58 protein-coding genes and 1 tRNA gene (1 of these 59 running past the window's edge) are annotated in these 56,666 nt (G+C 68.2%); 32 read left to right on the top strand and 27 right to left on the bottom strand.

Annotation, left to right across the window (positions count from 1 at the left end):
• The 4 genes in view from A5680_RS22170 to A5680_RS22155 are tightly spaced (at most 5 nt apart) and all read right to left on the bottom strand, a layout consistent with a single transcriptional unit that may run on beyond the window.
• Positions 1-161 carry the start of a glycoside hydrolase family 15 protein gene (locus tag A5680_RS22170; protein ID WP_067823252.1) on the bottom strand. The gene continues 1,630 nt to the left of window position 1, outside the view, so the window shows 161 of its 1,791 coding nt (coding positions 1-161); its start codon is at positions 159-161; the stop codon falls past the left edge of the window.
• On the bottom strand, positions 154-1,857 hold the full coding sequence (locus A5680_RS22165) for a GMC family oxidoreductase (protein WP_067823249.1): 1,704 nt from the start codon (positions 1,855-1,857) through the stop codon (positions 154-156). Before A5680_RS22165 ends, A5680_RS22170 begins: the two co-directional genes overlap by 8 nt.
• Positions 1,857-2,603, bottom strand: a complete 747-nt coding sequence (locus tag A5680_RS22160; RefSeq protein WP_055405660.1) for a gluconate 2-dehydrogenase subunit 3 family protein — start codon at positions 2,601-2,603, stop codon at positions 1,857-1,859. Before A5680_RS22160 ends, A5680_RS22165 begins: the two co-directional genes overlap by 1 nt.
• 5 nt (positions 2,604-2,608) lie before the next feature.
• The gene (locus A5680_RS22155; RefSeq protein ID WP_055405661.1) at positions 2,609-3,088 is read right to left on the bottom strand and encodes a hypothetical protein; all 480 of its coding nucleotides are present in this window, start codon (positions 3,086-3,088) and stop codon (positions 2,609-2,611) included.
• Positions 3,089-3,433: 345 nt separating this feature from the next.
• Between A5680_RS22155 and A5680_RS22150 the strand changes: the two genes are divergently transcribed.
• Positions 3,434-4,876, top strand: coding sequence for an HNH endonuclease signature motif containing protein (locus tag A5680_RS22150; RefSeq protein WP_067823246.1), 1,443 nt, complete (start codon positions 3,434-3,436; stop codon positions 4,874-4,876).
• A 15-nt stretch (positions 4,877-4,891) separates the two neighbouring features.
• Here A5680_RS22150 and A5680_RS22145 read toward each other — a convergent pair whose 3' ends face one another.
• Positions 4,892-5,569, bottom strand: coding sequence for an MspA family porin (locus A5680_RS22145; protein WP_231977676.1), 678 nt, complete (start codon positions 5,567-5,569; stop codon positions 4,892-4,894).
• A 181-nt stretch (positions 5,570-5,750) separates the two neighbouring features.
• Between A5680_RS22145 and A5680_RS22140 the strand changes: the two genes are divergently transcribed.
• The 3 genes from A5680_RS22140 to A5680_RS22130 all read left to right on the top strand — a co-directional run bounded on the left by A5680_RS22140 (position 5,751) and on the right by A5680_RS22130 (position 9,283).
• Positions 5,751-5,999 carry a hypothetical protein gene (locus A5680_RS22140; protein ID WP_067823243.1) on the top strand — a complete coding sequence of 83 codons (249 nt, stop codon included), beginning with the start codon at positions 5,751-5,753 and terminating at the stop codon, positions 5,997-5,999.
• A gap of 91 nt (positions 6,000-6,090) precedes the next feature.
• The gene (locus A5680_RS22135; RefSeq protein ID WP_055405559.1) at positions 6,091-9,078 is read left to right on the top strand and encodes an acyl-CoA synthetase; all 2,988 of its coding nucleotides are present in this window, start codon (positions 6,091-6,093) and stop codon (positions 9,076-9,078) included.
• Entirely contained in the window at positions 9,071-9,283 is a 213-nt protein-coding gene (locus tag A5680_RS22130) for a Trm112 family protein (RefSeq protein WP_067823282.1), read from the top strand. Before A5680_RS22135 ends, A5680_RS22130 begins: the two co-directional genes overlap by 8 nt.
• Here A5680_RS22130 and A5680_RS22125 read toward each other — a convergent pair.
• Genes A5680_RS22125 through A5680_RS22110 form a run of 4 tightly spaced genes read right to left on the bottom strand, consistent with a single transcriptional unit; the run spans position 9,249 to position 12,691 of the window.
• The gene (locus A5680_RS22125) at positions 9,249-9,872 is read right to left on the bottom strand and encodes a TetR/AcrR family transcriptional regulator (protein WP_067823287.1); all 624 of its coding nucleotides are present in this window, start codon (positions 9,870-9,872) and stop codon (positions 9,249-9,251) included. The genes A5680_RS22130 and A5680_RS22125 overlap by 35 nt on opposite strands.
• Positions 9,872-10,690 carry an ABC transporter permease gene (locus tag A5680_RS22120; protein ID WP_082955912.1) on the bottom strand — a complete coding sequence of 273 codons (819 nt, stop codon included), beginning with the start codon at positions 10,688-10,690 and terminating at the stop codon, positions 9,872-9,874. Before A5680_RS22120 ends, A5680_RS22125 begins: the two co-directional genes overlap by 1 nt.
• A complete protein-coding gene (locus A5680_RS22115; RefSeq protein ID WP_067823236.1) occupies positions 10,624-11,379 on the bottom strand; it encodes an ABC transporter ATP-binding protein in 756 nt (251 codons plus the stop codon). Before A5680_RS22115 ends, A5680_RS22120 begins: the two co-directional genes overlap by 67 nt.
• 31 nt (positions 11,380-11,410) lie before the next feature.
• Positions 11,411-12,691, bottom strand: coding sequence for an ammonium transporter (locus A5680_RS22110; protein ID WP_067823233.1), 1,281 nt, complete (start codon positions 12,689-12,691; stop codon positions 11,411-11,413).
• Positions 12,692-12,772: 81 nt separating this feature from the next.
• Here A5680_RS22110 and A5680_RS22105 point away from each other — a divergent pair, with 81 nt between their 5' ends.
• Positions 12,773-13,384 carry a DNA-3-methyladenine glycosylase gene (locus tag A5680_RS22105; protein ID WP_067823231.1) on the top strand — a complete coding sequence of 204 codons (612 nt, stop codon included), beginning with the start codon at positions 12,773-12,775 and terminating at the stop codon, positions 13,382-13,384.
• 81 nt (positions 13,385-13,465) lie between these two features.
• On the opposite strand, the gene A5680_RS22100 is transcribed toward A5680_RS22105, so the two are convergent.
• A complete protein-coding gene (locus tag A5680_RS22100) occupies positions 13,466-14,344 on the bottom strand; it encodes a bile acid:sodium symporter family protein (protein ID WP_055404407.1) in 879 nt (292 codons plus the stop codon).
• Positions 14,345-14,456: 112 nt separating this feature from the next.
• On the opposite strand from A5680_RS22100, the gene tyrS reads away from it, so the two are divergent.
• From tyrS to xerD, 13 genes are all read left to right on the top strand, one after another.
• Positions 14,457-15,734, top strand: coding sequence for a tyrosine--tRNA ligase (gene tyrS / locus A5680_RS22095; RefSeq protein ID WP_055404409.1), 1,278 nt, complete (start codon positions 14,457-14,459; stop codon positions 15,732-15,734).
• Positions 15,735-15,809: 75 nt separating this feature from the next.
• Complete coding sequence (locus tag A5680_RS22090) at positions 15,810-16,184, top strand: DUF732 domain-containing protein (protein WP_055404410.1); 375 nt, start codon at positions 15,810-15,812, stop codon at positions 16,182-16,184.
• Positions 16,185-16,211: 27 nt separating this feature from the next.
• Complete coding sequence (locus A5680_RS22085) at positions 16,212-17,012, top strand: tetratricopeptide repeat protein (RefSeq protein ID WP_082459928.1); 801 nt, start codon at positions 16,212-16,214, stop codon at positions 17,010-17,012.
• 1 nt (position 17,013) lies between these two features.
• On the top strand, positions 17,014-18,024 hold the full coding sequence (locus A5680_RS22080; RefSeq protein ID WP_067823229.1) for an HAD-IIA family hydrolase: 1,011 nt from the start codon (positions 17,014-17,016) through the stop codon (positions 18,022-18,024).
• A 23-nt stretch (positions 18,025-18,047) separates the two neighbouring features.
• On the top strand, positions 18,048-18,233 hold the full coding sequence (locus A5680_RS22075) for a hypothetical protein (protein ID WP_067823226.1): 186 nt from the start codon (positions 18,048-18,050) through the stop codon (positions 18,231-18,233).
• An 8-nt stretch (positions 18,234-18,241) separates the two neighbouring features.
• Positions 18,242-19,045: a TlyA family RNA methyltransferase gene (locus tag A5680_RS22070; protein ID WP_067823223.1), complete on the top strand. Its 804-nt coding sequence runs from the start codon at positions 18,242-18,244 to the stop codon at positions 19,043-19,045.
• Entirely contained in the window at positions 19,042-19,965 is a 924-nt protein-coding gene (locus A5680_RS22065) for an NAD kinase (protein ID WP_067823219.1), read from the top strand. Before A5680_RS22070 ends, A5680_RS22065 begins: the two co-directional genes overlap by 4 nt.
• Before the next feature lie 6 nt (positions 19,966-19,971).
• Entirely contained in the window at positions 19,972-21,726 is a 1,755-nt protein-coding gene (gene recN, locus A5680_RS22060; RefSeq protein WP_067823216.1) for a DNA repair protein RecN, read from the top strand.
• Positions 21,727-21,876: 150 nt separating this feature from the next.
• The gene (steA, locus tag A5680_RS22055; protein WP_067823213.1) at positions 21,877-23,058 is read left to right on the top strand and encodes a putative cytokinetic ring protein SteA; all 1,182 of its coding nucleotides are present in this window, start codon (positions 21,877-21,879) and stop codon (positions 23,056-23,058) included.
• 7 nt (positions 23,059-23,065) lie between these two features.
• On the top strand, positions 23,066-24,019 hold the full coding sequence (locus A5680_RS22050) for a copper transporter (RefSeq protein WP_067823209.1): 954 nt from the start codon (positions 23,066-23,068) through the stop codon (positions 24,017-24,019).
• 123 nt (positions 24,020-24,142) lie between these two features.
• Positions 24,143-25,894 (top strand): CTP synthase, encoded by a 1,752-nt coding sequence (locus tag A5680_RS22045; RefSeq protein WP_067823207.1) that lies wholly within the window; start codon positions 24,143-24,145, stop codon positions 25,892-25,894.
• Positions 25,887-26,510, top strand: coding sequence for an NUDIX hydrolase (locus A5680_RS22040; RefSeq protein WP_067823202.1), 624 nt, complete (start codon positions 25,887-25,889; stop codon positions 26,508-26,510). The genes A5680_RS22045 and A5680_RS22040 overlap by 8 nt, the downstream gene beginning before the upstream one ends.
• A complete protein-coding gene (gene xerD, locus A5680_RS22035) occupies positions 26,507-27,448 on the top strand; it encodes a site-specific tyrosine recombinase XerD (RefSeq protein ID WP_067823199.1) in 942 nt (313 codons plus the stop codon). The genes A5680_RS22040 and xerD overlap by 4 nt, the downstream gene beginning before the upstream one ends.
• Positions 27,449-27,457: 9 nt before the next feature.
• On the opposite strand, the gene A5680_RS22030 is transcribed toward xerD, so the two are convergent.
• Positions 27,458-28,210, bottom strand: coding sequence for an O-methyltransferase (locus A5680_RS22030; protein WP_067823195.1), 753 nt, complete (start codon positions 28,208-28,210; stop codon positions 27,458-27,460).
• Positions 28,211-28,390: 180 nt separating this feature from the next.
• Between A5680_RS22030 and A5680_RS22025 the strand changes: the two genes are divergently transcribed.
• Genes A5680_RS22025 through der form a run of 6 tightly spaced genes read left to right on the top strand, consistent with a single transcriptional unit; the run spans position 28,391 to position 33,572 of the window.
• Positions 28,391-29,254, top strand: a complete 864-nt coding sequence (locus A5680_RS22025) for a ParA family protein (protein WP_055404433.1) — start codon at positions 28,391-28,393, stop codon at positions 29,252-29,254.
• Complete coding sequence (locus A5680_RS22020) at positions 29,251-30,066, top strand: segregation/condensation protein A (RefSeq protein ID WP_055404435.1); 816 nt, start codon at positions 29,251-29,253, stop codon at positions 30,064-30,066. Before A5680_RS22025 ends, A5680_RS22020 begins: the two co-directional genes overlap by 4 nt.
• The gene (gene scpB, locus A5680_RS22015; protein WP_055404437.1) at positions 30,066-30,761 is read left to right on the top strand and encodes an SMC-Scp complex subunit ScpB; all 696 of its coding nucleotides are present in this window, start codon (positions 30,066-30,068) and stop codon (positions 30,759-30,761) included. Before A5680_RS22020 ends, scpB begins: the two co-directional genes overlap by 1 nt.
• Positions 30,761-31,504, top strand: a complete 744-nt coding sequence (locus A5680_RS22010) for a pseudouridine synthase (RefSeq protein WP_067823192.1) — start codon at positions 30,761-30,763, stop codon at positions 31,502-31,504. Before scpB ends, A5680_RS22010 begins: the two co-directional genes overlap by 1 nt.
• Entirely contained in the window at positions 31,501-32,175 is a 675-nt protein-coding gene (gene cmk, locus A5680_RS22005) for a (d)CMP kinase (protein WP_067823189.1), read from the top strand. Before A5680_RS22010 ends, cmk begins: the two co-directional genes overlap by 4 nt.
• The gene (gene der / locus A5680_RS22000) at positions 32,172-33,572 is read left to right on the top strand and encodes a ribosome biogenesis GTPase Der (protein ID WP_055405773.1); all 1,401 of its coding nucleotides are present in this window, start codon (positions 32,172-32,174) and stop codon (positions 33,570-33,572) included. The genes cmk and der overlap by 4 nt, the downstream gene beginning before the upstream one ends.
• Before the next feature lie 144 nt (positions 33,573-33,716).
• Here der and A5680_RS21995 read toward each other — a convergent pair whose 3' ends face one another.
• Positions 33,717-34,547, bottom strand: coding sequence for a sensor domain-containing protein (locus A5680_RS21995; protein WP_082970457.1), 831 nt, complete (start codon positions 34,545-34,547; stop codon positions 33,717-33,719).
• Between the two features lie 19 nt (positions 34,548-34,566).
• The gene (locus A5680_RS21990) at positions 34,567-35,268 is read right to left on the bottom strand and encodes a sensor domain-containing protein (RefSeq protein ID WP_067823183.1); all 702 of its coding nucleotides are present in this window, start codon (positions 35,266-35,268) and stop codon (positions 34,567-34,569) included.
• Between the two features lie 408 nt (positions 35,269-35,676).
• On the opposite strand from A5680_RS21990, the gene A5680_RS21985 reads away from it, so the two are divergent.
• Positions 35,677-35,753, top strand: a tRNA-Pro gene (locus tag A5680_RS21985).
• Positions 35,754-36,293: 540 nt separating this feature from the next.
• Entirely contained in the window at positions 36,294-38,714 is a 2,421-nt protein-coding gene (locus tag A5680_RS21980) for an ATP-binding protein (RefSeq protein WP_156675201.1), read from the top strand.
• A gap of 51 nt (positions 38,715-38,765) precedes the next feature.
• On the opposite strand, the gene A5680_RS21975 is transcribed toward A5680_RS21980, so the two are convergent.
• Positions 38,766-39,404: a DUF4760 domain-containing protein gene (locus A5680_RS21975; RefSeq protein ID WP_067823177.1), complete on the bottom strand. Its 639-nt coding sequence runs from the start codon at positions 39,402-39,404 to the stop codon at positions 38,766-38,768.
• Positions 39,405-39,729: 325 nt separating this feature from the next.
• On the opposite strand from A5680_RS21975, the gene A5680_RS21970 reads away from it, so the two are divergent.
• Together A5680_RS21970 and A5680_RS21965 are read left to right on the top strand one after the other, a co-directional pair.
• Entirely contained in the window at positions 39,730-41,691 is a 1,962-nt protein-coding gene (locus tag A5680_RS21970; RefSeq protein ID WP_082970455.1) for a pentapeptide repeat-containing protein, read from the top strand.
• 190 nt (positions 41,692-41,881) lie between these two features.
• A complete protein-coding gene (locus A5680_RS21965; protein WP_231977674.1) occupies positions 41,882-42,112 on the top strand; it encodes a DUF6400 family protein in 231 nt (76 codons plus the stop codon).
• A 218-nt stretch (positions 42,113-42,330) separates the two neighbouring features.
• Here A5680_RS21965 and A5680_RS21960 read toward each other — a convergent pair whose 3' ends face one another.
• Positions 42,331-42,756: a DUF4189 domain-containing protein gene (locus tag A5680_RS21960; RefSeq protein ID WP_055404848.1), complete on the bottom strand. Its 426-nt coding sequence runs from the start codon at positions 42,754-42,756 to the stop codon at positions 42,331-42,333.
• 190 nt (positions 42,757-42,946) lie between these two features.
• On the opposite strand from A5680_RS21960, the gene A5680_RS21955 reads away from it, so the two are divergent.
• The gene (locus A5680_RS21955) at positions 42,947-43,846 is read left to right on the top strand and encodes an alpha/beta fold hydrolase (protein ID WP_067823167.1); all 900 of its coding nucleotides are present in this window, start codon (positions 42,947-42,949) and stop codon (positions 43,844-43,846) included.
• Here the strand turns inward: A5680_RS21955 and A5680_RS26105 are convergent.
• From A5680_RS26105 to A5680_RS21945, 4 genes are read right to left on the bottom strand one after another with little or no spacing between them, the layout of a single operon-like run.
• Positions 43,843-43,995 (bottom strand): hypothetical protein, encoded by a 153-nt coding sequence (locus tag A5680_RS26105; protein ID WP_197281307.1) that lies wholly within the window; start codon positions 43,993-43,995, stop codon positions 43,843-43,845. The two genes, A5680_RS21955 and A5680_RS26105, sit on opposite strands and share 4 nt — an antisense overlap.
• A 14-nt stretch (positions 43,996-44,009) precedes the next feature.
• Positions 44,010-44,687, bottom strand: coding sequence for a DUF2510 domain-containing protein (locus A5680_RS21950; RefSeq protein ID WP_067823164.1), 678 nt, complete (start codon positions 44,685-44,687; stop codon positions 44,010-44,012).
• 56 nt (positions 44,688-44,743) lie between these two features.
• Positions 44,744-44,878, bottom strand: coding sequence for a hypothetical protein (locus A5680_RS26470; protein ID WP_255380440.1), 135 nt, complete (start codon positions 44,876-44,878; stop codon positions 44,744-44,746).
• A 59-nt stretch (positions 44,879-44,937) separates the two neighbouring features.
• Positions 44,938-45,798, bottom strand: a complete 861-nt coding sequence (locus tag A5680_RS21945; protein WP_067823161.1) for a hypothetical protein — start codon at positions 45,796-45,798, stop codon at positions 44,938-44,940.
• Between the two features lie 122 nt (positions 45,799-45,920).
• Between A5680_RS21945 and A5680_RS21940 the strand changes: the two genes are divergently transcribed.
• Complete coding sequence (locus A5680_RS21940; protein ID WP_067823159.1) at positions 45,921-46,667, top strand: cutinase family protein; 747 nt, start codon at positions 45,921-45,923, stop codon at positions 46,665-46,667.
• 76 nt (positions 46,668-46,743) lie between these two features.
• Positions 46,744-47,574, top strand: a complete 831-nt coding sequence (locus A5680_RS21935) for an oxaloacetate decarboxylase (protein ID WP_197499829.1) — start codon at positions 46,744-46,746, stop codon at positions 47,572-47,574.
• Here the strand turns inward: A5680_RS21935 and A5680_RS21930 are convergent.
• From A5680_RS21930 to A5680_RS21895, 8 genes are all read right to left on the bottom strand, one after another.
• Positions 47,555-48,004, bottom strand: coding sequence for a DUF4383 domain-containing protein (locus tag A5680_RS21930; RefSeq protein WP_055404854.1), 450 nt, complete (start codon positions 48,002-48,004; stop codon positions 47,555-47,557). The two genes, A5680_RS21935 and A5680_RS21930, sit on opposite strands and share 20 nt — an antisense overlap.
• 71 nt (positions 48,005-48,075) lie before the next feature.
• Positions 48,076-48,654 carry a cyclic nucleotide-binding domain-containing protein gene (locus tag A5680_RS21925; RefSeq protein WP_055404855.1) on the bottom strand — a complete coding sequence of 193 codons (579 nt, stop codon included), beginning with the start codon at positions 48,652-48,654 and terminating at the stop codon, positions 48,076-48,078.
• A gap of 74 nt (positions 48,655-48,728) precedes the next feature.
• Positions 48,729-50,285, bottom strand: coding sequence for a succinic semialdehyde dehydrogenase (locus tag A5680_RS21920; RefSeq protein WP_067823155.1), 1,557 nt, complete (start codon positions 50,283-50,285; stop codon positions 48,729-48,731).
• Positions 50,286-50,480: 195 nt separating this feature from the next.
• Positions 50,481-50,948 (bottom strand): GreA/GreB family elongation factor, encoded by a 468-nt coding sequence (locus tag A5680_RS21915; RefSeq protein WP_067823152.1) that lies wholly within the window; start codon positions 50,946-50,948, stop codon positions 50,481-50,483.
• Between the two features lie 16 nt (positions 50,949-50,964).
• The gene (locus A5680_RS21910; protein WP_067823150.1) at positions 50,965-51,480 is read right to left on the bottom strand and encodes a GreA/GreB family elongation factor; all 516 of its coding nucleotides are present in this window, start codon (positions 51,478-51,480) and stop codon (positions 50,965-50,967) included.
• A gap of 263 nt (positions 51,481-51,743) precedes the next feature.
• Entirely contained in the window at positions 51,744-52,340 is a 597-nt protein-coding gene (locus A5680_RS21905; RefSeq protein ID WP_067823147.1) for a hypothetical protein, read from the bottom strand.
• 128 nt (positions 52,341-52,468) lie between these two features.
• Entirely contained in the window at positions 52,469-53,986 is a 1,518-nt protein-coding gene (locus A5680_RS21900; protein WP_067823279.1) for a CdaR family transcriptional regulator, read from the bottom strand.
• A gap of 81 nt (positions 53,987-54,067) precedes the next feature.
• Positions 54,068-54,838, bottom strand: coding sequence for a GAP family protein (locus A5680_RS21895; RefSeq protein ID WP_055404859.1), 771 nt, complete (start codon positions 54,836-54,838; stop codon positions 54,068-54,070).
• Positions 54,839-55,837: 999 nt separating this feature from the next.
• On the opposite strand from A5680_RS21895, the gene A5680_RS21890 reads away from it, so the two are divergent.
• Positions 55,838-56,666: condensation domain-containing protein (locus A5680_RS21890; protein ID WP_231977673.1), on the top strand; the 829-nt coding region annotated here is incomplete at its 3' end.

Here is a 56,666-nt window from a genome sequence, read left to right as displayed (position 1 = left end):
TTGGAGAAGACGGCGTCGGAATCCCAGCGCGGCGCGCACATCCATGCGACGTCGCCCTGGGGGCCGACCAGGGCGGCGCGCTCGCCGTCGGCGAGTAGCGCGTACTCGCGCAACACCCGGGGCGAGTAGGTCGCCTCGACGTCGATCGTGCGGTCAGCCACGGACCCCGGCCTCCGAGGGCCGCCTCGCCGGGGCGTCGCTGCGGATCTTACCGCTCGCCATCCGTTCGGCCAGCCGCGAGGCCAACGCCATGATGGTCAATGCGGGGTTCGCCGAGCCCTGCGTCGGGCACACCGAGCCGTCGGCGAGGAACACGTTGGGAACGCCCCACACCCGGTGATCGGCGTCGACCACCGAGTTGTCCGGGCGGGTGCCCATGCGGGCCCCGCCGATCAGGTGGGCGAACCGCTCGATGGTCAGCACGTCCTGGGCGCCGGCCGCGTGCAGGATGTCGCCGATCACCTTGGTGGAGTAGGCCATGTTGGCTTTGTCGTTGTCGCACAGCGTGTAGTCGAACCGGGCCACCGGCAGGCCGTAGTGGTCGGTCTCGTCGGCGAGCGTGACGCGGTTGTCCGGCTGCGGCAACAGCTCGTTCAGCACGCCGATGGTGGCCCAGTGGTTGTAGTCGCGCATGTACTCTCGCAACGCCCGGCCCCAATGCCCTTCGGCGAGAACGTGTTCGGCCCAGCCGATCGGCATCGGGGACACGGTCTGGATGGCGAAGCCGCGGGCGAACCCCCGCGACGCGTCGGTCTCGTAGAACTGCTCCGAGGACACCTCCGGCGGAGGGGCCTTGTACATCCGGACCTCTTCGGACCATCGGCCCGCGGACTGCGTGGCACCCTGCACCATGACGTAGCGGCCGACCTGATCGTCGTTGTTGCCCAGACCGTTCGGGAACCGCTCGCTGGCGGAGTTGAGCAGCAGGCGCGGGGTCTCGATGGAATACCCGGCGATCGCGACGACCTTGGCCCGTTGCAGCCGTTCGGTGCCGCCGGCCTCGTCGTAGTAGACCACCCCGCGCGCGGCGCCGGTCTCGTCGAGCTCGACCCGGGCGGCCATGCAGTTGGCGCGGATCTCCACGGAGTGCGCCAGCGCATCCGGCAGGTGCGTGACGTACGGGCTGGCCTTGGCGTTGACCTTGCAGCCCTGCAGGCAGTAGCCGCGGTAGATGCAGTGCGGGCGATTACCGAAGGTGCCGTTGACAATGCCGACGGGCCCGACCCGCATCTCGATGCCGAGCTGCATGGCGCCCCGCCAAAGCTTGGCCGTGGCGCCCGAAATCGGATGGGGGGAGAAGGAATACCGATGGGGATAGCCCCAGGGCCAGTTCTGCCCGGCCACCGGCAACTCCAGCTCGATGCGCTCGTAATGCGGGCGGATGTCCTCGTAGTCGATCGGCCAATCCGCCCCCACGCCGTCGAGCGTGTAGGTCTGCAGGTCGCTGGGATGGAAGCGCGGGGTGTAGCCCGCGTAATGGACCATCGAACCGCCCACGCCCCGCCCGGAGTTGTTCTTGCCCAGTTCGATTGGGTCGTCGCCGCCGATGATGCGCTTTTGCGTCCAATACAGGGCGTGGGAGCCCGCCTCGTCGGAGACCCAGTCCTCGTCCGGATGCCAGAACGGGCCCGCTTCGAGGATCACCACCCGCCAGCCCGCGCGCGCCAGCCGTTGGGCGAGCACCGATCCGCCGGCGCCCGCGCCGACGACCACCAGATCAACCTCGTCGTCGTCGGCGTAACGCCGCATGGTCTTTTCGCCGGGCAGGTCGCGCGAATGCACGTCGAGCAGGAAGCGCGAATCGTTGTCCTTCGGTCCGACCGCGCCCCTGAGCAGCCCGCGGAGTCGATCGCCCATCACAGCTCACCGCGCTGAACGACGCGAACCGGGTCTTCGTCCGTGGCACCCGGCCTCTCGAAAGGCTCGCGTGCGGCGGCGGGCCCGGTCGCGCCGCCGAGGCGCATGAAGCCGCGCGGGTAGGCGGGCCCGCCGAACCCGATCTCGTTCCAGGCCCATGGGTGGGAGTAGAAGCCGGACAACACCATTCGCATGCACACCGACCATGCGCGTTTGACGTTCAGGCGCGCCCAGGCACCGCCGTCCAGATCGGCCCGGGAGAACTTCTCGACGATCGCCTCGCGCGTCTCGGGGTCGGCGTCGGCGAACGATGCCTGGCCGTAGCGGCTGGAGGCGGTCTCGTCGAGGCCGCGCAGCACCAGCCGCCACGTGTCGCGGTCGTCGGGCATGTCGGCGTACTGGTAACCGTCGAGCCGCCCGTCGGCGAGCTTGGAGTCTACGGACTCGGGCACCGGCACGCGGGGTTCGCGGTCCTGCGCCAGCGCCGTGTCGCAGAACGCGCGCAGGCACGGCTCCTCTTCGGCGGTGAAGAACCGCAGTGGGCCCGGCGGTTCCAGCCGGGCCAGCACCACCTTCTTGGTGGCTGCGTCCCAAGTGTCGGTGGTCTCCAGCACGTCGTAATCCGGGTAGCGCCCGATCATCTGGGGCGTGACACCGCGGCGCTGCTTGGGCAGCCAGGACGGGTGCGGGGGTTTGCGATCCGCGCGCAGGTTGGGCAGGTGATCGGGGCGTGAGGTGTCGGCCATCGCGCTCAGCCCCGGAACCTTTCGCGCCGCAGGATCGAGGCCAGCAGTCCCATCGCCCCGACCATGCACATCAACCCCGGCGCCACGATCGGCGGGCCCATGGGCACGTTGTAGGACGCGTTCTTCCACCCGCCGGGTTTGCGGGCCACGCCCCGGGCGTGCAGGTATTCGCCCAGCAGGCCGTTGGCGGTGTAGATGCCCGCCGTGATCGGCAACCAGAGTTTGGCCCAGCGGCGCGAGAACACCCCGCCGATCCCGGCCACCACGACGGGTGGCGTCACCACGATCGGGCTCCACATCCACTTGTTGCCGAAGCTCGCCTTGTAGTGCTCGAAATAGATTTCCGCCGTCGTGACCGCGGCCGCGATGGCCGTCAGCCCGGACAGCGAGCGTTCGAAGCGACCGTGCGCGACGTTGTAGAACGCCCGCTCGGCGAGGTGTTCGGCCTCGCCCGTCCGCCGTCCGCCGTTGCCTAACAACAACATCTGGTTTCCTTCCTGACTGGTCAGTTACTGGAGACGCCGATGAGTGCGCGAAATAGGTTGCAAAAGAAGACGTTTTGGGTGCCGAGCCTGGCAAGTTGCCGTACTGCCCATGCGTCACCTCACCTGGAGAAACGAAACACGCCCAGGCGGCCACCGCGCGATGAAGGCTCGCGATGACCGGCCCAGAGAGCTGGCACGCCCAGCTGTGTGTTTCAACCGAAGTGGTCCCGACGGCGCGTCGTGACCGAGGCGCACCGGCTGCGTACCCGATCCCCGACGGTGTAAACAGTCCGACCGGTGTCGGATGGTGGCGTGTTGTCGGGCCCGTCGTGTAGCATCGAACACATGTTCGAACGATGGCACGCGTCGCCTCCGGCGCCGGAGTCGGCGGTCCTGCTGGGCCGCATGCGTGACGCCGGGCGGGCGGAGGCGGGGGCGGCCGCGGAACGTTTGGTCGCGGTCGCGGACTTGCTGGTGCTCCGGTGCCGGGAGTCGGGGGAGCGGGCGGACTGGGCGGCCGACGCGTGGGATGCGGTGGCCGCGGAGGTGGGCGCGGCGTTGGGCTGCAGTGTGGCGATGGCGCACAGCTATCTGCGGTATGCGATGGCGATGCGTGAGCGGCTGCCGCAGGTGGGCAAGGCGTTCCAGGCCGGGGACATCGACTATCGGGCGTTTCAGACGCTCGTGTTCCGCACCGACCTGGTCACCGACCCTGGGGTGTTGGAGCGGGTGGACGCGCGGGTCGCGGCGCTGCTGTCGCGACGGCCGTCACTGACCCGCGGCGGGTTGGGCGCGGCGGTCGACCGGGTGGTGGCGCTGGTGGACGCCGACGCGGTGCGGCGGGCCAAGGAGGCGATCGACGATCGCTTTGTCGACATGCAAGCCAATGAGTCGGGGATGGCGTGGCTGACGGGCAGCGTGTTCGGCGCCGACGGGCATGCTCTGGATCGGCGGCTCGACGAGTTGGCCGCCGGCGTGTGCGGCGCCGATCCGCGCACCCAGCGGCGGCGGCGGGCCGATGCTCTCGGCGCGCTGGCCGCCGGTGCGGATCGGTTGGGTTGTCAGTGCGGGACGCCGGGCTGCGACGCCGGTGGGCGCACGGCGAGCAATGTGGTGATCCATGTGGTCGCCGAGCAGGCCGCGGTCGGTGGCCGCGGCGCGGCCCCGGGTGTGCTGCCCGGCGTGGAGGGGCTCGTGCCGGCCGAGGTGATCGCCGAACTGGCGCGCACGGCCAAGCTGGTGCCGCTGGGCGCCCCGCTCGAGGCCGAGCCGCGCTACATTCCCTCGGCCAAGCTGGCCGACTTCGTGCGGTGCCGGGACCTGACCTGCCGGGCGCCGGGCTGTGAGCGCCCGGCCGTCGACTGCGACATCGACCATACGGTCCCGTACGCCGAGGGTGGGGCGACGCATCCGTCGAACCTGAAATGTCTTTGCCGCCAACATCATTTGCTGAAAACGTTCTGGGGTTGGCGCGACCAACAGCTGCCCGACGGCACGCTGATCTGGCGGCTGCCCGACAAGCATACCTACGTCACCACCCCGGGCAGCGCGCTGTTGTTCCCCAGCCTGTGCGCGCCCACCGGCGACGCCCCCGTTCAGACGGTCGTTGAGCGTTGCGGCGAACGCACCGCAATGATGCCGCGGCGCAACCGAACCCGCGCCCAGAACCGCGCCCACCGCGTCGCCAGCGAGCGTCAACACAACCGCGACTCCGGCGTGGCGCTAAACACCAACGCCGCCAGCGGAATTGGACCCGCCCCGCCGGACGAGGACCCGCCGCCGTTCTGACTGCGGGACAAGGGTTCAGACGGACTTGGTGACGCCAACGTAGGAGAGCACCACGTCGGATTCGTCCGTCTGCTGGGTCAGGGTCGCATACGACCGGATGAACGACTGACCCACGCAGCCATCGATTTTGACGTGAAAGCCGGTGATGATGACGCGGGGATGTGGGCCCTTGAATTCCTTCCTGGTCACCGGCACGACGAGGATCACGCCGGGTTTGAGGCCGACGGTGACCACCCCGTTGAACGGCGTGGTCACCAGCGGGATGAAACCACCGGCCAACGGGAAGCCGATGCCCGGGTTGACGCCGGCGCTGCCCGCCATCGTGACGCCGTTGGACGTGCTCATGTCGATCCCGCAGCCGATTTCGTAGCCCACCTCGAGGACGCCGGCAGGGTTTTCGAGCCCTTCCAGCGAAGCGGCGAATGTTCCGCGAGAGAGATATTCGCGAGACGAGACCGCGGTCGTCAGCGGCGCTATCGGAGTCTGTGACTCGTCCTTCGCCCCGAGGGCCAAGACCCAGCCCTCGGGCGTCGTGAAGGTCACCGGGTCGGACGAGGGAATCCGCCCCTCATCGGGTGCCGCTGCGGAGGTGGCGGCGGCTTCTTCGGCGTCGGGATCCGCCAGCGTCCGAGGCGCCGGGACCGCCGACATGACGATGCACGACGCGAGGATCGCGGCGCGACGAACGACCACAGCTACCGGCCACACGACGACACCGTAGGTACGGCACGAGCACGGTCGCGAAATTTGCTGGCCGTCCCGCCGAAGTCGTTGTGCGTTCGTGACCGTTATGGGACCGGAAATCCCGCACCTGCCTCGTTTGCCAGGCCGGTAGAATCGTCAGCTTGGAGTAGGGGACGACAGGAGTGCCGCGATGAGAACTCACCCGCTTGTTCGCGGACTGCTGCTGGCCGCGGCGGTGGGCGTGATGACTCTGATCGGCGGCGCCGGCGCCGCGCGCGCGGATTCGGATGTTTTCGGGGCGCCGGGGCCGTCGCTCCTCGACCAATTGGTGACCTCGACCCCCGCGCTCACGGTCGATCCGTCCGACGAAGCCAAACCCTCGAGGGGCTCGAACGCCGTCGGCATGTTTTGCGAGAACCAATTCGCGCATTGCCACTAGACCCCGCGCCCGGGCAAATTGCCTGGCCAGGCCCGCCAAGATCGCCGGTGTGCCATGATGTCGGAGCTGTCAAGACATAGGGGAGCGGGCCGTGGATCTCAACTTGTCGATCGTTACGCGACCGGTCGAGCGCCTGATCGCTACGGCGCAGAACGGGCTGGAGGTCGTCCGGCTGGGGGGCTTGGAAACAGGTACCGTCCCCTCGCCGTCGCAGATCGTCGAGAGCGTACCGATGTACAAGCTCCGACGTTATTTCCCGCCGGACAGCCGGCCGGACAAACCGCCGGTGGGCCCGCCGGTGCTGATGGTGCACCCGATGATGATGTCGGCCGACATGTGGGACGTCACCCGCGAGGAGGGCGCGGTCGGCATCCTGCACGCCAACGGGATCGATCCGTGGGTGATCGACTTCGGCGAACCCGACAAGGTCGAGGGCGGCATGCGCCGCACCCTGGCCGACCACATCGTCGCGCTCAGTCAGGCCATCGACACGGTCAAGGAGACCACCGGCAGCGACATCCACCTGGTCGGGTACTCGCAAGGCGGCATGTGGTGCTACCAGGTCGCCGCCTACCGGCGGTCGAAGAGCCTGGCCAGCATCGTCACCTTCGGGTCGCCGGTGGACACCCTGGCCGCCCTGCCCATGGGCATCCCGGCGAACTTCGCCGCGCCGGCCGCCAACTTCATGGCCGACCACGTGTTCAGCCGGCTGGCCATCCCCAGCTGGATGGCGCGCACCGGCTTCCAGATGCTGGACCCGCTCAAGACCGCCAAGGCCCGGGTGGACTTCCTGCGCCAGCTGCACGACCGCGAGGCGCTGCTCCCGCGCGAACAGCAGCGCCGGTTCCTCGAGCGCGAGGGATGGATCGCGTGGTCGGGCCCGGCCATCTCCGAACTGCTCAAGCAGTTCATCGCCCATAACCGGATGATGACCGGCGGCTTCGCCGTCAACGGCCAGATGGTCACGCTCACCGACATCACCTGTCCCGTGCTGGCCTTCGTCGGCGAGGTGGACGACATCGGCCAGCCCGCGTCGGTGCGTGGCATCCGGCGGGCCGCCCCCGACGCCGAAGTGTACGAACGGACCATCCGCACGGGCCATTTCGGCCTGGTCGTGGGATCCAAAGCGGCGCAACAGAGTTGGCCGACCGTCGCCGAATGGGTGAAGTGGCTGTCCACCGGCGGCGACAAACCGGACAGCATCGACCTGATGGCCGACCAGCCCGAGGAGCACACCGACAGCGGCGTCGCGTTGAGCTCCCGGCTGGTGCACGGCGTCGGCGAGGTGTCCGAAGCCGCGCTCGGCCTGGTGCGCGGGGCGGCCAACACGGTGGTCGCGGCCAACAAATCCGTGCGCACCCTGGCCGTCGAAACGGCCCGCACGCTGCCGCGCCTGGTGCGGCTGGGACAGATCAACGACCACACGCGAATCTCGTTGGGCCGCATCATCGAAGAGCAGGCCCACGACGCCCCGCAGGGCGAGTTCCTGCTGTTCGACGGCCGCGTGCACACCTACGAGGCCGTGAACCGGCGCATCAACAACGTCGTGCGCGGCCTGATCGATGTCGGTGTGCGCCAAGGGGATCGGGTGGGCGTGCTGATGGAGACGCGGCCCAGCGCGCTGGTCGCCATCGCCGCGCTGTCGCGGCTGGGCGCGATCGCGGTGGTGATGCGGCCGGACGCCGACCTGGCCGCATCGGTCCGGCTCGGGGGAGTGACCGAGCTGCTGACCGACCCGCCCAACCTGGAGGCGGTGCTGGCGTCGGACCGCCAGGGGCTGCGGCAGGTGCTGGTGCTGGGCGGCGGCGAGGCGCGGGATCTGCACCTGCCCGACGACAGCGACGTCATCGACATGGAGCAGATCGACCCCGACGCCGTCGAGCTGCCCGGCTGGTACCGGCCCAACCCCGGCCTGGCCCGGGACCTGGCCTTCATCGCCTTCAGCGCGGCCGGGGGCGAGCTGGTGGCCAAGCAGATCACCAACTACCGCTGGGCCGTGTCCGCCTTCGGGACCGCCTCCACGGCGGCCCTCGACCGCCGCGACACGCTGTACTGCCTGACGCCGCTGCACCACGAGTCGGCGCTGCTGGTCAGCCTGGGCGGCGCGGTGGTCGGCGGCACCCGCATCGCGCTGTCGCGCGGCCTGGACCGCGACCGCTTCGTGCAGGAGGTGCGCCAGTACGGCGTGACGGTGGTGTCCTACACCTGGGCCATGCTCCGGGAGATCGTGGACGATCCCGCGTTCGTGCTGCACGGCAACCACCCGGTGCGGCTGTTCATCGGCTCCGGCATGCCGACCGGGCTGTGGGGACGGGTGGTCGACGCGTTCGCGCCGGCCCACGTCGTCGAGTTCTTCGCCACCACCGACGGGCAGGCCGTGCTGGCCAACGTGTCCGGCGCCAAGACCGGCAGCAAGGGCCGGCCGCTGCCCGGCGTCGGGCGCATCGAGCTGGGCGCCTATGACGCCGAGCACGATCTGATCCTGGAGAACGATCGCGGCTTCGTCGAGATCGCCGAGCCGAAGCAGGTCGGGGTGCTGCTGGCCGCGTCCAACGGCCCGATCGACCCGACGGCGTCGGTCAAGCGCGGCGTGTTCGCCGCCGGCGACACCTGGATCTCGACCGAGTACCTGTTCTACCGCGACGACGACGGCGATTACTGGTGGGCGGGCCGGCGCGGCTCGGTGGTGCACACCGCCCGCGGCCTGGTGTATCCGGAGTCCGTCACCGACGTGCTGGGCTGCGTCAACGGTGTCGACCTCGCGGTGACCTACAACGTGCCGGTGGGCGACCGGGAAGTCGCGGTCTCCGCGGTCACGCTGCTACCCGGCGCCAGCATCACCGCGGCCGACCTGACGGACGCCGTCGCGAAGATCCCCGTCGGGGTGGGCCCCGACATCGTCCAGGTATGCCCGGAGATGACGTTGAGCGCGACCTACCGTCCGACCGTCAGCGCCCTGCGCGCCGCCGGGATTCCCAAACCGGGCCGCCACGTTTGGCATTTCGACGCCGAGGGCAACTTCTTCCGCAAGCTGACCCCGGGCGTGCGGGCGGCGCTGAGCGGGCGTGCCGATGGTTGACGATTCGCTGCTGAGCATCCTGGTGTGCCCGGCCGACCGCGGCCCGTTGCTGCTCATCGACGACGAGCTGTACAACCCGCGGCTGCGCCGGGCCTACCGCATCGAGGACGGCATCCCGGTGCTGCTCGTCGACGAGGCCCGCGACGTCGGCGACGACGAGCACGCGCGGCTCATGGCACGAGGCCGTCCGGCAGATCCCCGGTGAGGTAGCGCTGCAGGTTCGGCGCGATGGTCCGCGCGACCTGCTCGGCCGGCAGCGACGCGAACGGCTCGAACTGCAGGATGTAGCGCGCCAGCACCACGCCCACCAGCTGCGACGCCACGAATTGGACGCGGAGGATTCCGCTTCCGGGCGGATTGTCAACGCGCGCACCGACTTCCACCGCGATCACGTCCTCGATGAACGTGCGGAACAGGTTGACCTCCGTGCCGGCCAGGATGGACCGCAGCGTGGCGACGAAGGCCGTGCCGATCTCGGAGTCCCACAGTGGCAACAACATCGACGGCAGCCGGTGGCCGATTTCGTCGATCGGCACCTCGCGCAGCGGGCCGATGATGTCCATCGGATCGATCGGGATGTGCACGGCCGCGGCGAACAGCTTCTCCTTGGTGCCGAAGTAATGGTGCACCAGCGCCGAATCGACGCCGGCCGCCGCCGCCACGGCGCGGATCGAGGTGTTGCCAATCCCATTGGTGGCGAACAGCTCTCGCGCGCACGCCAGGATGCGATCGCGGGTGTCGGAGCTGCCGGCCGGCCGCCCGGGCCGCCGGCGCCCGGCTTTAGCAACGGCCACTAGCTGGTCCGCCGCCGCAGCGTCGCGGCCGCAAGACACAGCGCCGCCAGCGCGAACCCCAGCACGACGACGATGTCGCGCACCGCGATGTAGGTCAGCTGCGGGTGCGCGCCCACCTGCTGCAGCGCCTCCAGCGCGTAGCTGGCCGGCATCACGTTGCTGACCCACTGCAGCCAGTGCGGCATCACCGCCCGCGGCACGATGATGCCGGCCAGCAACAGCTGCGGCACCATCACCAGCGGGATGAACTGCACGGCCTGAAACTCGGTGCGGGCGAACGCGCTACACAACAGGCCCAGGCCCACGCCGAGAACGGCGTTGACGATCGCGATCGCGAACACCCACGCCGGGCTGCCGGCGGTGTCGAAACCGAGCAACCAGAACGACACGATGCAGGCCAGAACTGCCTGCGCCGCAGCGGCCGTCGAGAAGGCCGTGCCGTAGGCCATCAGCAGATCGAACCGGCGCAGGGGAGTGGTCAGGATGCGCTCGAGCGTCCCGGAGGCGCGTTCGCGCTGCATGGTGATCGCCGTGATGATGAACATCACGAACAGCGGGAAGAGGCCCAGCAGGATCAGGCAGGCGTTGTTGAACGGGGCCGGCGTGCCGGGCCGGTGCGGCGCGTTCTGAAACATGAAGTACATCAACGTGATCACCAGCACCGGCACGAACAGGATCATCGCGACGCTGCGGTGGTCGGCCGCCAGCTGGCGCAGGATCCGCGTCGTGGTCGCGGTGTAGCCCTTGAGCCCTAACCGGCTTGGCGCATGGTGTTGCGCCTGATGATGGACAGAAACGCGTCCTCCAGTGACGTGCATCCGGTGTCCTCTCGTAGTTGGGTCGGGGTGGTGTGCGCGAGCAGGTGGCCGTCGCGCATCAGCAACAGGTCGCCGCAGTGGTCGGCCTCGTCCATGACGTGGCTGGACACCAGCAGCGTGGTTCCGCCGCGGGCCAGCTCGGTGAACTGCTCCCAGAGATCGGCGCGCAGCACCGGGTCCAGGCCAACGGTGGGTTCGTCGAGCACGAGCAGCTCGGGGCGGCAGACCAGCGCGCACGCCAGCGACACCCGGGTGCGCTGGCCGCCGGAAAGGTTGCCGCAGTAGGCGCTTCGGTGGTCGGCCAGCCCGACCCGCTCGATCGCGGCGTCGGCGGCGTGGCGGTCGAAACCGTACAGCGAGGCGAAGTAGCGGACGTTGTCGACGATCCGCAGGTCGTTGTAGATGGTGGGGTCCTGGGGCAGGTAGCCGACGCGGCGGTGCAGCGGCGCCGACCCGGCCGGGTGGCCGAGCACCGTGACGGTGCCCGAGGTCACGATCTGGGTGCCGACGATGCAGCGCATCAGGGTGGTTTTGCCGCAGCCCGACGGGCCGAGCAGGCCGGTGATGCTGCCGCGCCCGATCTGCACCGAGAAGTCGTGCAGGGCGGGCCGCTTACCGCGGATCACGCGCAGGTGATCGATGCGGACGGCCTGGTCGCCGATTAATTCATCACGTGATGAAGTCATCATGTGATGAATATCGTCCTCCGGGGAGGCGTTGTCAAGGGTTGGTGCGGTCGTCCAATCCGGGACGGCGCAGCGGCAGGTGCCCGTGCACGCCCTCGGCGTACGCGGTCTCGGCGTGCTGGGTGAGGTCGACGCCGGTCGTCTCGTCTTCGGCGCTGAGCCGGAAGCCCATCAGCCGGTCGATCACCTTGGCCAGCACGAACGACACGGTGAACGCGTAGAGCCCGACGACGACGATCGCGAGCGACTGCTTGCCCAGCTGGCCCAGGCCGCCCCCGTAGAAAAGGCCCCGCGGCCCCGACGTCATGACCGCGGTGGCCAGCAGCCCGATCAGCGACACCCCCACCACGCCGCCCACGAAGTGCACGCCCACCACGTCGAGCGAATCGTCGTAGTTGAAGCGGAATTTCGCGCTGACCGCGAACGAGCACACGACGCCGGCCGCGAGCCCGACGACCGCCGCGCCGAGCGTGTTCACGGTTCCGCACGACGGCGTGATGGCGACCAGCCCGGCCACCACCCCGGACGCCGCGCCGAACGTGGTGGGCCGGCCGTCGCGGATCTGTTCGACCGACAGCCAGCCGAGCATGCCGAGGCAGCCGGCGACGAGCGTGTTGAGGAAGATGGCCGCCGCGGTCCCGTTGGCGGCCAGCGCGGAACCGGCGTTGAACCCGAACCAGCCGAACCACAGCAGGCCGACGCCGAGCAACACCAGCGGCAGGTTGTGCGGGCGCATCGCGTCCTTCTTGAAGCCGATGCGCGGCCCGAGCACCAGCGCCAGGGCCAGGGCCGAGGACCCGGACACGATCTCGACGACCAGGCCGCCCGCGTAGTCGAGCACGCCGAGCTTGGCCAGCCAGCCGCCCGGCCCCCACACCCAATGCGCCACAACCGAATACACGACTACGGCCCACACCGGGACGAACACCATCCAGGCGGCGAACTTGGCGCGGTCGGCGATGGCGCCGCTCACCAGCGCGGCCGTGATGATCGCGAACGTCACCTCGAAGGTGGCGAACAGCAATTCGGGTACCGCGCCGTGGGCGGTGTCCGGGTTGATGCCGAGCATTCCGATGTGGCGAAGGTTGCCGACGAAGCCGCTCGCCCCGTCTTCGGAGAACGCGATGGTGTAGCCCACCAGCAGCCACGCCACCGTCACCAGCGGGATGGAGATGAAGCTCATCATGATCATGTTGAGCACCCCGGTGGTGCGCACCATGCCGCCGTAGAAGATGGCCAGGCCGGGGGTCATCAGCAGGACCAGCGCGGTGCTGGCCAGCAGCCACGCGGTGGCGGCGGGGTCGATCGAATGCATGGCTCGGCTCCTTCTCGGGGTCCTGGGGGTCCCCGCGACACCGGGATATTGCCATGGCGGCGGTGCCGGTAGGTTCGGTGGGTGGCCGCACGCGAGCTGCTCGTCGACCCCGTCGCGGCCGCCCATCGGCTGCTCGGCGCCACCCTCACCGGGCGCGGCGTCAGCGCCGTCATCGTCGAAGTCGAGGCCTACGGCGGCGTTCCCGACGGCCCCTGGCCCGACGCCGCGGCCCACTCCTACCGCGGCATGTCCGGCCGCAACGCGGTGATGTTCGGTCCGCCCGGCCGGCTCTACACCTACCGCAGCCACGGGATCCACGTCTGCGCCAACGTCTCCTGCGGGCCCGACGGGACCGCCGCGGCCGTCTTGCTGCGGGCCGCCGCGCTGGAGGATGGCACCGACGTCGCCCGCGCCCGGCGCGGCGAGCTGGTCCGCGCGGCCGCGCTCGCGCGTGGCCCGGGCAACCTGTGCTCGGCCCTGGGAATCACCATGGAAGACAACGGCATTGACCTGTTCGACCCGAACGGTGCGGTAACGCTGGAACTGAACGAGCCGCTGACCGCCGTGTCCGGGCCACGCGTGGGCGTCAGCAAGGCCGCCGACCGGCCGTGGCGACTGTGGCTCCCGGGCCGCCCGGAGGTTTCGGCGTACCGGCGCAGCCCGCGGGCGCCGGCCCCGGGCACCAGTGATTAGTGGCGATCGCAAGCGCGGCGTTGGGGGCACCCCCGCGAAGCTGGGGGACCGGGCGAAGCGGGTCGCCACCAGTGATTAGGTCTAGGCGTCGGCCAGGGCGACGGCGCGATACGCGGGGTCCACGCGCCGCGCGAGGAACACGAACGTCAGGGCCATCAGGGGCGCGACGGCGCTGTATAGCGCGGCCGGCGTGGCCATTTCGACGCTGTTGAGCAACTGCGGGCTCAACGCCACGCCCATCGCCACCACGGCGTTGTGCATGCCGACCTCCAGGCTGACCGCCACGGCCTGCCGGGGAGCCAGGCGCATCAGCCGCGGCGCCAGGTAGCCGACCGTCAGGCTGACCGCGCAGAAGGCCACGACGGCCCCGGTCAGCGCTCCGATGTTGTGCCACAGCGTCTTTCGTCCGCCGGCGACGGCGCCCAGCACGGCGACGACCAGCAGGGCGATGGCCAAGATCCGAACCGGCTTCTGCAGCCGCCGGGCCGCCTCGGGAAAGCGGTGCCGGAAGGCCACCCCGGTGGCGATCGGGACGAGCACCATGCCGAACACCGCGAAGAACTTGTCCAGTTGCAGGGGGAGAAACCGCCCCTCGCCGAGGAACCAGGTCATCGACACCGCCAGGATGGCGGGCAGCGCGACGATCGACAGCACGGCGTTGATCGCGGTCAGCGTGAGGTTCAGCGCCAGGTCGCCGTTGAACAGGTGGCTGAGGATGCTCGACATCGTCCCGCCGGGGGTCGCGGCCATCAGCATCAGCCCGACGGCCAGCGGGGGCGCGAGGCGGAAGGCCTCGGCGATCACCAGGCACAGGGCCGGGAGCAACAACGCCTGGCAGATCAGCGCCACCGCCAGGGGTTTGCGCAGCGTGGCGGCGCGCTTGAAGTCGTCGATCGTGAGCGTCAGCCCGAGGGCGAGCATCACCGCGATGACCACGATCGGCCAGTATCGGTTGTCCATCACGCTCCGCGTCGTCGGCGCGCCCACGTCGATGGCGCGACGGTGGTTAGCTTGCCTTATCGAGCCGCGCGGCGGCGAATCGTGGCCCCGGGAGCGACTAAAGTCGTGCGCGATGTCTTCCGGGATCCTTGACGAGCTGGGCTGGCGCGGCCTGATCGCGCAGTCCACCGACCTCGACGCGCTGGCCGCCGAGCGCGGGCCGCTGACCGTGTACGCGGGTTTCGATCCCACCGCGCCCAGCCTGCACGCGGGGCACCTGGTGCCGCTGCTGGCGCTGCGGCGGTTTCAGCGGGCCGGGCACCGCCCCATCGTGCTCGCCGGCGGGGCCACCGGCATGATCGGGGACCCGCGCGACGTCGGCGAGCGCACCCTGAACGAGGCGGACACCGTCGCGGACTGGACCGGGCGCATCCGCGGGCAGCTGGAGCGCTTCGTCGATTTCGACCAATCCCCGACGGGCGCGGTCGTCGTCAACAACCTGGACTGGACCCAAGGCCTCTCGGCCATCGAGTTCCTGCGCGACCTCGGCAAGCATTTCTCGGTCAACGTCATGCTGGATCGCGACACCATCCGGCGGCGGCTGGAGGGCGAGGGCATCTCCTACACGGAGTTCAGCTACATGCTGCTGCAGGCCAACGACTACGTGGAGCTGCACCGGCGGTACGGCTGCACGCTGCAGATCGGCGGCTCCGACCAGTGGGGCAACATCATCGCGGGCGTCCGGCTGGTCCGCCAGAAGCTGGGCGCGACGGTGCACGCGCTCACCGTTCCGCTGGTCACCGCGGCCGACGGCACCAAGTTCGGCAAGTCCACCGGCGGCGGCAGCCTGTGGCTGGACCCGGCGATGACCACCCCGTACGCGTGGTACCAGTACTTCTTCAACACCGCCGACGCCGACGTGATCCGGTACCTGCGGTGGTTCACCTTCCTGTCGGCCGACGAGCTGGCCGAGCTGGAGCAGGCCACCCGGGAGCGCCCGCAGCAGCGCGCCGCCCAGCGCCGGCTGGCCCGCGAACTGACCGTGCTCGTCCACGGCGAAGCGGCCACCGAGGCCGTCGAGCACGCCAGCCGGGCGCTGTTCGGTCAGGGCGAGCTGGACCGGCTGGACGAGGCGACGCTGGCGGCCGCGCTGCGCGAGGCCTCGGTGGCCGAGCTCAAACCCGGCGCCCCCGACGGGATCGTCGACCTGCTGGTGGCCAGCGGCCTGTCGGAGAGCAGGAAGGCCGCCCGCCGCACCATCGGCGAGGGCGGGGTGTCGGTCAACAACGCCCGGATCGACAGCGAGGAGTGGGCGCCGCAGCCCACGGATTTCCTGCACGGCCGGTGGCTGGTGCTGCGCCGCGGCAAGCGCACGGTCGCCGGGATCGAAAAGGTCAGCGAAAAGGTCTAGGAACGCACGCGCAAAACGCGTTGGTGCGCAAATCTTTACCGTTCCGTGTTGCGGCTGTGACCCGGATTGGCCAGGGTGGTCACGGTGATATCCCTGCGGCGCGTCCGGTGGGCCCTGCTGCGCGTCCTGGGGGTGGGCGCCTGCGTGGCGGGGCTGGCCGCGCCGCTGGCCGCGCCCGTGCGCGCCGACATGCGCGGGAACGCCTTCCTGATGGCCTTGTCCAACGCCGGGATCACCTATCCCCACCCCGCCAGCGCGCTGGCGCTGGGCCAGTCGGTGTGCCCCATGCTGGTCATGCCGGGCCAGTCCTTCGACACGGTGTCCGCCGAGATGGCCAGGCGCAGCGGCCTCGGTTACGACTCGGCCGGCCTGTTCACCATCGTCGCCATCGCGAACTTCTGCCCGGCGGTGATCGCGCCGCTGCTGCAGAACCGGCTCACGGCGTACTAGCCCGGCGGCCCCCGTATCCTCGGCTGCGTGGTCGACGACAGGCAGCGGCAGCGGGGTGAACGGCGCCCGCGTTCGTCCGGCGCCTGGTCGGGGCCGGGCCGCGCGCGACCGGCCCAGCCGCAGAAGCCCGACGCCCGCCGCGAGCCCGAGGGTCGCCGCGAGCCCGACGCCGGGCCGCCGATACCGCCCGGCGTGGAGGCCCGGCAGCTGGCGCCGGAGATCCGCGGCGAGCTGAGCACCCTGGACCGTGCCACCGCCGACGCGGTGGCGCGCCACCTGGTCGCCGCCGGCGAGTTGCTCGACGAGGACCCGGAGGCCGCGCTGAGCCACGCCCGCGCCGCCCGGGCCCGGTCCAGCCGGATCGCCGCGATCCGTGAGGCGGTCGGAATCGCCGCCTATCACTGCGGCGACTGGGCCCAGGCGCTGGCCGAGCTGCGCGCCGCCCGCAGGATGGGCAGCAAGTCCAACCTGCTCGCCCTGATCGCGGATTGCGAACGGGGACTTGGCCGCCCGGAACGCGCGATCGAACTCGCGCGCGGGCCCGAGGCGGCCCAGCTCGACGGTGACGACGCCGACGAGCTGCGCATCGTCGCGGCCGGCGCGCGCGCGGACCTCGGGCAGCTGGAGCAGGCGCTGACCGTCTTGTCCACGCCGCAATTGGACCCGGGCCGCCAGGGCCCGACGGCGGCGCGGTTGTTCTACGCCTACGCCGACACGCTGTTGGCCCTGGGCCGCAAAGACGAGGCGCTGCAATGGTTCCTGCGCTCGGCGGCGGCCGATGTCGACGGCGTCACCGACGCCGAAGACCGGGTCAGCGAGCTGGGCTGAGATGACAAGCGTTGCGCGCCAATACGATTGCCTGCTGCTCGATCTGGATGGCACCTTGTTTCGCGGTCGCCGGCCCACCGACGGCGCGGTGCAGGCCCTGGCCGAGGTGCGCAGCCGCGCGTTCTTCGTCACCAACAACGCGTCGCGCAGCGCCGCCGAGGTCGCCGCGCACCTGACCGACCTCGGCTTCACCGCCGCCGCCGACGACGTCGCCACCAGCGCGCAGAGCGCCGCGCGGCTGCTGGCCGATCGGCTGCCGGCCGGGTCGCCGGTGTTGATCGTGGGCACCGACGCGCTGGCCGACGAGGTCGCCGCCGTCGGGCTGCGCCCGGTGCGCCGCTACGACGACGAGCCGGTCGCCGTCGTGCAGGGCCTGTCGATGACCATCGGCTGGCCCGACCTGGCCGAGGCCGCGCTGGCCATTCGCTCCGGCGCGCTCTGGGTGGCGGCCAACATCGATCCGACCCTGCCGACCGAGCGGGGCCTGTTGCCCGGGAACGGGTCCATGGTCGCCGCGCTGCGGGCCGCGACCGGCGCCGAGCCGCAGGTCGCGGGCAAACCCGCGCCCGGCCTGCTGACGGACGCGGTGGCCCGGGGCGAATTCCGCGCGCCGCTGGTGGTCGGCGACCGGCTGGACACCGACATCGAGGGCGCCAACGCGGCCAGGCTGCCCAGCCTGATGGTCCTCACCGGGGTCAGCTCCGCGCGGGACGCGGTGTACGCCGAACCCGAGCGGCGGCCGACCTACATCGGCCACGACCTGCGCGCGCTGCACTCCGACGGCGACCAGCTCGCGGTCGGCCCCCAGCCGGCCTGGCGGGTCGACGTCGGCGACGGGGCGGTGACCGTCAGCGGCGCCGGGCCCGACGACGGCGACGGGCTGTCGATCGTGCGGGCGGTCGCCAGCGCCGTCTGGGGCGCGCGGTCCGACGGGCACCCGCTCGGCATCCACGCCGCCGACGACCGCGCCCGCGACGCGCTGCAGCGCTGGTCGTTGGTGCACAGCGACTGACGGGTGACTAGCGTAAGAGCGCAATGACTACCGATCCCGAACAGATTCGTGCCGAAATCGACGCCCTGCTGGCCCGGCTGCCCGAGCCCGGCGCGCCGGACGATCCCGACAACGCGCCGTCGCTGACGGAGCTCGAAGACATTGCGCGCCGCCTTTCCGAGGCGCACGACGTGCTGCTGGCCGCGCTGGAGTCGGCGGAGAAGGGCTGAGTGCCCGCATGTCCCGCCGCGCCCGCGTCGACGCCGAGCTGGTTCGGCGCGGCCTCGCGCGATCGCGCCAGCAGGCCGCCGAGTTGATCGGCGCCGGGCGGGTCAGCATCGACGGGCTGCCGGCCCGCAAGCCGGGCACGGCCGTCGCCGTCACCGCGGCCCTGACCGTCGCCGACGACGGCGAGCGGGGCTGGGTGTCACGCGGCGCGCACAAACTGATCGGCGCCCTGGACGCCTTCGGCATCCCGGTGGCGGGCCGGCGATGCCTGGACGCCGGGGCTTCGACGGGCGGGTTCACCGAGGTGCTGCTGGACCGCGGCGCCGCCGAGGTGGTGGCGGTGGACGTCGGATACGGCCAGCTGGCGTGGTCGCTGCGCTGCGACCCGCGGGTCGTCGTCGTCGAGCGGACGAACGCGCGTGACCTGTCGGTGGAGGCGCTCGGCGGCCCGGTCGACCTGATCGTGGCCGACCTGTCGTTCATTTCGCTGTCCACTGTGTTGCCCGCGCTGGCTGGATGTGCTTCGGCCACTGCGGATATCGTTCCCATGGTGAAGCCGCAGTTCGAGGTGGGCAGGGGCCAGGTGGGTGCCGGCGGGGTCGTGCACGACCCGGGCCTGCGCGCCGGCGCCGTGCTTGCGGTGGCGCGGCGCGCCGGCGAACTGGGCTGGCACACCGCGGGGGTCACCGCCAGCCCGCTGCCGGGCCCCTCGGGCAACGTCGAATACTTCTTGTGGTTGCGCACCGAAACGGGATTGGCGGACGACGAGTTGGCGGCTGCGGTTGAGCACGCCGTAGAACGGGGCCCGCAATGACCGAGCAGCGCACGGTGCTGATGGTGGTGCACACCGGCCGCGAGGAAGCCACCGACACCGCGGCCCGGGTGCAGAAGGTGCTGGGCGACAACGACATTGGGCTCCGGGTGCTGTCCGCCGAGGCGGTCGACCGGGGTTCGCTGCACGTGGCGCCCGACGACATCCGCGCGATGGGTGTCGAGATCGAGGTCGTCGACGCCGACCCGCAGGCCGCCGACGGGTGCGAACTGGTGCTGGTGCTCGGCGGGGACGGCACGTTCCTGCGCGCGGCCGAACTGGCCCGCAACGCCGGGATTCCCGTGCTCGGCGTCAACCTGGGCCGGATCGGTTTCCTGGCCGAGGCCGAGGCCGAGGCAATCGACCGGGTGCTCGAGCACATCGTCGCCCGGGACTACCGGGTGGAGAACCGCCTCACGCTGGACGTGCTGGTGCGCTCGGGCGGCCGGGAGATCGCGCATGGCTGGGCGCTCAACGAGGTCAGCCTGGAAAAGGGCCCGCGGCTGGGCGTGCTGGGCGTGGTCGTCGAGATCGACGGGCGGCCGGTGTCGGCGTTCGGCTGCGACGGCGTGCTGGTGTCGACGCCCACCGGCTCCACCGCCTACGCGTTCTCCGCGGGCGGCCCGGTGTTGTGGCCAGACCTGGAGGCAATCCTGGTGGTGCCCAACAACGCTCACGCGCTGTTCGGCCGGCCGATGGTCACCAGCCCCGACGCCACCATCGCGATCGAGGTCGAGGCGGACGGCCACGACGCCCTGGTGTTCTGCGACGGCCGCCGCGAAATGCTGATCCCGGCGGGCAGCCGGATCGAGGTAAGCCGTTGTGACACACCGGTGAAATGGGCGCGGCTGGACAGCGCGCCGTTCACCGACCGGTTGGTGCGCAAGTTCCGGCTGCCGGTGACGGGTTGGCGCGGGAAGTAACGGCGGGTGCTCACCGAAATCCGCATCGAGTCGCTCGGTGCGATCAGCGCCGCGGTCGGGGAGTTCGACCGCGGCCTGACCGTGCTGACCGGGGAGACCGGCACCGGCAAGACCATGGTGGTGACCGGGCTGCACCTGCTCGGCGGGGCCCGCGCCGACGCCACCCGGGTGCGTTCGGGGGCGGACCGCGCCGTCGTCGAAGGGCGTTTCACCACAACCGATCTCGAGGATGCCGTGGTGGCGCAGCTGGACGGGATGCTCGACGCGTCGGGCGCGGAGCGCGACGAGGACGGCAGCGTGATCGCGCTGCGCTCGGTCAGCCGCGACGGACCGTCGCGGGCCTACCTCGGCGGTCGCAGCGTGCCGGCCAAGTCGCTGGGCGACTTCACCGCCGAGCTGCTCACCCTGCACGGGCAGAACGACCAGCTGCGCCTGATGCGGCCCGAGGAGCAGCGTGGCGCGCTGGACCGGTTCGCCAAGGCCGGCCCCGCGCTCGAGCGGTATCGCAAGCTGCGCGACGCCTGGCTGACCGCGCGGCACGACCTCATCGACCGGCGAAACCGGATGCGCGAACTCGCGCTGGAGTCCGACCGACTGACGTTCGCGCTCAACGAGATTGACGCCGTCGACCCGCAACCTGGCGAAGACGACGCGCTGGTCGCCGACATCGTTCGGCTCTCCGAGCTGGACACCCTGCGCGAGGCCGCGGTCACTGCGCACGCGGCGCTTTCCGGGGCCCCCGACGACGCCGACGCGGGGCACTCCGCCGCCGACGGCCTGGGGCGGGCGCGGGCGGCCCTGGAGTCGACCGACGACGCGAAGCTGCGGGCGCTGGCCGCCCAGGTCGGCGAGGCGCTCACGGTGGTGGCCGACGCGGCCGGCGAACTCAGCGCTTACCTGGACGAGCTGCCGGTCGACGCCAGCGCGCTGGAAGCCAAGCTGGCCCGGCAGGCCGAACTGCGCACACTGACCCGCAAGTACGCCGCGGACGTCGACGGGGTGCTGCGGTGGGCCCAGGAGTCGCGGCAGCGGCTGGCCCAGCTCGACGTCTCCGAGGAGGGCCTGACGGCGCTGGCGGCCCGCGTCGAGCAGCTGGCACGCGAATTGGCCGAAGCCGCAGGCGATCTCAGCGGCATCCGGCGCAAGGCCGCCAAGCGGCTCGCCAAGGAGGTCACCGCCGAGCTGTCCGGCCTGGCGATGGCCGACGCCCAGTTCAGCATCGAGGTGAGCAACGAGGTCGCCGCCGACAAGGACGATCCGGCCGCGCTCACGCTGGTGTCGGGCGAGTTGGCCCGGGCCGGGGCCGACGGCGTCGACCAGGTGGAGTTCGGTTTCGCGGCGCACCGCGGGATGGACCAGCTGCCGCTGGCGAAGAGCGCTTCCGGCGGCGAGCTGTCCCGGGTGATGCTGGCGCTGGAAGTGGTGCTGGCCGCCTCCGCGGCGGGCACGACGATGGTGTTCGACGAGGTGGACGCCGGCGTCGGCGGCCGCGCGGCGGTGCAGATCGGCCGGCGGCTGGCCCGGCTGGCGCGCACGCATCAGGTCATCGTGGTCACGCACCTGCCGCAGGTGGCGGCGTACGCCGACGTGCACCTGGTGGTGCACGGCGCCGGGCCGAAGGGCACCAGCGTGGTGCGGCGGGTCACCGGCGACGAGCGCGTCGCCGAACTGGCCCGGATGCTGGCCGGGCTGGGCGAGTCCGACAGCGGCCGCGCGCACGCCCGGGAACTGCTCGACGCCGCGCAGAAGGATGAGATTTAGAGGTCCCCGCACCGCGACGGGCGCATCGTGCACCCGCGCGCGACCAAGCCGTTAGACGCTTGTGACTAATGGGACTCTAGATAACTTCTGAGGCTGGTGTTACGGCGCGCCTCCACGCGTCATCGTGGCATCACGGACAGAATCGCCCCCATGAAGATGTCAGGCCTGCTTACCCGTAACACCACCCGGCCGGGCCTCGTCGGCACCGCCCGGGTGGACCGGAACATCGACCGATTGCTGCGCAGGGTGTGCCCCGGCGACATCGTGGTGCTCGACGTCCTCGACCTGGACCGCATCACGGCGGACGCGCTGGTGGAGGCCGATATCGCCGCGGTCGTCAACGCCTCGCCGTCGGTGTCGGGCCGCTACCCCAACATGGGCCCGGAGGTGCTGGTCAACAACGGGGTCACCCTGATCGACGAGACCGGACCCGACATCTTCAAGAAGGTCAAGGACGGCGCCAAGATCCGCCTGCACGAGGGCGGGGTCTACTCCGGGGACCGCCGGCTGGTGCGCGGCACCGAGCGCACCGACCACGACATCGCCGACCTCATGCGGGAGGCCAAGAGCGGCCTGTCCGCGCACCTGGAGGCGTTCGCCGGCAACACCATCGAGTTCATCAAGAGCGAGAGCCCGCTGTTGATCGACGGCATCGGGATCCCCGACATCGACATCGACCTGCGCCGCCGGCACGTGGTGATCGTCGCCGACGAGCCCAGCGCCGAGGAGGACCTGAAGTCCCTCAAGCCGTTCATCAAGGAGTACCAGCCGGTGCTCTTCGGCGTGGGCAGCGGCGCGGATGTGTTGCGCAAGGCCGGTTATCGGCCCCAGGTGATCGTCGGCGACCCCGACCAGATCAGCACCGACGCCCTCAAGTGCGGCGCCCAGGTCGTCCTGCCCGCCGACGCCGACGGCCACGCCCCCGGCCTGGAGCGCATCCAGGATCTCGGCGTCGGGGCGATGACCTTCCCGGCCGCGGGGTCGGCGATCGACCTGGCCCTGCTGCTGGCCGATCATCACGGCGCCGCGCTGCTGGTGACGGCGGGCCACACCGCCAACATCGAGACGTTCTTCGACCGCACCCGCGCGCACAGCAACCCCTCGACCTTCCTCACCCGGCTTCGGGTGGGGGAGAAGGTGGTGGACGCCAAGGCCGTGGCCACGCTGTACCGCAACCACATCTCGGCGGGCGCCATCGCGCTGCTGGCGCTGACGATGCTGATCGCCGTCATCGTGGCCCTGTGGGTGTCGCGCACCGACGGCGTGGTGCTGCACTGGGTCACCGATTACTGGAACCACTTTTCCCTCTGGGTCCAGCACCTGGTGAGCTAGGCCCGCGATGATCTCGCTACGCCAACACGCGCTGTCGCTGGCCGCCGTCTTCCTGGCGCTCGCGGTCGGAGTGGTGCTCGGTTCCGGGTTCCTGTCCGACACCCTGCTGTCCAGCCTGCGCGACGAGAAGCGGGATCTGCACACCCAGATCAACGGGCTCAACGACCAGAAGAACGTGCTGAATGAAAAGCTCAGCGCGGCAAACAACTTCGACACCCAGCTGGGCGGCCGGATGGTGCACGACGCGCTCGGCGGCAAGTCGGTCGTGGTGTTCCGGACGCCGGACGCCAAAGACGACGACGTCGCCGCGGTGGCGAAGATCATCGGACAGGCCGGCGGCGCGGTGACCGGAACCGTGGCGCTCACGCAGGAATTCGTCGAGGCCAACTCCGCGGAGAAACTGCAGACCGTGGTCAACTCGTCGATCCTGCCGGCCGGCCAGCAGCTGAGCACCAACCTCGTCGACCAGGGCTCGCAGGCCGGCGACCTGATGGGCATCGCCCTGCTGATCAACGCCAATCCCGCGGTCCCGCCGGTCCCAGAAATTTCGGAGACCCAGCGGGCCACCGTGCTGGCGGCGCTGCGCGACACCGGCTTCGTCACCTACCAGCCGAACGACCACATGGGCGCGGCGAATGCCGCGCTGGTGATCACCGGCGGCGCGCTGCCCCAGGACGCCGGCAACCAGGGCGCCAGCGTCGCCCGGTTCGCCGCCGCGCTGGCGCCGCACGGCTCGGGCACGCTGCTGGCCGGGCGGGACGGTTCGTCGACCGGGGGCGCGGCCGTGGCCGTGACCCGCGCCGACGCCGGGATGAACTCCGCGATCAGCACCGTCGACGACGTCGACACCGCGCCCGGCCGGATCACCGCCGTGCTCGGCCTGCACGACCTGATCAGCGGCGGTCACCCCGGTCAGTACGGCACCGGTCATGGCGCGACCTCCATCACGGTGCCCCAGTAGCGGGCGTGTTCGCCGCGACACTTCGGTCGCGGATGTTAGGGTGGATTTCCGTGGGTCGGCAGGCCCAACTAGTTATTCGCTAGCAAAATTTTGACGCCCTGCCCGTCTTCACGGAGGTCGCCTGTGCGAAAGCATTCGCAATCCGCAACCAAGCACCTCTTCGTCAGCGGGGGCGTCGCTTCCTCGTTGGGCAAGGGCCTCACCGCCAGCAGCCTCGGTCAGCTGCTGACGGCCCGCGGGTTGCATGTGACGATGCAGAAGCTCGACCCGTACCTCAACGTCGACCCCGGCACGATGAACCCGTTCCAGCATGGCGAGGTGTTCGTCACCGAGGACGGCGCCGAGACCGACCTCGACGTCGGGCACTACGAGCGGTTCCTCGATCGCGACCTGTCCGGTTCGGCGAATGTCACGACGGGACAGGTGTATTCGACCGTCATCGCCAAGGAACGGCGCGGCGAATACCTCGGCGACACCGTGCAGGTGATCCCGCACATCACCGACGAGATCAAAAGCCGGATCGTGGCGATGGCCCAGCCGGACGCCGAGGGCAACCGGCCGGACGTGGTCATCACCGAAATCGGCGGCACGGTCGGCGATATCGAGTCGCAGCCGTTCCTGGAGGCGGCCCGCCAGGTCCGCCACGACCTGGGCCGGGAGAACGTGTTCTTCCTGCACGTCTCGCTGGTGCCCTACCTGGCCCCCTCGGGCGAACTCAAGACCAAGCCCACCCAGCACTCGGTGGCCGCGCTGCGCAGCATCGGTATCACCCCGGACGCGCTGATCCTGCGCTGCGACCGGGACGTCCCCGAAGCGCTGAAGAACAAGATCGCGCTGATGTGTGACGTCGACATCGACGGCGTCATCTCCACCCCGGACGCGCCGTCGATCTATGACATCCCCAAGCGCCTGCACCGTGAGGAACTCGACGCCTACGTGGTGCGCCGGCTCAACCTCCCGTTCCGCGACGTCGACTGGACCGAGTGGGACGACCTGTTGCGCCGGGTGCACGAGCCGCACGAGACCGTCCGAATCGCCTTGGTGGGCAAGTACATCGAGCTTTCCGACGCCTACCTGTCGGTGACCGAGGCGCTGCGCGCCGGCGGCTTCAAGCACCACGCCAAGGTGGAGATGCAGTGGGTGCCCTCCGACGACTGCGAGACTGCGGCGGGCGCGGCGGCGGCGCTGGGCGACGTGCACGGCGTGCTCATCCCCGGCGGCTTCGGCATCCGTGGGATCGAGGGCAAGATCGGCGCCATCCGCTACGCGCGGGCCCGGGGTCTGCCGGTGCTGGGCCTGTGCCTCGGGTTGCAATGCATCGTGATCGAGGCCGCCCGCTCCGCCGGGCTGACCGAGGCCAACTCGGCCGAATTCGATTCGGCCACACCGGATCCCGTCATCTCCACGATGGCCGACCAGGTCGACGCCGTGGCGGGCCAGGCCGATCTGGGCGGCACCATGCGGCTGGGTGCCTATCCCGCCGTGCTGCAACCGGATTCGATTGTGGCCCAGGCCTACGGCAGCACGCAGGTGTCCGAGCGGCACCGGCACCGCTACGAGGTCAACAACGCCTACCGCGACAAGATCGCCGAGAGCGGCCTGCGGTTCTCCGGGACCTCGCCCGACGGACACCTGGTCGAGTTCGTCGAATACCCGCCCGAGGTGCACCCGTTCATCGTCGGGACCCAGGCCCACCCGGAGCTGAAGAGCCGGCCCACCCGGCCGCACCCGCTGTTCGTCGCGTTCGTCGGGGCCGCCCTCGACTACCAGTCGGGCGAGTTGCTTCCGGTGGAGATCCCCGAGCAATCGCCCAACGGCAACCAGCAGCGGGACAGCGTCGGCCAGTCGCTACCTGAGCCCGCGACCCGTGGCTGAGCACAACTTCGAAACGGCGTCATCCGAAACGCTGTATACGGGAAAGATTTTCGCGCTGCGCCGCGACCAGGTGCGGATGCCGGGCGGCAGCACCACGATCCGAGAGGTCGTCGAGCACTTCGGCGCGGTGGCCGTGGTCGCCATGGACGACGACGGCAACATCGCCATGGTCTATCAATACCGCCACGCGTTCGGGCGGCGGCTGTGGGAGCTGCCCGCCGGGCTGCTCGACGTCGGCGGCGAGGAGCCCCACCTGACCGCGGCGCGGGAGCTGCACGAGGAAGCGGGATTGCGGGCCGACACCTGGCGGGTGCTCGTCGACCTCGATTCCACTCCCGGCTTCAGCGACGAATCGGTGCGCGTCTACCTGGCCACGGGGCTCACCGAGTTGGACCGGCCCGAGGCGCACGACGAAGAGGCCGACCTGACGCTGCGGTGGTATCCGCTCGATGAGGCCACCGCGATGGTGCTTGGCGGCGAGATCGTCAATGCCATTGCGGTCGCGGGCATTCTGGCTGCCCGGGTGATCACCACGGGGCCCACACCGGCCCGGCCGGTGGACAGCCCGTGGCGCGACAAGCCTTCCGCCTTCGCCGCACGCAAGGCCGCGCGATGACAACGGTAGCCCTGGACAGCCAGCTGCAGGGCTATCTCGACCACCTCACGATCGAGCGGGGCGTAGCCGCGAACACCCTCAGCTCGTATCGCCGCGATTTGCGCCGCTACACAAAGCACTTGTCGGACCGAGGGATTCACGACCTGGCCAAGGTCGGCGAGGACGACGTGAGCGAGTTCCTGGTGGCGTTGCGCCGCGGCGACCCCGACTCGGGGACCGCCGCGCTGTCCGCGGTGTCGGCGGCGCGGGCGCTGATCGCGGTGCGCGGCCTGCACCGGTTCGCCGCCGCCGAGGGGCTCGCCGAGCTGGACGTGGCGCGCGCCGTCCGCCCCCCGACCCCCGGCCGCCGGCTGCCCAAGAGCCTGACCATCGACCAGGTGCTGGCGCTGCTGGAGGCCGCCGGCGGCGACAGCGCGTCCGACGGCCCGCTCACGCTGCGCAACCGGGCGCTGCTGGAACTGCTGTACTCGACCGGGGCGCGCATCTCCGAGGCGGTCGGCCTCGACGTCGACGACATCGACACCAAGGCCCGCTCGGTGTTGTTGCGCGGCAAGGGCGGAAAGCAACGGCTGGTCCCGATCGGCCGGCCGGCCGTGCAGGCGCTGGACGCCTACCTGGTGCGCGGCCGCCCGGAGCTGGCCCGCCGCGGCCGCGGGACGCCGGCGATCTTCCTCAACGTGCGCGGCGGGCGACTGTCGCGGCAAAGCGCGTGGCAGGTGCTGCAAGACGCCGCCGAGCGCGCCGGCATCACGTCGGGCGTCTCGCCGCACATGCTGCGGCACTCGTTCGCGACCCACCTGCTCGAGGGCGGCGCCGACGTCCGGGTGGTCCAGGAGTTGTTGGGGCACGCCTCGGTGACGACGACGCAGATCTACACGATGGTCACCGTGCACGCGCTGCGCGAGGTGTGGGCCGAAGCCCACCCGCGCGCGCAGTAATCGCCGGGCCTAGCCCAGGTACTCGGACTCCAGCACCAGATCCGACACCATCGACTGGTATTCCAGGTGCGCCTTGTGCTCGACGGTGTTCCACTGCTTGCCCTGCTGCCGGCGCATGTACTCGCGGTACTTCGGCGCGCCCGGCACCCGGACGTTGTCGGCGACGACGATGGCGCCCGGGCTCAGCCAGCCGCGCGCCATGATGCTCTGCAGATCCTTCAGGTAGGCGTCCTTGTCGTGATCGAGGAAGACGAACTCGAGGGCGCCCTCGGTGAACCCGTGCTCGGTGGCCAGCGCGTCCAGGGTGCGCCCGCCGTCGCCGATGGTGCCCACGACGCACGTCACCCGGTCGGCGACCCCGGCGTGGGCCCAAATCCGCCGGGCGTTGGCGGCGTTGGCTTCGGCGAGCTCGACGGAAAACACCCTGGCGTTCGGGGCGGCCCGGGCGATTCGCAGCGCGCCGTACCCGACGTAGGTGCCCAGCTCCAGCGCCAGCGCCGGGTTGGCCCGGCGCACCGCGGCGTCGAGCAGTTGGCCCTTCTCGTCGCCGACGTTGATCAGCATCGATTTCTCGTAGGCGAACTTGTCGATGGTGGCCAGCACGTCGTCGACGTCGCCCGCCTTGGCGTTGCCCAGCACGTAATCCACCGCCGCGGCTTCCCGCCCGTCACCGATCTGCCCCGTCGTCGTGATGTTGCGCGCCCCCGTCGCCATCCGCCAGACCGACCATCGCAGCAGGGGAATGCGTCGCTTGAGATCCATAGGCTCACGATAGGCCCAGATCCATGGTGCTGGTGAGGCTGGTGTGACGGGGCGTGTAAATGTTTCTCTGACAAGGACTTTCCGCTCATATTGGCTGGTAACTTGCCTGCGGGTCGCCCGGGTTCTGCGCGCGAACCCGTTAGACTTTCGGTCGATGTTCACCTCCCGAACACCCTCGCCATGACCGAGCAGCCGGACAGCGGCGTCGAGCTCGGTCTGACCGGGCGGCCGCCGCGGGCGATCCCGGAACCGCAGCCGCGCACCTCGCACGGCCCGGCGAAGGTCGTCGCGATGTGCAACCAGAAGGGCGGCGTCGGGAAGACCACATCGACCATCAACCTGGGCGCCGCGCTCGCCGAATACGGCCGGCGGGTGCTGCTGGTGGACATGGACCCGCAGGGCGCGCTGTCCGCGGGGCTCGGCGTCCCGCATTACGAGCTGGAGAAGACCATTCACAACGTGCTGGTCGAGCCGCGGGTGTCGATCGACGACGTGCTGCTGCAGACCCGCGTCAAGCACATGGACCTGGTGCCCAGCAACATCGACCTGTCCGCCGCGGAGATCCAGCTCGTCAACGAGGTCGGCCGCGAGCAGACGCTGGGCCGGGCCCTGCACCCGGTGCTGGACCGCTACGACTATGTCCTGATCGACTGCCAGCCGTCGTTGGGGCTGCTGACCGTCAACGGGCTGGCGTGCGCCGACGGTGTGGTGATCCCCACCGAGTGCGAGTTCTTCTCGCTGCGCGGGCTGGCGCTGCTGACCGACACCGTCGACAAGGTGCGCGACCGGCTCAACCCGAAGCTGGAGATCAGCGGGATCCTGCTCACGCGGTACGACCCGCGCACGGTCAACTCGCGCGAGGTGATGGCCCGCGTGGTGGAGCGGTTCGGCGACCTGGTGTTCGACACCGTCATCACCCGCACCGTCCGCTTCCCGGAGACCAGCGTGGCCGGCGAGCCCATCACCACCTGGGCCCCGCGCTCGACGGGCGCCGTCGCGTACCGCGCGCTGGCCCGCGAGTTCATCGACCGATTCGGCGCGTGACGGCCAGCGCGAACGGTGAGGCGCCACCCAAGAACGGCTTTCAAGTCCGCCTGACCAACTTCGAGGGGCCGTTCGATCTGCTGCTCCAGCTGATCTTCGCCCACCGCCTGGACGTCACCGAGGTGGCGCTGCACCAGGTCACCGACGACTTCATCGCCTACACCCGCGAGATCGGCTCGCAGCTGGACCTGGAGGAGACCACCGCGTTCCTGGTGGTCGCCGCGACGCTGCTCGACCTCAAGGCCGCGCGGCTGCTGCCGGCCGGGCAGGTCGACGACGACGAGGACCTCGCGCTGCTCGAAGTGCGCGACCTGCTGTTCGCCCGGCTGCTGCAGTACCGCGCCTTCAAGCACGTCGCCGAGATGTTCGCCGAGCTGGAGGCGACCGCGCTGCGCAGCTACCCGCGCGCGGTGTCGCTGGAGGAGCGGTTCACCGAGCTGCTGCCCGAGGTGATGCTGGGCGTCGACGCCGAGCGGTTCGCCCAGATCGCCGCGATCGCGTTCAGCCCGCGTCCGGTGCCGACGGTGGCGATCGGCCACCTGCACGAGGTTGCGGTCTCGGTGCCCGAGCAGGCCAAGAAGCTGCTGGCGATCCTCGAATCGCGCGGCAGCGGCGAGTGGGCCACGTTCTCCGAGCTGGTCGCGGACTGCGAGGCGCCGATGGAGGTGGTCGGGCGCTTCCTGGCGCTGCTCGAGCTGTATCGCAGCCGGGCGGTAGCATTCGACCAGTCGGAGCCGCTCGGCGTGCTCCAGATTTCCTGGACCGGGGAACGTCCGGTCAGCGAAGCCTTGGTAGAAGTGCGGGACGAATGATGAGCGAATCTGAGCCCGACGTCGACTTGGACGTCGGTATCCCGGACATCGCCGAGGCCGCGCCGATGGAGCCCGAGGAACTCGGCTCCGTGCTGGAGGCGCTGATGCTGGTTGTCGACACCCCCGTCACCGCCGAGGCGCTGGCCGCGGCCACCGAGCAACCCGTCTACCGGGTCGCCGCGCGGCTGCAGCAGATGGCCGAGGAACTCACCGAGCGCGACAGCGGCATCGATCTGCGCCAGAACAGCGAGGGCTGGCGGATGTACACCCGCGCCCGGTTCGCGCCGTACGTCGAGAAGCTGCTGCTGGACGGCGCGCGGTCCAAGCTGACCAGGGCCGCGCTGGAAACCCTTGCCGTGGTGGCCTACCGCCAGCCGGTGACCCGCGCGCGGGTCAGCGCGGTCCGCGGCGTCAACGTGGACGCCGTCATGCGCACGCTGTTGGCGCGCGGCCTGATCACCGAGGCCGGGGTCGACGATGACACCGGCGCCACGACGTTCGCCACCACCGACCTGTTCCTGGAGCGGTTGGGGCTGACGTCGCTGGCCGACCTGCCCGACATCGCCCCGCTGCTGCCCGACGTCGACACGATCGAGGACCTGAGCGAATCCCTGGACAGCGAGCCGCGTTTCATCAAGCTCGCGGGCGGCCAGGCGCCCGATCAGGCGCTGACGTTCGACGTGGACCAGGATTGATGGTCGAGACCGAAGGGATCCGCCTGCAGAAGGTGTTGTCCCAGGCCGGAATTGCGTCGCGGCGCGCCGCCGAGAAGTTGATCATCGACGGCCGCGTCGAGGTCGACGGTCAGGTGGTGACCGAGCTCGGAACCCGGGTGGATCCCGACGCCTCGGTGATCCGCGTCGACGGTGCCCGCGTCGTGCTCGACGAGTCGATGGTGTACCTGGCGCTCAACAAGCCGCGGGGCATGCACTCGACCATGTCGGACGACCGCGGCCGACCGTGCATCGGCGATCTGGTGGAACGCCGGGTTCGCGGCAACAAGAACCTCTTTCACGTCGGGCGGTTGGACGCCGACACCGAGGGACTGATCCTGCTGACCAACGACGGCGAGCTGGCGCACCGGTTGATGCACCCCTCCCACGAGGTGCCCAAGACCTACCTGGCGACGGTGACGGGGTCGGTGCCGCGCGGGCTGGGCAAGCGGCTCAAGGCGGGCATCGACCTGGACGACGGCCCCGCTCGGGTCGACGATTTCGCGGTGGTGGACGCCATTCCGGGCAAGACGCTGGTGCGGGTGGTGCTGCACGAGGGCCGCAACCGGATCGTGCGGCGGCTGTTGGGCGCCGCCGGCTTCCCGGTGGAGGCGCTGGTGCGCACCGACATCGGGCCCGTGTCGCTGGGCAAGCAGCGGCCCGGGAGCATCCGGGCCCTGGGGCATCACGAGGTCGGGCAGTTGTATCAGGCGGTGGGCCTGTGACCTCCGACGTGGTGGTGGCCATCGACGGGCCCGCCGGGACCGGGAAGTCCTCGGTGTCAAGGGGATTGGCGCGCGCCCTGGGCGCCCGCTACCTGGACACCGGGGCGATGTACCGGATGGTGACGCTGGCCGTGCTGCGCGCGGGCGTCGATCCCGCGGACGCCGAGGCCGTCGGTCGGATCGGGTCGACCGCCCGGCTTTCGGTGGACGGCGACCGGTATTTCCTTGCCGGAGAGGATGTTTCGATAGAGATCCGCGGCGACGAGGTGACCCGCGCCGTCTCGGCGGTGTCGTCGGTGCCCGCCGTACGCGCCCGCCTGGTCGGCCTGCAGCGCGAGATGGCCGAGGGGCCCGGCAGCGTCGTCGTGGAGGGCCGCGACATCGGCACCGTCGTCCTGCCGGACGCGCCGGTGAAGATCTTCCTGACGGCGTCGGCCGAGACCCGCGCTCGGCGCCGCAACGATCAGAACGTCGCGGGCGGTCTGGCCGACGACTACGACGCCGTGCTGGCCGACGTCCGGCGGCGCGACCATCTGGATTCCACCCGGGCGGTGTCGCCGCTGCGCGCCGCGGCGGACGCGGTGGTCGTCGACACCAGCGAGATGACCGAGCCGCAGGTGATCGACCACCTGCTCGAGCTGGTCCAGCAGCGAAACGGGGCGGTGCGGTGACGTCCGACGGCACGTGGTCCGACGAAAGCGATTGGGATTCGGTCGGTTTCGACGTTGATGAGGCGGCGGAGCCCGGCCCCGCTCCCGTCGTCGCAGTGGTCGGTCGGCCCAACGTCGGCAAGTCGACGTTGGTGAACCGCATCCTCGGCCGGCGCGAGGCGGTGGTGCAGGACGTTCCCGGCGTGACCCGCGACCGGGTGTCCTACGACGCGCTGTGGACGGGCCGCCGGTTCGTGGTGCAGGACACCGGGGGATGGGAGCCCGACGCAAAGGGCCTGCAGCAGCTGGTGGCCGAACAGGCGTCGGTGGCCATGCGCACCGCCGACGCGGTGATCCTGGTGGTCGACGCGACCGTCGGCGCGACCGCGGCCGACGAGGCGGCCGCCCGGATCCTGTTGCGCTCGGGCAAGCCGGTTTTCCTGGCGGCCAACAAGGTTGACAGCGAGAAGGGCGAGGCGGACGCGGCCGCGTTGTGGTCGCTGGGCCTCGGTGAGCCGCACGCGGTCAGCGCGATCCACGGTCGCGGCGTCGCTGACCTGCTCGACGAGGTGCTGGCCGCGCTGCCCGAGGTGTCCGAGGCGGCGCCCGCACCGGGCGGCCCGCGACGCGTGGCGCTGGTGGGCAAGCCCAACGTGGGCAAGAGCTCGCTGCTGAACAAGCTTGCGGGGGATGAACGTTCGGTGGTGCACGACGTCGCGGGGACCACCGTCGACCCAGTGGACTCGCTGATCGAGTTGGGCGGCAAGGTGTGGCGGTTCGTCGACACCGCGGGCCTGCGGCGCAAGGTCGGCCAGGCCAGCGGGCATGAGTTCTACGCCTCGGTGCGCACCCACTCGGCGATCGACGCGGCCGAGGTGGTGGTGGTGCTGATCGACGCCTCCGAGCCGCTGACCGAACAGGACCAGCGGGTGCTGTCGATGGTGATCGAGGCCGGCCGGGCGCTGGTGTTGGCCTTCAACAAGTGGGACCTGGTGGACGAGGATCGGCGCGAGCTGCTGGAGCGCGAGATCGACCGCGAGCTGGTGCAGCTGCGGTGGGCGCAGCGCGTCAACATCTCCGCGCGGACGGGCCGCGCCGTGCAGAAGCTGGTGCCCGCGATGGAGACGGCCCTGGCGTCGTGGGACACGCGCATCCCGACGGGGCCGCTGAACGCCTGGCTCAAGGAGGTGGTGGCCGCGACGCCGCCGCCCGTGCGCGGGGGCAAGCAGCCGCGGATTCTGTTCGCCACCCAGGCGACCGCCCGCCCCCCGACGTTCGTGCTGTTCACGACCGGATTCCTGGAGGCCGGCTACCGGCGTTTCCTGGAGCGGCGGCTGCGGGAGGCCTTCGGCTTCGAGGGTTCGCCGATCCGGATCAACGTGCGGGTGCGCGAGAAGCGGGGAGCCAAACGGCGCTGAGCTTTCGGGCTCTTGGCCCTGAGTGTGCGCCCAGGGCTTTCCGTGTGCACCCACGGCGGCAATCTGGCGTTTTTCCCGCCCTGAGCGCACACTCAACGCCCAGGATTACACTGATCCCGCGAACCGGGCGGTGCCACGGGCCGGCTATGAGCTCCGGGCGTCGATTTTCTTGTCGACGGCGTTCACGAATTGTGGCACCGCCGATCCCGACACGTTTCGTCCGCAGAGATCAAGGTCGATGACGACGTTGTTCCGGGCGCTGAGGGCGCGCTGGCAGTTCCAGCCCTGGGCCTCTTGAACCATGTCCATCGCGAGGATGCCCCCGGCCCGCGACACCGATCCCGTCTTCCAAAACACGTTGCGGGGATCATCGTTGTTGACGTTCCGGGTGTTGAGCTCGCGATTGGCACACCTCTGCCAGTCCGTTGCGGCATTGCCGACGAAGTCGTTCGCGGATTGCGCGTCCGGGAAGGACACGACGGCTTGAATCAAGCGCCATCCCTTGGCATCACCGTCGCCGAGCTCCTGGGTCCGAACCGCAATCGAACCGGTCGTCCCGTACGCCTTCTGCTCGGCGGCTTTCAGCACACCGACGCAGTCCTCGTCGACGATGGGGGTGTCGGCCAGCTTGTCTTGAACCGGTTCGCCGGACAATCTTTCGGCGCCCACGGCATGGGCGGCTTCCTCCGCGCTCAGCAGGACGTCCGGGAGTGCGGAGGCGGCCACGGTGCCGCCGCCCGAGTGGGCCGGCTGGTACACGATGACCGCGATCAACAGCCCGACCGTCAGCGCCGCGGCGGCGCCCGTCAGCCACCACCACCGCGCGAGCGACTCACCGGAGCGGCCAGGGGCCGGCGCCGGGTTCGGCCAGGACGGCGGGTGTCCGGGGGGATTCTGGTAACCGAACGGTGGCGCATATGGGCCCGTCGGTGGCCTGCCTCCCGGGCCGCTGCCCCAGTCGCCTGGAGCGCTCATGGCTTACCTCCTGGGCTGTTCACGAGGTGGGGATCCGGGAGGCGACTTTGTTGACGAGTTCTTGGGCTTGAGTGCTGCCGCCGTAGTCGCACACCCGCATGTCGATCACGACGTTGCTGCGCGGCATCAAGGCGCGCTGGCAACCCCACCCGGTCCCGCCGGTCTTGTCCCAGGAGACCAGCAGCGTGTTGTCGACGACCCGAGGGTCGCCGACGGCGATCGTGCCGCCCTCGTGGCGGTTCACCAAAACGTCGGTTCGAGCGCAGTGATCCCACTTCTTCGTGAGGTCCTCGAAGACGGCGCCGGCGTCTTTCGCGGTCGGGAAGGCCACCAGCGACTGCAGGGTCAACTTCACGTACACGTCACCCGGCCCGTGCAGTTCGGCCGACTGCGCGTCGATAAAGCGGGTGTCGCGATAGACCTGCGCCATGCCCGGGGCCCAGATGCCGGCGCAGTCGGGCGGGTCGGCGGTATCCATGAACAGGCCGTTGTTGCTCTGGTAGAGCGCCATTCCCTGGATGTGCAGGATGTCGCCGGCCTCGGCGGGACTCAACAGCAGATTCTTCAGGTCTTCCGGGTGGACCAACCCCGGTGTCGTCGGCACCGACAGCCCGGGCGGCTCGCGGTGTGACGACGCCGATGCACCCGAAGTCATGACACGGCTGATGAGGATGACGCCCAACACGGTCGAGGCGACCGCAAGAATGGCCGTCGTGACCATCAACCATCGTTTGGCGGGTGGGGCTGGCCGCGGGCTTGGTGGCCACGGGGGCGGCGCACCGGCCGTGCCCGGCGGGTAGCCGCTCCAGGGAGGTTGTCCGGGCGCATAGGGAGGGCCGGGCGGGCCGAAGTGATAGCCGCCAGGGGGCGGCGCATTGCCCGGATTCGGCGGCGGCTCGCTACCTGCCACGCGCCGCACCGTTCGCCATCATTGCGGTCGTCCCCCGGAGTTGGTCAGCGAGCACAGCGACCCGCCTGCGTTCGTGAACAGGAGTCTAGATCGCGACGGGGATTGGCGTTTACGGTTTCTCGGCCCGCCCGATCGCCGGGTCGGGCGGAGGCCGCTTCGCCGAGTTGCGGGCTGTCTGCGGTAGGCTTTCGACCTGCTGCCGCCGATACGGGCGGCATCCGGGCTGTGGCGCAGTTTGGTAGCGCACTTGACTGGGGGTCAAGTGGTCGCAGGTTCAAATCCTGTCAGCCCGACCACAAATAACATCAGCACTGCCCTTTTCATTTTGAACACACTTCTCGTTCGTCCGACGGCACCCAAATTGCAGATCGTCACAAGGAACTGGCTGGTATCGCCGCACGCCGTGTGGACGCCTCAGTCTTCCCTCGGGAGCGGTCGGGCGGCCTTCCCATAATGATCAGCACAGCGGTCGCCGCCGTGCCGAGCATCGGTACGCATCGGTGCGCGCCGGCGACAACCGCCGCACCTATGGCGAGTCGAGCCCCGGGGGTTGACGAGCCAGGCTATGGCTCGCCCGCGCGACGCTTAGCCATCCAAGGCCTTCATTTTCGATCCGCCTTTCGCGAATCGCCTAGCGGCGTCGCCGTGCGGCGAGTGCAACACGGGCATATCTCACCTCGTCATACCGACGTTGTTGCCGTGCGGGATGTGTCATGATGCGAGTGCTGCTGAATTGTTTTTCATTAGTGCGATAAATGCGTTCACAGACCAACTCCCGTGGAGTGTGTTAACGCTCGACTAGCTTGGCACACTTCTCCCTCGAAGGAGAGCCAAACGTGGTTGACAGCGACAAATGGCGCCAAATAGCGCTGGATTCGGTTCTCAGCCTCTGGCGACCAGAGCAAAAATGCGCGCGAAGCAGCTCGAAGGATGACGATGGAACCTACCGCCCGACCGCAACGTTTCAGGCCATCGTAGCGATGGGCGAATGCGGCATTCTAGGGTCTGCGGTGAAGACCAAGGACGGCACACCGCTGTCTCCGCGCGATTTCCTCGTCGCACTGGTCGGCTCCTCCGACACCTGGGCGGGAAAACGGATCGACGAGTCGAGTCATAGCCACTCTAAAGCGACGATGTTCCAGCCTTCTCTGGTCATAGGAGGTTTATTCCACGCGGTGCGATTGTTGCTGGAGGCTGGCGCGCTACCCCTGGAGGCGGCCAATGGGAAAGCATCTTCACCCGAAAATAAAGTCGCGGATGAAGATTCACAGCTTGCGGAGCATGTCTGTCGAGGCTTCGTCGAAGCGAGCGCACGGCTCGCGAAACTGACGCGCCCAGAGGGTGTATTGACTCGGGCCATGTCCGAGGCGGAGCTTTCCGGACTTCAAGAAGTGTCGCCCTACCATCTCCTGCATGTCGCGATAGCGCTCAGCGAGCGCGAGAAGATCCTTGAGTGGGCCGCGGGCAAGGGACTCGGGCTCGATAACGACTCGCCCGCAGCGCAACCCACGCTAGGCAGCTTCAGGCAGAGCCTTAAAGACTACTTCGTGCGACAGGTTGACCGCCTAATGGCGCGCAGGCATGTCCCGTTCGATCCGGAGTACGACCCCACTTCGCTAGCCTTCGCTATTCGCGGGTTGAACGAACTCGGCGAACAAGTGTGCGGCACACCGCTCTTCCGAGCCGCAGTGGAAGCAGTGGCTGCAGGGCAACACGCGGATGGCTGCTGGTCCGACGGTGTCTCGGTCACCTACCAGGAGGACGGGAGCACGATTCAGCAGCCCAGCGTCGAGGTGGCACTGTGCTTAGGGGAGTCGGTTTTTGACAACGACCTGCTCGTCCTTTACGACGCCGACCGAATCGAAGTCCTTGCCCAAGCATTCGAGGCACTCGAGAAGACAGCGAATTTCCTTACCGTGTCCCACAAGACTGTGGGTGCGTTCTCTGGATGGGTCAGCGATCGCACGCGCCACCCGGGCGTTTGCGAAACCTGGGTCACGTCATACGCGGCGCGGCTTTTCCACCTGATGTCCCTCGCCGAGCGGGCCCGCCGCCGCGCGTCGATCCTTGATAGGTATGTTCCTCGCAACCCGACCCCGCCGGCCGCTGCCAGGACGAAGACAAGTACGGCCGGTGCTGACGGCACATCTCGGCGGTTGGGCAAGATGATCGAGCCTGACGACGTGCTCAAGCCAGTCAACAAACTTCTAACGGAAGTGGTCACGCCGTTGGAGAATGAGCGGTTGCGCGGTTCCACCATCCGACGACCCGATAAGAACGGCGTTTCATACATAATCTATGGTCCTCCCGGAAGCGGGAAGACTTTCATGGTCGAGCAATTGGCCCAGACGCTCGGTTGGCCGCTGCTGGCGCTCAGCCCCGGCCACTTCATACGGCGCGGCTTGGAAAATATCGAATCGACAGCGGCTGAGATTTTTGTCGACCTGATGAACCTCGATCACACCGTCGTCTTTTTCGACGAATGCGATGAATTATTCCGGGAGCGTTCTGAGCAAAGCGGGGCGGGACGCAACATCCTCTCATTCGCCACAGCCTCGATGCTGCCGAAGCTCCAAGAGCTACACGATGCGCGCCGCGTCGTTTTCTTTCTCGGGACAAATTTTCTCAGCAACGTCGATACGGCAATACGGCGACCAGGCCGCTTCGACGGTCGGTTGCTCGTCGACCGTCCCGATGAGGCAGCGCGCCGCGATCTCATCAACGAAGGCTGGAAAAATGAGCAGAAGGAATTTGAGAAAAAAGTACCTGAGATGCCCGATGGATACCGCAGGTGGGCCGCCGAGCAGGCCGCTGGCCGAACCAAGGGTTGGATGAGCAAAGATGTGACGGCCATAGGTTCTGCTCTCTGGATTCAATTCGATAAGGCTCGCAATCAAGAGCTTAATGTCGACCTCAATTCCCTCGTGCCAGACAATAACAATGAAAAATTCAAAGATACGGTCAGACGTGCCGCAGCTACAGTTGATGACTACGTCGATTGGTGCGTTCAGGAAGGGAAGGACGAGCTCAAAGCGGCTGGCTACGAAGCGGACGATCCGAAAGCGCCCGATCTCGATGACGCCCGTCGGGAGCGAGCGGAGAAGTTTTGGGCGGTTTTTGATCGGTGGAAGAAATTGCCCGGCTTTTACCAGGATTATGCGCAGTATTCCAAGACGCAAGGCCTCGCCGCCGCAGACGAGGCAGATGCTTTCATCGCCAATCTGAAAAAACGTGAGGATCGACCTCAACACGCATGAGCCTCGAAGATGTGAAGCTAGACATCGGGCGAAGGGAAGAACAAGTCTAGCTCAGACGCCTTCGGGCCGACTCCGTTCTGCCTCTAAAGTTTCGATGAGTCCGGCCCCATCGATCTTGCGGTAAAGGGTGTCGAGTTCCTTGTAAGGATGAGCTTGGCGTTTCTCGGTCCACTTGCGCTTCTTGGCCTTCTCCGCCTCTTCGTTCTGCATACATTTTATGTAGTGTTCTAACTGTTTATAGGTCCGAGCGATAACCGATCTGCCCATGCGGCGAAGGACCACTCGGTCGTAGACGTCCATCTGGACGCCGAGAGCGATCATTTCGAGTCCGTTTAGGATGTCTCGCACCTGATCGCCAAGCTTCCTGCGCTCTGACTCGTCCAATGCTGTGCCGTATTTGTCCTTCAGCGTGCTGTCGGGACCGCCAAGAAGTGCCTTTGCCTGTACCTCAGTGACCTCATTCTTCTCGTTCTCGACGAGAACTCTTGTGACGTCGCGGCGGGCTTGGCGGGTATCGTCTGCCCACTTGCCCAGAGCTTCCAGCGTGTCTTTCCTCTTCCTCCTGCGGCCGCTTCGGTAGACGCTGCAGGCCACGACGGCAAGCGCCGCGCCGGCAACCACCGCAACCAAGTCCAGCAACACTATTTGCCCTGTTAGCCCGACGCAGTCGACGATCTTGTAGGTAAACATCCTGGAGCTGTCCTAGCGGTTATTCAGGCGGCTTCGCTCGCAACCGAGACGAACTGTTTTTCGTTAGTCGCGTGATCATCTGTTACATCTCAAAGGCGAACCTTCACCTCGTCGATATTAGTCGTCTCATGTCACATACCCACGAGCTCAATAGCCTCTGGTGATGAAGGAGTGGGGCCTCCTCCGCTCCCCGTGCTGCGCGCGAATGCTCGGGCTGCTCATGTCGTACGAAAGGGCCGTGCGACGGGCTCCGCCCGATCCTCGACCGCGAGGCTTCGATGGCTCGTGTCTCACCGGACTATGAAAACTAAGGGGCGAACGGTAGATGCTGACACGCCGACCGGCCCCGTTTCATCCTGCTGCCGGTCCGAGCGCCAATACCGTAGCCCGGCCCCTGCCAGAGGCCCGCGCAAGTGCGCTGGAACAGCTACCTGCTATGTGTTTGGATTACGACGTGGGGCCCACACATCGCCCGTCGATTGCCGAATGGTGCCGCCGCCATTTTGGCCGCATCCGTCGAGTTACCCGCAGTATTCCACTGATAGTCGCAGTCACGTCCGCCGTAATCATCGGTGCGGGGCTGATTTGGTTGGGTTTCATCGTGTTCGAGCATGCCGTCGGCACGGACAACACGAAGCCCGCCAATCGCGCCGATGTTCTTAAAACCGCACTCACTGCGGTCGCTGGGGTAGGTGGTGCAGTGGCCCTCGTTGTTGCCTACCGTCGCCAGCAAGATCTTGAAGAAGGCCGATTCGTCGAACGCTTCGGCGCCGCTGCGGCGCAACTTGGCAATTCTGACCCAGCAGTGCGCATTGCCGGGGTATATGCCATGGCCGGCGTCGCCGACGAGCGCAAGACCACGTTCCTTCGGCGCCAGCAATGCATCGACGTTCTGTGTGGTTATCTGCGGTTACCCTACGATGCGTCGCAGGGCGCAAGCCACATCACTGAACTTGTCACCACGACGCGTCCAGGAGAGGGGGCGGCGTACGAAGAAGCGCGGCACCAACTGATCCGCCAGAACGACCGCGAGGTCCGTCAGACGATCGTAAGAGTCATCGTCGCGCACCTCCAAAATAGTGCCGACGTCAGTTGGTCTGCACACGATTTCGACTTTGTCGGCGTGCTGTTCGAGAATGCCAACTTCGGACAGTCTATATTCCGCGGTACAGTAACCGACTTCCAACGTGCGACGTTTAGCGGGCCCGCTATTTTCAACCAAGCGGTGTTTAGCGGGGACTACACCTGGTTCAAAAACGCGACGTTTATTGGTGACAACAATTTCGTCACATTCGATGGTGCTCAGTTTAACGGCAAAGACACATCATTTGCGTACGTTGAATTCAACGCCCCCGGTGTTTCGTTTGACGATGTTACGTTTAGCGGTGACAAGTCTGCGATTACATTCAAAGCAGCCAAGTTTAACACCGACATTAGTAGTTTTGAAGGCGCGAGGTTCACTGGCAACAAGACAACGTTCGAGAAGGCGGCCTTTGTTACTAAGGTAACGTCATTTCGTGCGGCGGAGTTTAGCGGTACCATGACCGAGTTCGACAATGCGACTTTCTACGGGCGGCAGACCGTATCGAAGCCTACGCTGCTCGACGCTACCAGCACCTCCTTTGAAAAGGCCGTTTTTGGCGGGCAGACGACCTCCTTTGTGGGCACAGCATTTAATGGATCGGCTACGAACTTTATCGGGTCGGAGTTTCGCGCGGCCGCCACCAAGTTCGATAGAGTGCAATTCAAGGCTTCCAATACGAATTTTAGCAAGTCAAATTTTAGTGGTGATGTCACCACATTTGTATGGGCTAGGTTTGACAGCGCAATCCTGACCTCGTTTGACGGGGCGCACTTCCAAGGCCGCGCCACGTCTTTCGAGCAAACGATGTTCCGCGAAGCCATCTCCTTCAACATGGTGAAGTTTAGTGGCGAAGCCGTTAAATTCCACGAGACAAAATTCATGAAGGGGCCGATTCTATTCATAGAAGCCGTATTCGATGCCGCGCACACCGAATTTATTAGGACGGAATTTTTGGACACCACTATGTTCGACAAAGCAAAGTTCGAAGGTGTAGCTACCACTGCAACCTTCGATCAAGTGGTCTTTGGTGGCGAGGGCGAAGGTCGTACAACGTTTCATGGGGCCAAATTTGGTAACAAAGCCACGTTATTTTCCCGCCCTCGGGCTTGGAAGGTCTCGGTCGACTGGGACCATTTCCCTGAGGAAATGCCTGGTTGCATAGTCCCGAGAACTTGGCCACCGCCGCTACTCGACGAGGGCTGAATCGTTTTCTCTGGTCTGGAGTCCGTGCGCGCGGCGTTAGGACGTTGGCGTGCTCCGGAACAGGCAAAGCCGGCTGCTCCGCCGCAGTGTGACGAACTCCAGCCACCAAAAGTGACGCACGCCATAGCTTGACCAGCGCCAATTAGGGCATCCTAACCATTCGTTTGTATGACTAATGGTGGGGGGCGCGATGGCCAACCTGGAATTTGCCTATGACCTGACGCTCGACGAGGCGCGTCGGCGCAGCGCGGTGCTCGATGCGATCGGTGACGACTGGGACCCCGTCGCCGTGCTCGCCGACGAACAGCAGGCCTACGACATGCTGTATTCGAATTTGGACACCGAGCAGCAGCGGATCTACGACGACCTGGTCCGCGCCGGCGTCCTGCCTGAACGGACGGTTGATCGTGTTACCGATTGATCCGACCGCCGACCGTAGCCGCCGCGCCTGGCTGCCCTGCCCGCAATGTAATCACCGCGCCAAGTGTGGGGATTGCCGCAGCACCCGAAACTGCGACACGCACTGGCAGTACCTGTTGAGCAACCGCGGCACGCTGGTGCACCTGCAGTGCTCGGATTGCGGTCATCTCTGGTCGACCGACACGCATCGCCGCACCGCCTGACCCGGGCGTCGCGCGGCTATTGCGTGGCCACGAACGAGAAGTTCCCCGTGGAGATCAGGTCCGGGTCGACGACGCAGCGAGTGCCGTCCACGTTTGCCGGCCCGGACACCACCTTGGCCGCCGCCGCGGCACCGGCGGCATTGCGGGTGGGACCCCAGCCCCCGACCAAGCCATGACCGTTGTCCGAGAGGGCCACACAGCCACCCCGGCCCTCGGCAAGGACGTGGCAATCGGTCGCGCCGTGCTTCTCGGCGCAATGACTGATCGCGTACGCCTCGACGTCGGCGAGGCTGGCGTGGTTGCCGCCGACGGTGACGTCGACGGAGTGGGTGGAGTCCGACCCCGCGATCACGATGAAGCCGCCGGCCTGGGCTTGTGCCGGCGCGGCGAGTCCGACGGCACAAACAGCAAGGATCACCGCGGACGCAACAGGCTTGAACACACGCCTCCTTTCACATCGTGTTCCGGCAGAAGGGGTGCCGTACTGCTAACGGTGATGGGTCGACGCCGATCAGGTTGCGTACTTAACAAAGCCTTGACACGCGCGTAGCAAATCTTCACAGTTCCGACACGCCGCCTGTGAGACGCGGCCACCCCGACACGTTCCGGCGGGAAGAAGCATGATTACCGTCATGGACGCTGAACTGAAACGCTGGCTGGACTCCGGCGAGTACTTCGACTACCTCGGCTTCGACATGTTCTACCGCGTCGAGGGCAGCGGGCCTCCGCTGCTGCTGATCCACGGTTACCCGTTCAATTCCTTTGATTGGGCGCCGATCTGGCCAAAACTGACGCAACGGTTCACGGTCATCGCGCCGGACATGATCGGGATGGGCTTCTCCGCCAAACCGGTGACCTACCAGTACTCGGTCATCGACCACGCCGACATGCACGAGGCGCTCCTGCAGCACCTCAACATCCGCAACGCGCACATCCTGGCTCACGACATCGGCGACTCGGTGGGCCAAGAACTGTTGGCCCGTCACGAGTTCAGGCAGCAAAGCTATGGCGAATGGCGCATCGACTCGATCACCTGGCTCAATGGCGGCATGTTCATCGAGTCGTACACACCCCGGGCGGCGCAGAAGTTGATGTCGGGCACCCCGCTGGGCGACCTCCTGAGCCCTCTGCAAAACAGCCCGGTGTCCAAACGGTTGCTCGAACCGACGCTGCGCGAGATGTTCGGCCCCAACACCAAGCCGACCCCGCGCATGATGGCGGTGTTCAACCAGATCCTGGACTACAACGACGGCCGCCGCGTGCTGCACAAGGTCGGCCGCTTCATCAACGATCGCCTCACGTATCGCAACCGGTGGGTGCGCGCCATGCGGCAGACCGCGGTGCCGATGCGCCTGATCGACGGGCCCATCGACCCCAACTCCGGTGCCCACATGGCACGCCGCTACGCCGAGGTGATTCCCGAACCGAATGTGGTGATGCTCGCCGACGACATCGGACACTGGCCGCAACTCGAGGCGCCCGAAGCGGTGCTGACGCACTTCCTAGCCCACATCGACCGCCTGGAAAGCTAGCCGTGATGCGGCGGTCGCTCGTCGCGCAGCCGTCCCTCGTCCGACGCCGCGCGCATCTGCTCCTCGTCGCCGAACCGCTCCAAATCCTCGGGCGTCACGCGCGGCTGCTTCGGCGCGGCCGGCGGTGGCTGACGGGGTTCGGCGGACACGTGCCGATTATTGCTCAAGGCTGAAAGGCCGCCAGGATCGTGCCGGAATCACGAATCTCCCAAATGCTGGCCTTGGTGATGCCGTCGAAGTTGATCTTGTTCAGCGTCGCCCGCGAATACGTGAGGTCGATGGCGACCTGCGTCGACGTGTTGCCGTAGGGATCGGTCATCGGAAAGGTGCCCTGCACGTTCACCGCGGACGCGTCGGGATAAGTCGTTCGTGCGTACCTGAGGATGTCGATGGTGTCCATCCGGGCACCGTCCTTGATCATCTGTTCGCTGTAGTTGTCGCGAATCGCGAATCGGGCGTCGACCACGTCGCCGTTGGGGCCGGGCGCGGTGGTAAAGGTGACCCCGTCCGGCTTCTTCGGGCCTGCCGGAGTCGACGGTGCGGCCTCGGTCGATGACGGTGGGCTCGCGGCGGCCGAACTCGGCGGGGCCGAGTCGCTCTTCGCGTCGAAAACCCAACTTCTGCCGACGAGGACGAGAAGCACCAGCGCCCCCAACGTCGCCAGGGCCAGCGCCGCCTTTCCCGGGACGCCCTTTTTCGGCGGCTCGGTGGCGAACGCCCACTCGGTGGTCCAGTCGGTGCCGTCGAAATACCGCTGCAGCCCGTGGCCCACGCCGGCGGGGTCGGGGTACCAGCCCGGCGCCGACTTCGGCGGGGGCGGCGGCACCCGTTCAGATGGCATCCACCCATTTTCGTCGTGGCGGTGACATTCCGGCCACCCGCCCGGGGCCGATCTCGTCAGTCCTCGTTGTCCGGCTCGGTGAGTTCCGGCGCGTTCTCACGCGTTGCCATGCCGCCCTCGCGCCCGTGATCCGCGGGACCCGGCCGGCCGCCCTTCGGCTCGTCGTCGTCGTTCTGCGAATGCTTGCCCATCGCAACCTCCTTCGTCGACCGACGGACTACCCGCTGCGGCACGATCTGAAAGACCTGCGCTACGACTGGATCAATGCCTTCCGCAACGTCGGCCGAACGACGTCCGCTATGTAAGGCGCGGTTGGTTGATCGCCCCACCGATGCGCCCCGTGGGCGGACGGGTGGGTGAAGGTGCAGACGATCATGCGGTGCTTACCGAGGAATGCCTCGTGGTGATGGTCGTCGTACGTGCGCCCGCCGACGAGGAGGGGTTTGACCCATTTGGCAACGGCCCTTCCTTGAATGATCACGATGGTGGGTTCGAGGATTTTCATCGTGGCGCTGAAATGCCCACCGCAGTTCCGAAACATCGTTCCGGTCGGGCGGCCATTGCTGCTGCCGGGTGGTGCTGCCGAACACAACAGGCGGTTCACGAGGGCAAAACCATCGAAGATGTGAAACGGCTTGTCGTTAACGGGTTTAACGAACTCTCCTTCCCGGTCCGTGCCCGCATCGGTTCCCATCAGGATGCGTAGAGCCGTCGTCGTTCCCCGCATGTGGGGGTTCCGGCCCTTATGCGTATTCGTCGTGTAGTACCGCTTTTCCAGTCCAGTCACGTCGTGGACTTGTTGGTATCGAGCGTCGAGCGTGACATGGGACTGCAGCGCGGGGGCGCCCTTAGGAAATCCTGACTCCTGGCCGACGACGACGATCCGAAGGGGCTTGCCGTCGGCGCGGAGGTCGAAGTGTCGCCCGACGTGGCTCATGGTTCCCTCGCGGAAACTATCGCCGGGCCGACACGAATCGCGGCAGTCGGCCTGGTGCGAGCACACAAAATCCGTTTCCGTGAGCAGGTTCTTCTCGACGTATCTGCGGAGCTTCGCGACGCGGATGCGCGTTGCGGCTCGATCCGCCGTGATGATGGGTCGTGCGAATGCCATAACCCTGGGTTTGCCATCGTCCGCCAGCGCTAATCCGGCGGGTGAGCACGGTGCCGTTCCGTGGCGGTCAAGCCACAACAAATTCGTGGTTTAGAAGTGCCGATCACTGGGCACACAGCGCCATGATTGCGCGTCAGCTCTCCCGTTTCCTTGCTTCCGCGGTGACCGCGGTGTCGGGCGCCAGCGCTTCGGTCCTCGCTTCCGCGCTCCCGCTGGCCTCGGCCGATGCGTGTCCGGACGTCCAAGTGGTGTTCGCCCGCGGCACCGATGACCCGCCGGGCCTCGGTCCGACCGGACAGGCATTCGTCGACTCGCTGCGCCCACGCGTCGGCGCAGGTTCGTTCGACGTGTATCCGGTCAACTACCCCGCCACCCACGACTGGACGAGCGCGGGCGAGGCGGGCGTCAGAGACGCGGGCGCGCACGTCGTTTCGTTCGCCCACGACTGCCCCAACAGCAAGATGGTGCTCGGCGGCTACTCCCAGGGCGCTGCCGTCATGGGCTTCGTCACCTCGCCGGCCGTGCCGGCCGGGATCGATCCGGCGAGCGTGCCCAAACCGCTGGAGCCCGAGGTGGCCAACCACATCTCGTCGGTCGTGCTCTTCGCAACGCCAAGCGACAAGGCGATGAACTTCTTCGGCGAGCCGCCGGTCGTCATCGGCCCGCTCTACCAGGCCAAGACCATCCAGGTATGCGCGCCTGGGGACCCCATCTGCTCCGACGGGATGAACTTCGTCGCGCACGACACGTACTCGACCAACGCGGCGATGATCGACCAGGGCGTGGCCTTCGCGGCCAGTCGTCTTGGTTCCGGCGCGGGACCGGGTGCGCCGACGACGGCCGTCGGGTTCTCTGGCGCGGCCAGTTAACCCTAAACAGCACAAGGCGTTTCGCCACCATGCCGATCTGGCGACCGCCTCTGATCGGCGCGAGCATAATCGGGTGGTGGATTCGCACGCTGCAGAGCAGTTTCGCCGGCTTCATCAAGAGGGGTGTTTTCTCATCCCGAACCCGTGGGACGCCGGTTCCGCAATCGCCCTCGCCAACCTCGGCTTCCCGGCGCTGGCCACGACCAGCGCCGGCCTGTGCTTCGCCCGCGGTCTGCCGGACACGCCGACCGCGCTTTCCGTCGACGCCGCCCTGGACAACATCGCCGAAATCGTGGCCGCGGTCAGCGTCCCCGTCAACGCCGACTTCCAGGCCGGGTACGCCGCAGAAACCGACGAGCTCGCCCACAACGTCGCGCGCTGCGTGGCCACCGGCGTAGCGGGGCTCTCCATCGAAGACGGCACGGGCGCCGCCGACAAGCCGCTCTTCGAACTGGCCGAGGCCACCGATCGCGTCCGCGCCGCGCGTGCGGCGATCGACGACTCCGGGGCCGACGCCGTGCTGACCGGCCGCGCGGAATGCTTCCTCTACGGCCACCCCGATCCGCTCGCCGAAGCCATCCGGCGCCTGCGGGCTTATGCCGAGGCGGGGGCCGAGGTGCTCTTCGCGCCGGGGATTCGTACCAAAGAGGACATCGCGACCCTCGTCGACGCCGTACGGCCCTACCCCGTCAACGTCCTGATGTCGTCCGACACGGGGTTGACGGTGACCGATCTGGCGCACCTCGGGGTGCGGCGGATCAGCGTCGGCTCGGCCTTGAGTCGCGTCGCCTGGGGCGCGTTCCTGGCGGCCGCGCGAAAGCTGATCGAGGACGGTTCCTTCGCGGGACTGGCGGGTGCCACCGGATTCGACGAGCTGAACGCGCTGTTCACCGGACGGTCGAGCTAGGGCGCCTCCGCAGATCGGCGAGCGAGTTTCGAAGCCCGCCGTCCAGCCGAATCTGCACCGCGGCCACCGCGAGCATCACCCCGGCGGTCACCAGGTGCACCACCGCGTCGGTGACGTTGTTGGGGAAGGTGAAGACGACGGCGACCTGATGCGAGAAGAAGGCCCAAATGCCGGGCAGCGCACCGGCTATCGCGGCCAGCAGCAGGTACAGCACCGCCCACGACTTGCGCGTCGCGAACACCAGGCCCGGAGCGAAGAGGGCGAGGCCCGCGACGGCGTGCCAGCCGTTGTAGTCCATGCCGAGCAGCTGGACGGTCGGCGCGGTGGGCCCGGTCGCGAAGCTGGGATTGATGACGAGGCCGATCACCGCCTGGACGACATGAAAAGCGCAGATGATCAGCAGCCCGATCTGGGCGAAACTCCACCTCACGTGGCACCCCCTTGTGCACGGCGGGATGGGTCGAATACTACGCGCCGTAGTAGGGCAAGTGCAATGAACGGCTACGTTTTGTCGTTCCGCTCCAGCCACTGGGTGATCGCGTCTTCGAGCGCGGTCGCGACGTCCAGACCGGCGCTGTCGGCCGCCTGCTCGAACCGCTCGACCAGTTCGGTGCGCACCGAGGCACCCAGCTTGGTGCGCGGCGGTTTCGGCTTCGGCGGCAGGTCCACCGGCACGTGCCGCGCGACGGACGCGTCGATGATTTCGCGGAGCGCCGGCAATTCGCGAAGCAGCCTGTCGAGATCGTCGCGTTCGATGCGCAACAGCTCGGCCGGTCCGGTCGTCGTCACGGTCGCCGACCGCAGCCGCCCGCGGTGCAGCGCCGATTCGCCGATCACCTCGCCCGGTCCCAGCACGGCGATGCGGTCCCGCCCGGCGTACACGCCCACCTCGCCGCTGAGCAGGATGTAGGCGGAGTCCGACGGCGTCTGCTCATGGATCAGCGGCAACGGCGCTGACGTCGCGGTGCGATGAGCCGCCCGGGCGAGACGCAGCAGATCGGCGTCCGAGAAGTTGGCGAAGGTGGCGTACTCGCGTAGCCGACGTGCGTCTTGTTCGTATTGCTTCTCGTCGGCCTTCATAGCGGTCTCCTGACGTGCGATGTGACGCTACATCGAGGAGCGTAACGCGGATTTGCGTTTACAAAAGGCGAAAGTCAGTTCCTGCCGGGAAGCTTCATCACCGTCCGCACGATCGGCAGCAGCGACTTCTGCCACAGGGTCGTCGGAATGCCAAGGGGCGGATCGAGATTGAACACGCGGGCAGTCGCGATCGTCTGCGATTCGGTGTACTTGAGCAGCCCCTCGGGACCGTGCCGTCGACCGACGCCGGACTGGCCCATCCCGCCCATGGGTGCGCTCAGGCTGCCCCAGGCAAACGCGTACCCCTCGTTGACGTTCACCGTCCCCGAACGCAGCCGGGCGGCGATCTGCTCGCCCTCCGCCGACGAACCGGCCCACACGCTGGCGTTCAGCCCGTACTCGGTGTCGTTGGCCTTCTCGACGGCCTCGTCCACGTCGGCGACGGGGTAGATGGAGACCAGCGGGCCGAACGTCTCGTTCGCGGCGCATTCCATCTCCGGCGTGACGTCGGCCAGCACCGTCGGCTCGTAGAACAGCGGCCCGATGTCGGGCCGCGCCTTGCCGCCGGCAAGCACCTTGGCGCCCTTGGCTTTCGCGTCGTCCACGTGGTCGGTCACCGTGTCCAGCTGGCCCGCGGAGATCAGGCTGCCCATGTCGACCGAGAAGTCATATCCGGTGCCCAGCTTCATGTTTCGCACGGCGTCGCCGAACTTGCGGGTGAACTCGTCGGCGATGTCCTTCTCGACGTAGATCCGCTCGATGGAGATGCACAGCTGGCCGGCGTTCGAGAAGCACGCGCGGGTGGCCGCCTTGGCGGCCTTGTCGAGGTTGGCCCCGCGCGTGACGATCATCGCGTTCTTGCCGCCGAGCTCGGCCGAAAAGCCGATCAGCCGGCGGCCACAGTGCTCGGCGAGCTGCCGCCCGGTGGCGGTCGAGCCGGTGAACATCAGGTAGTCGCAGTTGTCGATGATCGCGGTGCCGACGATCGATCCCGGCCCGGGCACGATCGCGTAGAGGGCGCGCGGCAGGCCGGCCCGGTACAACAACTCGGCGCACGCCAGCGCGCAATACGGGGTCTGGCTGTCCGGCTTGAGCACCACCGCATTCCCGGCCAGCAACGCCGGCACCGAGTCGGACGCCGTCAGCGTCATGGGGTAGTTCCACGGCGAGATCACCCCGACCACGCCCTTGGGCTGGTATCCCACGGTCGTCTTGCCGATCCCGGGCAACAGCGACTGCACGGTCCGCGGCTTGAGCAGGTCCTCGGCGACGCGCACGTAGTAGTTCGCGTTCGCCATCAGGTCGACGATCTCCTCCTGCGCCGCCCAGCGGGCCTTGCCGGCCTCGGCCTGCAGCAGATCCATCAGGAAGTCGCGGTTTTCGACGACCAGGTCCCGATAGCGGGCGATGACCTCGACGCGCTCGGCGACCGGGCGGTTCGCCCAGTCGACCTGGGCCGCGCGCGCCTCGGCGAAGGCGGCTTCGACGTCCTCGGCCGTGCCGATGGGGATCGTGGTCAGTGGCTTGCCGGTGAAGACCTCGTCGATGGTCTTGGTCTGACGTGCGCTGACGTCTTTGATCGCGGCGAGGTCGCGCAGGCGGTTGAAGACCTCGGCTGACGGTGCAGGCATGTCTCGTCCTCTCGCAGAAGCAGGTGTTCTTCAACACCAGCCTATGGGCTGCGCAAGGTCGGGCGGCGGCCGCGGCTTTTGGCTACGGCGTACAACGATCACATCCGCCCGTAGGCGACCGCCGTGATGAGAAGAACGATCGCCAGAAGAAGGAACATCACCGCCACCGGGTCGATGAGCGCGAACAGCATGGCGTCAGTTGGTGCGCGCCAGGTAGACGCCGTACGGCACCGCGCTCAGCAGGGTGACCGCGAAGGCCGCGCCACTGGGCAGCGGGTAGGTGCGGCGCTCACCCGGACGCGCGCCGGCGATGGCCGAACCCAGCGGGGAACTGATCGAATACACCTCCAGATCGCTGTGCTCGGCGCCGCGCGCGCCCAGGAGGAAGGTCTCGGTGTCGCCGGTGTCGTCGTAGCGGACGGTCAACACCATGCCGGGTTCGGCGACCCCGTCGTCGGGCGGGTCCTCGCCGACGACGGCATTGACCAACAGGTCCTGAATCCGCTGCATTCGCAGTCGCCGCGCGCGCTGGACGGCGACGAAGTTGTCGTCGGCGGCATCGCCGGCCGCGTTGCCGTCGCACAACTCCCGCAGGGTGGCCAGCTCGCGCCGCAGCCGTCCGTAGGCCTGCGGTGAAAGCCAGGTGGGTTGCACACTGGTCATGTCCGGGTTCCTTTCCTCAGGCGGCGGTGGCTGTCGGTGTTCGACGAGAACCATTGCGGCCCAATGTGTTTGGCGACGGTGGCCGGTAGGGCACGGCCTTGAGCAGCGTCACGAGCCGGCCGGCGTCGTGGGGGATCGCATAGATGCGTTGTTCGCCGGGGCGGGCACCGGCGATGCAGCGGCCCAGGGGCGATGCCATCGAGTAGACCTTGATGTCGGCGTCTTCGGCGCCCCGCCTGCCGAGCAGCAGGGTTTCCGTTTCACCGCTGGCGTCGTCGCGGATGGTCAACACCATGCCCGGCCCCGCGATCCTCTCGGCCGCGGGGTCGTCGCGGACGGCCGCCGACTTGAGCAGATCCTCGATCTCGCGGATGCGTCGTTGCCGAGCCGCCGGGCGGGCGCCGCGGCTGGCGCCGTAATCCATGGCGTCGTCGGGAACTTCGATGCTGCGCAGCGAGCGCAGCGCGCCCAGTTCGTCCTGCAGGCGTCGCCGGTGCTGTGGTGTTATGTACACGGGTGCGAAGGTGGTCATCGCGTTATTTCCTTTCCTAAGTAGGGGTGTCGTCAGGGGCGGGCCGACGGGTGGCTGCCGTCCCTGACGACGCGGAGCCCTGTTGAGGGGCAAGTCCTCTTGGGATACGTTGTCCGCCAGGGAAATTCATCGGGTTCCCGGACTACCAATTCCCATAGTGCCTACTCCAGCGTCGGGCCGCTTGCCCGAACAGGACAAGGGAAAGGTTGGTGATTGTGCCGAGCCGACAACGCCACTTCGCCGGTGCCCGAGCGGCCGCTAATTCACGGTTGCCCGACGAGGCCGTTGAAGTCGTGTTGCCATTTGGCGTGCCGGGCTCGATCGAGGGCGTGGCGGGCGGCGCCGAACGCAGCGGCCGCCGACAGGCTGACGGCACCCCAGATCGCCAGGGTGATCGTGACCGCCTCGGCGCGGGGAGACATCATCGGTCGGCTCACCGGCGAACCCCGGCCGTCGACCCAGAGCTCGAACTCATCGCCGACCCTGGCCCCGAGCGGTGCGGCGACGTCACCGGTGCGTGGGGCGCCGGCGAAATCCCATTGGGCGGGCACCGTGACCGTCGGGCTGTCCAGGTTGGTACGGGGATGGCTATCCCCGACGACCGTCGCGATCACCGGGCGGCGAGTCTGGACCTGCTCGGCGTAGACGCGGCTTCGCGACTCATGAATCGCGGTGCCGACGGCAGCGGCGATCGGCACGGTAAGCAGTGACACCGCGACGGCCAGCACCAAGAGCAGCGCCTCCAGCCGGTCGCTTGCCCGGATCAGCGGGTTCCGGCTGAACAGCCGCGCCACCAGCCGTCGCGGCAGCGGCAGGGTGAATGTCTCCAGCGCGGTGCGGTCGTGGGTCGGGCGGGTCATCGGATGTCCTATCGAGGGATCGGCACCGGCCATGATCTGGCCACCTCAATCGTCGCGTGGGTGCGTGCCGCAAAGCTTGCCGAAGCCCGACAATGGCGCCGTGGCGCATTGTCGGATCTCGACAGCGTTCAGCCGATGTCGGTGGCCGCGAGTTCGATCATCATGGCCAGCCGCTTCCGGGCGTCATCCAAGGGGAGGTTGGTGATTTCGGCCATCTTGCGCAACCGGTAGCGCACGGTGTTCTCGTGTACGCCGAGCCGCGCACCGGCTTCGGCCGGGTCGCCCTGGGCCTCCAGCCACGCCCGGAGCGTGGCGAGATAGTCGGTTCCGTGGGCGCTGTCGTGGCGGCCCAGCTCGACCACCGGTCCACGGGTCGGGGACCGGCCGGCCCGCGCCGCGGTGCGCAACCGCTGCAGCAGGATGTCGTCCCACGACTCGTCGTAGGCGGGAGGGGCGGAGCCTGGCGACGCCTCATGCAACGCCAGGCATTCGTCGGCCTCCTGGCGGGCGGCGGTCAGATCGGCCACCTCGGCAGTGCCGCTGATGCCGGCCAACACGCTCACCTGCTCGGGCAGCGCCGCCTTCAGACCGGTCACCCAACGCCGCGCCGTCGCGGCGTCCTCGCCGGGAAGCGCCGTGTAGATGGTGTTGCCCGCCAAGGCGCTCCGACCCGGCCGCGACCAGCCGAAACCCGTGGTGGCACGCTCGAACGCCAACAGCAGGGCGGCGTCGCGTTCGGCGCCGACCGAGGCCTGCAGCGCGATCACTCGCAAGCCGCTCTGCGGCAGGCCGAGCTTGCTTGCGGCCGTGGCGGAATCGGCGCTGCCGTCCAGTAGCCGGATCACCAGCTCGGATTCCACCTGACGTTCGAGGTCGGCGCTGGCCTGGGACCGCAGCAGGTGCAGGGCGACGGTGTGGGCTCCCTCGGCCAAGGCGCCGCGCGCCGACTCGTCCAGCGGCTCCGAACACCCCACCCACACCGAACCCATCAGTTCTCGGCCGGAGCGCACCGCCACGACCATCCGCCCGGTCACGCCGTGTTCCGCATCGCCCTCGACGAAGAGCGGCTCGTCCGAGCTCGCCAGATGCGCGAAGACGCCACCGGCTTCGAAGAATGCGCGCAGCCGGTCCGGAGTCTGCCGGTCCAGGATGGTCTCGACCCGCGCCGGGTCGGCGTGTTGCTGCAGCCGTGAATACGCGAGCACACGCAGCAGCCGATCTTGGATGACGACGGCGCTGCCGATCGCGTCCGCCAGGCTGTCGGCCAGCGCGAACAGGTCCGTCGGGCCACGACCGGCCGCCGTCTCACGGCCCTCGAGCACCAGCCCGTAGATGACCCCGGCGATCTCGCTCCACGACAGTGTCTCGTCGACCAGCATCACCGCGCCGACCCCGGCGTCCGCGTCGAACGTCATCGGCTCGGCGTGATCGCGCGTCAGCAGCACGACCGCGTGAGCCGACGCCGCCCAGCGGATGCCGTCGCCGAGCGAGTCGGCGCCGATCGCCAGCAGAACGTCACCGACGACCACCCGATCGCCCTCGTGAATGGCCACGCTGCGCAGCTCGGTCGACCTGGGCGCCGAAGACCAGACCAAGCGGACCCCGTAACCACCCAGCACGTTGACCAAGCGGTCCAAAGTGATCACGAGCGCTCCCAACGCGGCCGGCAAGACGCAGATGCATTTGTATCGTCCCGCGTTCACGAGCGGCAGGCGATTGCCGAATGCTCAAAGAATGTGCATGCCCTGGGCCAGCTGCGAGACCCCGACCACCGTGAAGACGGTGACCAGGATCCGCCGGTGATAAGCGCGCACCCAGTCGTGCAGTTGCCGCAGCAGGGCCTGGGTTCGCACCGGCGCGGCCAGGTACCCCACCAGGATCACCTCGACGACGGAATACATCAGCAGCACGAACGCTATGGAGGCGCTGACCTGCGTCGCGATCGCGGCCCTGGACGCCACGATGATCGCGAGGATGAACAGCACCCCGTCGACCGGCACCGACGCCAGCCCGATCACCCACGCGATCCACAGCGATCCCTTGTCCCAGGCGCGGTGGGCCCGGTGCAGCAGGCGCCGGATCCCCGAACCGTCCTCGGCCGAGACGTCCCCTGCCCGGCTCAGGAATCGCGGCATTGCTGGCGGCGTGTTCGAGGCGTCGTCACCCGACGTCCGCGCCTCCGCACGCTGACGCGTCGAGTACCGCACGGCCATCAGCGCGGCGATCGCGAGCCCGAGCACGCCGAGGCCGATCTGGATGTGCGGAAGGGTGGAGCTCGTGGCCTTGGCTGCGCCGTGTCCGGACGAGCCCAGGATCGACGTGAAGTTGAGCAGGATCAGCGGCGCGAGAAGCTCGGGCAGGCACACCGTGAGGCCGCCGACCCAGTAGGCGAGCAGGTTCGGACCCGGCCGCGGTCGGGAGATCATCAGGAGAGCCAGACCGAGACGCACCGGATTCAGCGCCGCCAGAACTCCTAAGCCCAGCACCGACCCCCACATTGCCGCAGCTTTACCCGCGCCCCGCGCGGCCTAAACAGGCGTCTGGTTGGCCGGGTTCGGCGGCGCCGGCGAATCCCGCTTCGAGGCAACACTTCTCGCACCCGTAAACTCTTCGCCAACCCCGGTGTGAACGGCGCCGCTCGTAGGTCGTGAAGAAGGTCACAACAACGCGTGGCCATGCGCAGGGGACGACGTAGCCGGCGCCGGGATCCACGGGTCCGTCGGGGCCCAAGGCGCAGGGTGGCTTTCGTCCGTCGCCCGACCCCGGTCGCTGCGGCAGCAACGCCCGCCGGGCCCGGCTCAGCCACCGAGCCGATCCCGCTGCGGCAACGGGATTTCGGCCGCGCATCGTGGGAAAGGACGCAGCCGCAAATCCCGCGCCGAGACTCCAGCAACGGATCCCATCGCCGTGTCGGCAAACGACCACCGGCCCGATCGGCGATTCTGAACCCCTTCGCTGCCGCCCGTCGGCGCCCGGGCCGGACAAACGTTTGGTTTGCTGCGGCACGGCACGCGAGTGCAACGCAGCGAACACCGCGAATCTCTTACGTGCGAACGAAATTCACAGGTTTGGCGCTCGATACCGCGGGGTACCCGGCGAGCCGTGGAGCGCGATGATCACATCACGACGGAGATCTCCGCGGGTCGACATTCTGGTCGAAACTAACGGCCAATCTTGATGCGCTGCATGCTGTTTCGTGCCGCGCGCCATTCGCATCTTCGGTGTAGGAGGTTGTCCGGTGCGGCTTTCGACGAGCACCGCGGCCAATTTTTCGCGTCGGTCAATAATGACGAGCGGCACAGCCTCCACCCAGCATCAGCCAATATCCTGCCGGGTGGGCCCCGGCGCCGTGGCCCGCTCGGCGTGTCTCGCCTACATCGAACAGAACTGGCTCGATATTCGTCCTAAGAGCAAGCGCAAGGCGCTGCCCTCTCCTAGTTTGTGATGTATAGACCGCCTAGGTATGAAGGACCGGGTAAGGCTTTGGGGGGAAATTAGTGGAACTCGGTGACCGCGCACTTCCGCTGACGCGGGCGCAGCTGGACATCTGGCTGGCGCAGCAGACGGGTCACTTCGATGTCGCGTGGCAGCTCGGCGTGCTGGTGCGGATCGAGGGCGCGATCGACCGGACCCTGCTCGAGCAGGCGATGCGCCACGTGGTGGGGGAGGCCGAAAGCCTGCGGGCCTCCTTCTTCGAGGTAGACGGCGAGGTCTTCCAGAGGGCGATCGAAAACCCGGATGTTGATCTGGACTTCTACGACCTGACCGGTTCCCCGGATCCCGAGCGCGACGCCCGTGACATGGCCTCGTCCATCCAGCGAACGCCGATGTCGCTCGCCGGCCCGATGATCACCTTCCACCTGTTCAAGACCGGGCCCGCCGAGTACTACTGGTTCAGCCGCTGCCATCACATAACGATGGACGGCTTGGGCATCGCCTTGGTCGGCCGCCGGATCGCGGCCGTCTACTCCGCCCTCGCCTCCGGGTCGCCTATTTCTCCCGCCTTCTTCGGCTCGTTGCGCGACCTGGTCAGCAGCGAGTTGGAGTACGCGGCGTCCGCGGATTACGTTGGCGATCAGGAGTATTGGGCCGAGCATCTTCCTTCGGCCAGCGAATCGGACTATCGGCTGACCGACGCCCCCAGTGGGCGCGATCCCTACGCCCCCTCGGTGCCGGTCCAATTGGACTCGTCGGTCGTCGATGTCATCAAGCGGTTGTCCAAGGCGTTGGGCATCCGCCGATCGTCGGTCCTCACCGCCGCCTGCGCGCTCCTGGTGCGCGCCTTGCGCGCCGACAACTCGGACGAAGTGGTGCTCGACTTCCCGG

This window comes from Mycobacterium sp. E2989 (assembly GCF_001667595.1).
GTDB lineage: Bacteria > Actinomycetota > Actinomycetes > Mycobacteriales > Mycobacteriaceae > Mycobacterium.
This window is presented reverse-complemented; position numbering and strand designations above follow the sequence as displayed.

Coding starts and splice junctions, on each gene's coding strand:
- A5680_RS22165 (WP_067823249.1), bottom strand. CDS start 1,857: ATGGGCGATCGACTCCGCGGGCTGCTCAGGGGCGCGGTCGGACCGAAG.
- A5680_RS22160 (WP_055405660.1), bottom strand. CDS start 2,603: ATGGCCGACACCTCACGCCCCGATCACCTGCCCAACCTGCGCGCGGAT.
- A5680_RS22155 (WP_055405661.1), bottom strand. CDS start 3,088: ATGTTGTTGTTAGGCAACGGCGGACGGCGGACGGGCGAGGCCGAACAC.
- A5680_RS22150 (WP_067823246.1), top strand. CDS start 3,434: ATGTTCGAACGATGGCACGCGTCGCCTCCGGCGCCGGAGTCGGCGGTC.
- A5680_RS22140 (WP_067823243.1), top strand. CDS start 5,751: ATGAGAACTCACCCGCTTGTTCGCGGACTGCTGCTGGCCGCGGCGGTG.
- A5680_RS22130 (WP_067823282.1), top strand. CDS start 9,071: ATGGTTGACGATTCGCTGCTGAGCATCCTGGTGTGCCCGGCCGACCGC.
- A5680_RS22120 (WP_082955912.1), bottom strand. CDS start 10,690: ATGCACGTCACTGGAGGACGCGTTTCTGTCCATCATCAGGCGCAACAC.
- A5680_RS22115 (WP_067823236.1), bottom strand. CDS start 11,379: ATGATGACTTCATCACGTGATGAATTAATCGGCGACCAGGCCGTCCGC.
- A5680_RS22110 (WP_067823233.1), bottom strand. CDS start 12,691: ATGCATTCGATCGACCCCGCCGCCACCGCGTGGCTGCTGGCCAGCACC.
- A5680_RS22100 (WP_055404407.1), bottom strand. CDS start 14,344: ATGGACAACCGATACTGGCCGATCGTGGTCATCGCGGTGATGCTCGCC.
- tyrS (WP_055404409.1), top strand. CDS start 14,457: ATGTCTTCCGGGATCCTTGACGAGCTGGGCTGGCGCGGCCTGATCGCG.
- A5680_RS22080 (WP_067823229.1), top strand. CDS start 17,014: ATGACAAGCGTTGCGCGCCAATACGATTGCCTGCTGCTCGATCTGGAT.
- A5680_RS22075 (WP_067823226.1), top strand. CDS start 18,048: ATGACTACCGATCCCGAACAGATTCGTGCCGAAATCGACGCCCTGCTG.
- A5680_RS22070 (WP_067823223.1), top strand. CDS start 18,242: ATGTCCCGCCGCGCCCGCGTCGACGCCGAGCTGGTTCGGCGCGGCCTC.
- A5680_RS22065 (WP_067823219.1), top strand. CDS start 19,042: ATGACCGAGCAGCGCACGGTGCTGATGGTGGTGCACACCGGCCGCGAG.
- steA (WP_067823213.1), top strand. CDS start 21,877: ATGAAGATGTCAGGCCTGCTTACCCGTAACACCACCCGGCCGGGCCTC.
- A5680_RS22050 (WP_067823209.1), top strand. CDS start 23,066: ATGATCTCGCTACGCCAACACGCGCTGTCGCTGGCCGCCGTCTTCCTG.
- xerD (WP_067823199.1), top strand. CDS start 26,507: ATGACAACGGTAGCCCTGGACAGCCAGCTGCAGGGCTATCTCGACCAC.
- A5680_RS22030 (WP_067823195.1), bottom strand. CDS start 28,210: ATGGATCTCAAGCGACGCATTCCCCTGCTGCGATGGTCGGTCTGGCGG.
- A5680_RS22025 (WP_055404433.1), top strand. CDS start 28,391: ATGACCGAGCAGCCGGACAGCGGCGTCGAGCTCGGTCTGACCGGGCGG.
- scpB (WP_055404437.1), top strand. CDS start 30,066: ATGAGCGAATCTGAGCCCGACGTCGACTTGGACGTCGGTATCCCGGAC.
- A5680_RS22010 (WP_067823192.1), top strand. CDS start 30,761: ATGGTCGAGACCGAAGGGATCCGCCTGCAGAAGGTGTTGTCCCAGGCC.
- A5680_RS21995 (WP_082970457.1), bottom strand. CDS start 34,547: ATGAGCGCTCCAGGCGACTGGGGCAGCGGCCCGGGAGGCAGGCCACCG.
- A5680_RS21990 (WP_067823183.1), bottom strand. CDS start 35,268: ATGGTCACGACGGCCATTCTTGCGGTCGCCTCGACCGTGTTGGGCGTC.
- A5680_RS21975 (WP_067823177.1), bottom strand. CDS start 39,404: ATGTTTACCTACAAGATCGTCGACTGCGTCGGGCTAACAGGGCAAATA.
- A5680_RS21970 (WP_082970455.1), top strand. CDS start 39,730: ATGCTGACACGCCGACCGGCCCCGTTTCATCCTGCTGCCGGTCCGAGC.
- A5680_RS21965 (WP_231977674.1), top strand. CDS start 41,882: ATGGCCAACCTGGAATTTGCCTATGACCTGACGCTCGACGAGGCGCGT.
- A5680_RS21955 (WP_067823167.1), top strand. CDS start 42,947: ATGGACGCTGAACTGAAACGCTGGCTGGACTCCGGCGAGTACTTCGAC.
- A5680_RS21950 (WP_067823164.1), bottom strand. CDS start 44,687: ATGCCATCTGAACGGGTGCCGCCGCCCCCGCCGAAGTCGGCGCCGGGC.
- A5680_RS26470 (WP_255380440.1), bottom strand. CDS start 44,878: ATGGGCAAGCATTCGCAGAACGACGACGACGAGCCGAAGGGCGGCCGG.
- A5680_RS21945 (WP_067823161.1), bottom strand. CDS start 45,798: ATGGCATTCGCACGACCCATCATCACGGCGGATCGAGCCGCAACGCGC.
- A5680_RS21940 (WP_067823159.1), top strand. CDS start 45,921: ATGATTGCGCGTCAGCTCTCCCGTTTCCTTGCTTCCGCGGTGACCGCG.
- A5680_RS21925 (WP_055404855.1), bottom strand. CDS start 48,654: ATGAAGGCCGACGAGAAGCAATACGAACAAGACGCACGTCGGCTACGC.
- A5680_RS21920 (WP_067823155.1), bottom strand. CDS start 50,285: ATGCCTGCACCGTCAGCCGAGGTCTTCAACCGCCTGCGCGACCTCGCC.
- A5680_RS21915 (WP_067823152.1), bottom strand. CDS start 50,948: ATGACCAGTGTGCAACCCACCTGGCTTTCACCGCAGGCCTACGGACGG.
- A5680_RS21910 (WP_067823150.1), bottom strand. CDS start 51,480: ATGACCACCTTCGCACCCGTGTACATAACACCACAGCACCGGCGACGC.
- A5680_RS21905 (WP_067823147.1), bottom strand. CDS start 52,340: ATGACCCGCCCGACCCACGACCGCACCGCGCTGGAGACATTCACCCTG.
- A5680_RS21895 (WP_055404859.1), bottom strand. CDS start 54,838: ATGTGGGGGTCGGTGCTGGGCTTAGGAGTTCTGGCGGCGCTGAATCCG.